Raw genomic sequence first — 57182 nt, 5'->3', positions numbered from 1 at the left:
CGGCGGCGCGGCCTGGAGGACCGGTTCGAGGCGCGCTACACGACGTTCGCCCTGCACACCAAGGCGCTGGTCGTGGACGGATCGGTGGTCGTGGCGGGCAGCATCAACTTTCATTTCAGTGCGTGGGGGCCGTGGGGACTGGCCGAGGCGGCCCTGGCGACCTCGGATGCGGGGGCGGTGGCGGCGCAGAGCGTGTCGTTCGCGGAGGCGTGGCGCACGTCGAGCCGCCCAGTGCCGGACGAGTGGTGGCTGGGCCGCGTTCCGGCCGGCGCACCCTGACCGGGCCGGGAGGCTGCCGGGGGCACGGTCTGCGCGGCAGGCGGGCATTACACTGTCGGGCATGACGTCGTTCGTTCCTTCCGTCTCCTGTGCCCTTCCGGTGGTCGCGCGTGGTTGAGCGCCTTCACCTTGCCAAGCCGCGCGGCTTCTGCGCGGGGGTCGTCATGGCGATTCAGGCGGTCGAGAAGGCCGCACAGACCGAATCCAGGCCGGTGACGGTGTACCACTCCATCGTGCATAACCACACGGTCGTGGACCGCCTTCAGGCCGGGTACGGCGTGCATTTCGTGGAGGACCTCGACGGCGTGGACGCCCTTCCGCAGGGCGGCGAGACGGTCGTGTTCAGCGCGCACGGCATCAGCCCGGCGGTACGCGAGCGGGCGCGGGCGCTGGGACTGGCGACCATCGACGCGACCTGCCCGCTGGTCACCAAGGTGCACACCGAGGCCAAAAAGTACGCCCGTGAGGGCTTCACGATCCTGCTGATCGGGGACAGTGCCCGGCATCAGGAGGTCATCGGCACGCAGGGCGAGGCGCCCGAGAACACCATCCTGGTGGGCGTGCTCGGCAAGACCGGCGAGGGCCTGCACGACCCGCATACGGTGCAGGTGCCGAACCCGCAGAAGCTGGTGGTGCTGACCCAGACGACCCTGAGTGTGGACGACACGCGCCGCACCGTGGACATCCTGCGTGGGCGCTTCCCGGCGCTGGTGGTGCCGCCCAGCGAGGACCTGTGTTACGCCACCAAGAACCGCCAGGACGCCGTGAAGGCCATCGCGCCGCAGGTGGACCTGTTCCTGGTGCTGACCAGCACGCACTCCAGCAACGGCATGCGCCTGCTGGAACTCGCGGAGGCCGAGTGCGGGCGTTCCGTGCGCTTGGAGACGGCGGCGGACCTCGCGGGTGTGGACTTTGCGGGCGTGCGCTCGGTGGGGATCACCAGCGCGGCCAGCACGCCGGACGATCTGGTGCAGGCGGTCGTGGCGCACTTCCGGGCGCTGAACCCGGCGCTGGAGGTCATCGAGGAGGGCGAGTGGGAGAACATCGAGTTCCGCGAGCCGAAGAAGATCCTGCCCACCCAGGCGCTGCCCCGCACCCAGCAGTGAGGAGCGCGGGTGGGCAGTGACTGGCAACTGAACGTCCCGGCACTGCTGGATTTCCTGTTCCGGGTCTTCGTGGCGTGGCAGGTCGTGTGGGGGCTGGTGGCGTTCGTGGCGGTGTGGCGCGACAAGCAACTGGCGCAGGCCCGCGAGGGCCGCCTGCCGGAGGCGACGCTGCACCGCTTCGAGCGGCTGGGCGGCTGGGCCGGGTCGTGGGCGGCCCAGCAGGTCTTCCGGCACAAGACCCGCAAGGTGGCGTACCAGCGGGTCTTCCGGCGCATCTGCCTGTGGTGGGCCGTCGCGTGGGCGGCGCTGCTGGCGCTGGTCGTCTGGATCTGAGCCGTCTCCACTCTCCCCTATCAATTGAAAATCATTTGACCTTCATTCCTGTCACGCGCTAGGATGCGCCGCATGATAGTAGTGAAGGTCGGCGGAAGCGCCGGAATCGATTACGACGCCGTCTGCGCGGACCTCGCCCGGCGCTGGAAAGCCGGAGAGCAACTGATCCTCGTCCACGGCGGCAGCGGCGAAACCAACCGCGTCGCTGAGGCCCTGGGCCACCCCCCCCGCTTCGTCACCAGCCCCAGCGGGTACACCAGCCGCTTCACGGACCGCCAGACCCTCGAAATCTTCGAGATGGTGTACTGCGGCAAGATGAACAAGGGCATCGTGGAACGCCTGCAACGCCTCGGCGTGAACGCCGTCGGCCTGTCCGGCCTCGACGGCCGCATCTTCGAGGGCCGCCACAAGGACTCCGTGCGGATCGTCGAGGACGGCAAGACGAAGATCCTGCGCGGCGACCACACCGGCACCGTCGAGAAAGTGAACACCGGCCTGATCGACCTGCTGCTGGCGGGCGGCTACCTGCCGGTTCTCACGCCCCCCGCCAGTTCCTACGAGGGTGTGGCCATCAACGTGGACGGTGACCGCGCCGCCGCCGCGCTGGCCGTCGCCCTGAAAGCCGACGCGCTGCTGCTGCTCTCGAACGTGCCGGGCCTGCTGCGCGCCTTCCCCGACGAGAGCAGCCTGATCCGCGAGATTCCCGCCGCCGACGTGGAAAGCTACCTGGAATTCGCGCAGGACCGCATGAAGAAGAAGGTTCTGGGCGCTGCCGAGGCCGTGCAGGGCGGCGTGAAACGCGTGATCTTCGGAGACGCCCGCGCCGGGGAGCCCATCAGCGCCGCGCTCGCCGGGGCCGGCACCGTCGTCTCGTAGTACCGTCTCTCGTAGACCGGATTTCTCCCATAGCACCCTCTCCCGCCTGGGCGGGCGGGGGTGCTATGCTTCCCAGCCGATGTTGACCCCGGCTGAACTCCTGGAATTCCTGAACGTCAGAGGCGGCTGCGAGCACCGCGTGACCGCCCTGCTGCGTGCCGGACGCGGCAGGAAAGCCAGTGTCCGCGAACTCGGCGAGTACCGCCTGACCGCGCGCGGCGAACAGGTCCAGGCGACCGGTCCCAGCGGCCAGACCCGTCACCTGACCCACGACGAATTCCACGCGGTGTTCGGATCGTACGTGTTCACGCCCGCCCAGGCGACCGGCGTGATGACCGACCTCGGCCCGCTGTTCGGTTAGGTCTGTTCGGCTGACGCAGGCCGAACGCCTTCAGGACGCAGGGACCCCGGCGGCGATTACCCTGTTCCCATGACGCTCCCCACCCTCCGGCAGACTGCGATCCGGCAACTGGTTCAGGCCATCACCGATGGCCCCAGCGGTTACCGGAAGGCGCGGGAACTTGCGGAATTGTTCGCGGGTCTGGGGGGTGACTTCGAGCGGTTGAGGGACGAGTCCAGGATCAGGTACACGGCGCGCGTGATCGAGGAAACGCAGCGGCGCGGGCAGTTTGAACTGCTGCTGCGCACGGTGCTGGAAGCCGATGCGGCCGAGGAAACGCGCGCCGCCCTGCGACAGGTGTTCAACGAGATCCTCGCGCCTTACGGCTGGACTCTCACGCAGGACACGGGTTCGGCAATCACAGGTTCGGCGATCACACTGCGCCCACTGGTCATTCCCTGGAAGCCCCTGACCCCCGATATCCTGGGCGTGCCCGACTTTCAGCATGTCTTCCTGACGGATGACGAACGCACCCTGCTCCGGGAGAGGTGGGTGGAGGCCGTGGCACTCCAGCAGGCGGGCCTGTCGCGCCCGATGTTCCTGGGCCTGGGCGCCATTCTGGAGCACGTGCTCATGGCCTGCGCCCAGTCTTATCCTGACAGGGCGCACGCCGCCCCACGGCACCTGGGGAACGTCCGGGAGTGGCGGCTCGACGTCCTGCTGGCCGTCGCCCGCGATCAGGGGTGGATCACGCCCACCGTCCTGGACTTTCCCTACCGCCTCCGGCACTACCGGGACTACATCACCCCCGCCCATGAATTGAGGGAAGGGGACTTCCTGAACGACGCCCTGATCAGTGACGCCTGGCGCACCGTCAGACGGACTCTGGACGAGCTTCACGACCGGACGCGCACCCTTCCACTTCAGGCCAGGGGGACGCAGAAACCGCGTTCAACCGGGTTCATCTGAACGCCACGCGTGACCGGCAGAGGTCAGCCTCTCGTCCTGGGAACAGGGCACCCGGACCCCGTTGAGACGATGTGGCCCGAGCGCGACTTTACTGGCTGTTGCTGGGGAAGCTGAAGGCGCTGAGGGTCACGTCGACGGTGCGGGTCTTCCCGGCGCGCTGCACGGTGAGTTTCACGCGGTCGCCGATGCGTTTGCCGATGATGGCGCGGCGCAGGTCGTCGCCCTCGCCGATGGGCTGGCCGTCCACGGCGGTGATGATGTCTCCGTCGGTGCTCAGGGTGTCCGCGCCGCCCTGCGTTGCGGCCTGCGGGGTGTTCAGTTCCAGCCCTGCGGTCGTGCCGCCCTGCAGTCCGGCGGCGGCGGCGGGACTGTCCGGCGCGACCTCCTGAATCAGCGCGCCCTGGGCGGGGAGCCCCGCCTGTTTGCGCTGCTGCTCGCTCAGGACGCTCAGGTCCGTGAACTGCACGCCCAGGGTGGGGGTCTGGATCACGCCGCCGTTGCCGGCCTGGAGTTGCGGGAGGAGTTTCTTGACGGTGTTCACGGGAATCGCGAAGCCCACCCCGGCGCTCTGGCCGCTGCCGCCGGTCAGGATCTGGGTGTTCACGCCGATGACCTGCCCGGCGCTGTCCAGCAGCGGGCCGCCGCTGTTGCCGGGGTTGATGGCGGCGTCGGTCTGGATGACGTTCTGCTGCACGCCGCGCGTGCCGACCGGCACCGTGCGTTCCAGGCTGCTGATGATCCCCTCGGACACGCTGAAGTCCAGGCCGAAGGGGGCGCCCATCGCGACGGCCTTCAGGCCCACGTCCAGGTTGTCGCTGTCGCCCAGCGGGATGGGTCGGGCGGCCCCGGCGGGCAGTCCCTCGGCGCGGATCAGGGCCAGGTCGAAGTCGGGGGCGCGGGCCACGACTTTCGCCGTGTACTCGGTGTCGTCGCCGTGCAGGCGGACGGTGATCTCGCTGGCACCCTCCACGACGTGGTTGTTGGTGATGATGTCGCCACTGTCCGTCACGAAGAAGCCGCTGCCGGTACCGGTCTGCTCCTGCCCGCTGCCGTCGTCGGGGAGCGCGAACGGGAACTGCTGTTGCAGACGCTGACGCAGTTGCGCCTGGGCGCTGTCCTCGCTGCTCTCCTTGACGCTCACGAACACCAGTCCGTCCTGGCGGTCCTTGACGACCTGCACGGTGTTCGCCTCGGATTCCGTGCGGGCGCGGCCTCCGTCATAGGTGCTGCTGGCGGCGGGCACCATCTGCCCCTGCGCGCCACTGCCGGCAGTGAGGTTGGTGTCCGGCGCGGTCTGCGTGGCGGCCGACGTGGTGGCCGACACCGTAACTGGGGCCGTGCGGGTGTTCAGTTCGTAACCGACCAGCCCACCGACAGCGAGGGTTCCGGTCAGAGCCAGGATGGACAGGGAGCGTTTCATGGGTGGCATTCTGCCGGGCGGCGGTTACAGGCCGGTTAAAAAAGACACGGCACGCCCCCAGGACAGGGGTGGCACGCCAGAGGCCGCCAGTCCGGGTGGACGGCGGCCTCTGCGGGGTGTCCGGCACGGGGCCGGGATGCGGGGTTACTTCTTGCGTTTGCCGGCGGGTTTCTTGCCACCACCTGCGGTGGTGCGTTCCTTGGCGTCACGCATGAAGGAACGGAGCTTGGCCTCGAACTGAGGGCTCTGCCGTCCGATGGCACGGGGGCGGGGCACCTCCTCGGGCTCCTCGAGCAGTTCCTTGATCGAAAGGTCGAGTCGGCCCCGCTCGTCACGGCCCAGCACCTTCACTTCCACGTTCTCGCCTTCGCGGACGTGGTCGTGAATGTTGCGCACGAACGAGTGGGCGATCTGCGAGATGTGCACGAGGCCCGTCTCGCCGTTCTCGAACTGAATGAACGCGCCGAAGTCGGTCACGCGCGTTACGCGGCCCTCCACGACCGCGCCGGAATCAAGCTGCACCAAAGGTGTTCTCCTTGAAAAGCATGAGGCTCATGGTACACCATCCCCCGCACCCGTGCGCCGCACCCGCCCCAACCCCACGCGCGAACGTGAAGAAACCCTGCGCCCGCTCCTCAGAAAGCCCGCGCTGCACAGTCCCGGCGCGGCGGCGCTGAACCCGGTGCAGCGCGGCACTCTGCCCGCCTGACCGGGGTCGGCGATGCTCTAGATTGAGCCTCATGAAGTTGCGCGGCACGCTTGGCGGCATGAACCTCCTGCTCGAACCCGGTGACACGGCCGACTCGGTCCACGAGTCCCTCGCCGTGCGCGCCGACCTGCTGGGCACCCACGTGACCCTGGAAGTGCAGGGGGACGCCGACCCGCAGGCCCTGGAAGTCGCACTGGCCCACATCCGCGCGGCAGGCGGCACGCCGGGCCGGATCCGCGCGCCGCGCGTGACCGTCACCGCCCCCGCGCCCGCCCCGGAAGCCCGGCCTCCCCTGCCACCCGCGCGGACCGTGATCGTCCCGAACACCCTGCGCGCCGGGTTTCGCGGCGAGTATCCGGGCAGCGTGATCGTGCTGGGCGACGTGAACCCCGGCGCGGAGATCGTGGCAGGCGGCGACGTGATCGTGATCGGCGCCCTGCGCGGCGTGGCGCACGCCGGCAGCGGCGGACACAGCGACGCCATCGTATGGGCGCGGCCCATCGCCAGCACCCAGATCCGCATCGGTGACGCCGTCGCCCGCGCACCCGAAGGCAGCAGCCTGAACAACATGCGCCACCGCGACGAACAACCCACCGCCGAGATCGCCCGCCTGAACGCAGGAGTCATCCAGATCGACACGCAGAAGTAGGCGGATGGTTGATGGTTGATGGTTGATGGTTGATGGTTGATGGTTGATGGTTGATGGTTGATGGTTGATGGTTGATGGTTGATGGTTGATGGTTGATGGTTGATGGTTGATGGTTGATGGTTGATGGTTGATGGTTGATGGTCAACATCGTGTGCGCGGTCCGGCCGGCCATGTCAAGGCCTCCCGCTCCCCACAACCCGCTCCCCACAACCCACTTCCCTCCTACACCGCCGGGAAGCGCACGCCGCCGAGTTCGCGGTTCAGTTCGGAGGCCAGGGACAGCAGGCGGCCGTCCTGTCCGGCGGGCGCGACCAGCAGTGTGCCGCCGGGGGTGTCGGTGCCGGGGGGCGTGACGGGCAGGGCGAGGCTGGGGTAACCGGCCTTGGCGGCCAGGCCGCAGCCGTGAATGCCGGGGAAGATCAGGATGTCCAGGCCGCGCGCGAACAGCTGGTCGAAACCGCGCGTGCGGGTCAGGTCCAGGTCGCGGGTGCGGGCGCGGCGGTAGTTGGCCTCGCTGGCGTCGCCGCGGGTGCCCTGCGCGGCGTGCAGGAGGGTCTGGCCGTAGCGCAGCAGGCGTTCCGGGTCGCGGTCGTTCGCGTCGATGACGTCCTGGAGGCTGCGGGGGCCGTGCGTGACCCCGGCGAGGTAGGCGTTCAGGTCGCCCTTGAATTCGTATTCGAGGACTTCGAGGTTCCAGCCGCTGGCGTTCAGTTCCTGGCGGGTGGGGAAGGTCACGTCCAGGCGGGTGACGTTCAGGGCGTCCAGGCGGGCGCACAGGTGGTCCAGGGTGGCCTGTTCGGCGGGGGTGGCGTGCGGTTCGTCGCGGATGATGCCCACGTGCGCGCGGCCGAGCACGCCGTCCCGGAGGCGCAGGTCCGGGACGGGGCGGCGGCGGCTGGTCTCGTCGTGCGGGTCCGGGCCAGCGATGACGGCCAGGATCAGGGCGGCGTCGCGGGCGCTGCGGGTGATGGGGCCAGCGGTATCCTGGCTGTGGCTGATGGGGACCACGCCGGTGCGCGGCACGAGGCCCAGGGTGGGTTTCAGGCCGATCACGCCGTTCTGGTGGGCGGGACTGACGATGCTGCCGCTGGTCTCGGTGCCGATGGCGGCGGCGCACAGGCGCGCGGCGACGGCCACGCCGCTGCCGCTGCTGCTGCCGCCGGTGTCCAGGGTGTCTCCCCAGGGGTTGAGGGTCTGCCCGCCGGCGCTGGAGTAGCCGTTGCTCATGCCGACGGTCATGAAGTTCGCCCATTCGGTCATGTTCGCCTTGCCCAGAATAACGGCCCCGGCGGCCCGCAGGCGCGCGACCAGCGGGGCGTCCTGGGTGGGGACGTGCTCCAGCAGCAGGCGGCTTCCGGCCGTGGTGGGCAGGCCCGCCACGTCGATGTTGTCCTTGATCAGGACGGGCACGCCGTGCAGCGGGCCGCGCCGGGTCTCGCTCAGGGCGTCCAGGGCGTCGGCGCTGCGCTGGGCGTCCGGGTTGACGGTGATCACGGCGTGCAGGTGGGGGTTCAGGGCGTGCAGGCGGGTCAGGTAGGTGCGGGTGACCTCGCTGGCGGTCAGGTCGCCGCGCCGGGTGGCGGCGGCCAGGGAGCAGGCGTCCAGATCGAGGATCGGGTCGGGCATGGTCAGGGTCACGCCCTGTACTGTACCCACGTCTATCGGCCCGGAGGGTAGGTTGGGACGCGGTGCGGTAGCCTCGGGCGCATGAGTGAACGCCCCGACCGCCTGACTGTCGCCTTCCAGGGGAACCCCGGTTCCTACGGCGAGATCGCCGCCCTGAACGCTCTGGGTGAGGGCCGTGACATCGAGTCGCGCGGGTACCCGACCTTCCATGAGGTCGCGCGGGCCGTGGAGGCGGGTGAGGCGGAGTTCGGGGTGCTGCCGGTCGAGAACAGCCTGATGGGCGCCATTCACCAGTCCATCGACCTGCTGAGCGAGACGGACCTTCACGTGACGGGCGAGGTGATCGTGCGGGTGTCTCACTGCCTGATGGCGCTGCCGGGCGTGGCGCTGGAGGACATCCGGCGCGTGGCGAGTCAGCAGCCGGCGCTGGATCAGTGCACGGTGCTGATCCGCAAGCACGGCTGGCAGCCGGTCGCGGCGCACGACACGGCCGGGAGTGCCAAGAACCTCGCGCAGAGCGGCGAGCGGGACCTCGCCGCGATTGCCAGCAGCCGCGCGGCGGAACTGTACGGCCTGAACATCCTGCAATGCGAGATCGAGGACGAACCGTTCAACTTCACGCGGTTCATGATCCTGTCGCGCGCCGAGCCCGCGCCGAGCGACGCGCCGCACAAGACGAGTCTGGTGTTCGCGGTGCGGCACACGCCGGGCTTCCTGGTCGAGACGCTGAACGAGCTGCGCGGCCTGAACCTGAGCCGCATCGAGAGCCGCCCGCGCCGGGACCGCGCCTGGAGTTACCTGATGTACGTGGATATCGAGGGGGACGCCCGTGATCCGCGTGTGGCGCAGGCGCTGGCGGGGGTGCTGCGCAAGGCGAGTTACGCCAAGATCATCGGGTCTTACCCGGCGGCGCAGGGCACCGTCGGGTAACAGAGCACAGTCGGGTAAAAGGGCACGGGCGGGTCATGGCGGGCCGGTATCGCCCCCACGTCAGCGCGGCCGGGCGGGAGGCGCGGGCCTGTCCACTCCACCCCCCTTTTGCTGGCGTGGGCGTGCGCTATGCTGCCCGCATCGTGCCCGCCGGGCGCGGTCATCCAGAGTCGCCGGAGGGGATTTTCTGCCCTGTGATGGCGAGGCAACCGGCCCTCATTGCGGCAACGGTGCTTTCAGAAGAGACCCGCGTGGGTGCGCTGACGATGGCGCGAGCGGGGACGATGGCCCAGGAGCGGCGCAGCAATCGCGCACAACGACTTTCGAGGCCGCCACCGGGCGGCTTTTTGCTTGACAGGGGTGGACCATGAGCACGGATATTCGCGCCGAGGCGCGCAGACGCATCTTGATTCTGGACGGAGCGTGGGGCACGCAGCTTCAGCAGGCGGGCCTGACCGAGGCTGACTTCCGCTGGGACGGGGCGGACCCCCTGCGGATGTACCGGGGGAACTTCGACCTGCTGCAACTGACCAGACCCGACGTGATCCGCGCCGTGCACCGCGCGTACTTCAAGGCGGGGGCGGACATCGCCAGCACGAACACCTTCAACTCCACGACGATCAGTCAGGCGGACTACGGCACGGAAGCCCTGGCGTACGAGATGAACGTGCAGGGCGCGCGACTGGCCCGCGAGGTCGCCGACGAGTTCACGGCCCGCGACGGGAGACCGCGCTGGGTGGCGGGGAGCATCGGGCCGACGAACCGCACCGCGACCCTCTCGCCGGACGTGGAACGCCCGGAGTTCCGCAACGTCACCTACGACGATCTGGTGGCGGCGTACACCGAGGCCGCCGAGGGCCTGATCGAGGGCGGAGCCGACCTGCTGCTGCTCGAAACGGTGTTCGACACGCTGAACGCCAAGGCGGCGCTGTTCGCCTGTGAGGAGGCCTTCGCCCGCACCGGAAAGACGCTGCCGGTGATGCTATCCGGGACGATCACGGACGCGTCCGGGCGCACGCTGAGCGGGCAGACGCCGGAAGCCTTCGCGATCAGCACCGGGCACGCGAACCTGTTCAGCCTGGGCCTGAACTGCGCGCTGGGCGCGGACCTGCTGCGCCCCCACCTGCGCGAGATCGCCGCGAACACGGACGCGCTGGTGTCCGTCCACCCGAACGCGGGCCTGCCGAACGCCTTCGGGGAGTACGACGAGACGCCGGAGCAGACGGCCGCCGTGCTGGGCGAGTTCGCCCGTTCGGGCCTGGTGAACATCGTGGGTGGGTGCTGCGGCACCACGCCCGAACACATCCGCGCGATTGCCGGGGCGGTGCAGGGCGTGCCGCCGCGCGTGGCTCCCGAGCAACCCGCCGTGCTGCGCCTGAGCGGCCTGGAACCCCTGAACGTCACGCCGGAACTGAACTTCGTGAACGTGGGTGAACGGACGAACGTGACCGGCAGCCCCAAGTTCGCCAAGGCGATCCTGGCCGGCGACTACGACGCGGGCCTGAAGATCGCGCGGCAGCAGGTCGAGAACGGCGCGCAGATCGTGGACGTGAACTTCGACGAGGGCATGCTGGACGGCGAGGCGGCCATGGTGAAGTTCCTGAACCTGCTGGCGGGCGAGCCCGACATCAGCCGCGTGCCGCTGATGCTCGACAGCTCCAAGTGGGAAATTCTGGAGGCGGGCCTCAAGCGCGTGCAGGGCAAGGCGGTCGTGAACTCGATTTCCCTCAAGGACGGCGAGGAGAAGTTCCTGGAACGCGCCCGCCTGTTGCGTCGTTACGGGGCAGCGGCGGTCGTCATGGCCTTCGACGAGCAGGGGCAGGCGGACAACCTGGAGCGGCGCATCGAGATCACCTCCCGCGCCTACCGCCTGCTGACCGAGAACGTGGGGTTCCCGCCGCAGGACATCATCTTCGACCCGAACGTGCTGACTGTCGCGACCGGCATCGAGGAGCACGACCGTTACGCCATCGACTTCATCGAGGCGACCCGCTGGATAAAGGCGAACCTGCCGGGCGCGCTGGTGTCGGGTGGGATCAGCAACGTGTCGTTCTCCTTCCGGGGGAACAACCACGTGCGCGAGGCGATGCACGCCGTGTTCCTGTACCACGCGATCCGCGCGGGGCTGGACATGGGCATCGTGAACGCCGGGATGCTCGCCGTGTACGAGGACATCGACCCCGAACTGCGGGACGCCGTGGAGGACGTGATCCTGGCCCGCCGGACGGACGCCACCGAACGCCTGCTGGAACTCGCCGACCGCTACAAGGGCATCAAGCGCGAGGTCGGCGCGGGCAGCCCGTGGCGTGACCTGCCGGTGCAGGAGCGCCTGAAGCACGCGCTGGTGCAGGGCATCGCGGACTTCGTGGACGCGGACGCCGAGGAGGCGTACCAGGAACTCGGCTCGCCGCTGCTGGTCATCGAGGGGCCGCTGATGGACGGCATGAACGTGGTCGGCGACCTGTTCGGGGCCGGGAAGATGTTCCTCCCACAGGTCGTGAAATCCGCCCGCGTGATGAAACGCGCCGTGGCGTACCTCACGCCGTACATGGAAGCGGAAAAGCAGGAGGCCGGCGGCAAGGGCAAGGTGCTCATGGCGACCGTGAAGGGCGACGTGCACGACATCGGCAAGAACATCGTCGGGGTGGTGCTCGCCTGCAACGGCTATCAGGTGACCGACCTGGGCGTGATGGTGCCCACCGACAAGATTCTCGACGAGGCCATGCGCATCGGCGCGGACGTGATCGGCCTGAGCGGCCTGATCACCCCCAGCCTGGATGAGATGGTCACCGTGGCCCGCGAGATGACGCGCCGGGGCATGACGCAGCCGCTGCTGATCGGCGGCGCGACCACCAGCCGCGCCCACACCGCCGTGAAGATCGACCCGGCGTACCCCGGCCCGGTCGTGCACGTGCTGGACGCCAGCCGCGCCGTGACGACCACCGCCGACCTGCTGGCCGACCCGCGCGGCGTGCAGGAACGCGTGCGCGAGGAGTACGACGCCCTGCGTGAGCGGCACGGCGAACGCACCATCCGCCTGATTCCCATCGAGGCCGCCCGCGAGCGCGCCCCGATCCTCTCCCCCACCGTGCCCCCCGCGCCGCGTGAGCCGGGCCGGCAGGTCATCGAGCAGCCCATCGCGGAACTGCTGGACTTCATCGACTGGACGCCGTTCTTCATCGCGTGGGAGATGAAGGGCATCTACCCGAACATCCTGACCGACCCCCTGCGCGGCGAGGAAGCCCGCAAGCTGTTCGCAGACGCGCAGGCCCTGCTGCACCGCGCCATCGACGAGAACCTCCTGACCGCGCGCGGAGTGATCGGCCTGTGGCCCGCCACGCGCGACGGCGACGACATTGTGGTTGAGAGTGAAAAGTTGATGGTTGATGGAAACGACCAACAACCATCAACTGTCAACCATCAACCTTCTACCATCCTCCACACCCTGCGCCAGCAGCGCGAGCAGAACACCCCGAACGTGGCCCTGGCGGACTTCGTCGCGCCGCACGGCGATCACATCGGGGCGTTCGCGGTCGCCATTCACGGCGCGGACGAACTGGCCCGCGCGTTCGAGGCCGAGCACGACGATTACAACTCCATTCTGGTGAAGGCGGTCGCCGACCGGCTGGCCGAGGCCTTCGCGGAGAAACTGCACCGCGACGTCCGCACGCGGCACTGGGGTTACGCGCCGGACGAGACGCTGGGCAACGACGACCTGATCCGCGAACGGTACGACGGCATCCGCCCCGCGCCCGGCTACCCCGCGCAGCCTGACCACACCGAGAAACGCACCCTGTTCCGGTTGCTGAACGCGCAGGAGATCGGCCTGGAACTGACCGAGTCGTGCGCCATGTGGCCCGCCGCGGCCGTGTCCGGCTTCTACTTTGCGCACCCGGACGCGCGGTACTTCGCGGTCGGCCGGATCGGCCGCGATCAGGTGCAGGACTACGCCCGGCGCAAGGGCATGCCGCTGGACGAGGCGGAACGCTGGCTGGGACCGATCCTGGCGTATGACCCTGCGGGTGTTGATGGTGAACAGTTGAAAGTTGATGGTCGGAATCCATCAACCATCAACCATCAACCATCCCCCGCCGCCAGAGGCCGCCCGTGACCCGCGTGTCCGTGGAGCTCGTGCCCCGTTCGCGCAGCGGCCTGCGGGCCGAGATCGCGCAGGTGGTGGCGGCGCTGCCGGGCGTGGACACCGTGAACATTCCCGACCTGACGCGCTACTCGCTGCGCTCGTGGCTGGGCTGCGCGTTCGCCCGGCCCGCGTACCGGGCAGTGCCGCACCTGCGGGCCGTGGATTTCAACCCGCGTGAGCCGTTGCCGTTCCTGGGTACGCTGGATCAGTACGGCATCACCGAGGTCCTGGTCGTGACGGGCGACGCGCCGGCCGACATGAGCGCGCGGGTGTACGACCAGGACGCCGTGGACCTGATCCGCCGCCTGCGCCGCGAGGCCCCGCACCTGACGGTCTATGCGGGCCTGGACCCGTACCGGCAGTCGTTCGCGCGGGAACGCGATTACCTGGAACGCAAGCTGGATGCGGGCGCGGCCGGGTTCTTCACGCAGCCGTTCTTCGACCTGCGGGTCATGGACGCCTACAGCGACCTGATCCCGGACGGCGCGCAGATGTGGTGGGGCGCCACCAGCATCCTGACCGAAAGCAGCCTGAACTACTGGCGGGCACGCAACCACGCCGTGTTCCCCCGCAGTTTCGCGCCCACCCTGGAGTGCAACCGCGCCTTCGCCGCTGACCTGCTGACCTTCGCGCGGGAACGCGGCCAGCACGCGTACTTCATGCCCGTGAAGGTGGACGTGCAGGCGTACCTGGAAGGGATTCTCTGAGCAACCCATCCTCCGGCTGAAGCTAGACAGTAGATCAGCGGCCTGAACCGTCCCGCACAGCCACTTACCGCCGACTGCCACCGGCCGTCGTGCGCGAAGCGCGCGGGCCTTGCGAGGGGGCGGAGGATGGCGTCGAGGCCGGACACGTTACCGGACACAGCAACCCCGCCGCAGAAGTAGAACCTCTTGCCGAGCGCAGCGACCGCTCCCCCTGCCCCCCTGGGGTAGGGGGCTGGGGGGTGGGGCCACAAACGAAAAGAGCCTCCCCAACCATCCGGGAAGGCTCCTATCGGGAAGCTTCAGCTGTTGTCGATGACCACCGTGAAGGTCCGGCTGATCTTGCCGTTGGCGGGGACGTCCACGCGCAGGTTCGCGGTTCCCTGGTTCTTGACGGGGGCGCTGGTGTCGATGATGATGACGCGCCCGCCGATGCGTTCGGTGACCTCGGCGCGCACGGCGCGGTCCTTGCTGCTCTCGAAGGCGTAGGTGACCTTGTAGGTGGTCTTGGTGACGTTGCCCTTGGCGTCCTTGACCTGCGCGGTCTGGGCGGCGCTGCGGGTGTATTCGATGTCGGGGTCTTCGCCCAGGGAGAAGTCGATGGTGCCGCCCTTGCGGGTGTCGGGGAGGGTGGTCTGGCCGACGAGGCGGCCGTCTTCGCGGACGGTGAGGGGTCCGGCGGGGAGGCGCTGGTCGGCTTCCAGGCGGTAGGAGCGGTTGAGGGTGCCGGTGCGGGTGTCGGTGCCGAAGTAGGTGTCGAGTCCGGCGTAACGTTCGAACTTGGTAAGTTTGGGCGTCAGGAACGGCAGGGTGATGACGGAGTTGGCGGGCAGCGTGAAGGGGGTGGTCAGGTCGTAGCGGGTCAGGCCGCGCAGTTCGCCCTGGCTCTGGATCTTGGGGGCGGGGGCGGCGGCAGTGGGGACGGCGCGCATGACCATGTCGGCGGCGAATCCGGCAGCTTCGGCCTGGGGGTTGGCCTGCACGGTGACGTCTCCGGCGTACAGTTCGGTGTTCTGCACGTCGTAGGCGAGGTCGGTGCTGTTGCGCAGGTCGGCCAGGGCGGTCAGGTTCGCTCCGGCGCTGCTGGCGTTCAGGGTGTAGCGGGGGCTCCAGGTGACGGCGCGGGTCAGGTACGTCAGGGTGCCGGTTCCGGCGCGGGGCAGGGTGTAGGTCAGGGTCTGGCTGGGGCTCTGGGGGTTCAGGGGGGGCGCGGCGCTGAAGGACAGGTCCTCGAAGCGCACGTTGAAGAACCGGCCCTGGGCGTCCCTGACGAGCAGGTCGCGGGCGCGGACGAGGGTGACGGGTTCGGTGGTCTCGCCGCGGCGCAGGAATACGGTCTGGCCCTCGAGGCCGCTCAGCCAGTTGCTCTGGAGGGTCTGGGCGGCGCTGGTGAACGGCAGGCCTTCGAGGTCGAGGCTGCCGGGCAGCACGCTTTCCCAGGCGGACTGGGGCAGGGTGACGTTGAGGCTGGTGCCGGTGGCGGTGACGGGCTGGCGGACCTCGGTGAAGCTGGGGTAGATGCGCAGGTCGGTGGCTCCGGCGCTGCCGAGGGCGAGGGCGGCGGCGAGGGCGGGCAGGACGGCCGGGAACACTTTGGTCATGCCTGCATGGTGACCCGGCCCTCATTATGAGATGTGAGAGGTCCGGTCAGAAATGCGACAGAAAACCCGCCGCCCCTGGGGTGGGGTGGCGGGCTGTTCGTCTGCTCGGGACGCTTAGAGAATGTCGTCGCGGATGCAGGCCTTGAAGTGGCCGGGGCTGACTTCACGCAGTTCCGGAACGATGTTCGCGCAGTCGGCGATCGCGTAGCGGCAACGGGTGCGGAACACGCAGCCGCTGGGCGGGTTGATCGGGCTGGGAATGTCGCCTTCCAGGATGATGCGCTGGCGTTTGATGGTCGGGTCCGGCACGGGCGCGGCCGACAGGAGCGCCTCGGTGTAGGGGTGCTTGGGGTTGGTGTTCAGCTGGCGGCTGGGCGCGATTTCCATCACGCGGCCCAGGTACATCACGATGATGCGGTCGCAGATGTACTCGACGACCGCGAGGTCGTGCGCGATGAACAGCACGGTCAGGCCCAGTTCTTCCTGCAGGTCCTGCAGGAGGTTCACGACCTGCGCCTGGATGGACACGTCGAGCGCGGAGACGGGTTCGTCGGCCACGATGAACGCGGGGTCCACGGCGAGGGCGCGGGCGATCCCGATGCGCTGGCGCTGGCCGCCGCTGAACTCGTGCGGGTAGCGGCGCATGTGCTCGGGGCGCAGGCCGACCTTCTGGAGCAGTTCGGCAATGCGGTCGATGCGGCCCTTGCCGGGGTGCAGGTTGTGGATCTGCATGGCCTCGCCGATGATGTCGGACACCGTCATGCGGGGGTTCAGGCTGGCGAAGGGATCCTGGAAGATGATCTGCATCTCGCGGCGGTAGTCACGCATCTGCCCCTTGGACAGTTTGGTGATGTCGGTGCCGTTGAACAGCACCTGTCCGCCGGTCGGTTCGATCAGGCGCAGGATGGCGCGTCCGGCGGTGGTCTTGCCGGAGCCGGACTCACCCACCAGACCGACCACTTCGCCGCGGCCGATCTTGAAGGACACGTCGTTGACGGCCTTGACGTTCCCGACCACGCGGGACAGCAGGCCGCCGCGAATGGGGAAGTACTTCTCGAGGTTGTTCACTTCCAGCAGGGTGTCGCCGGTGGCGGGCATGCTGCGGCGGGTCTGTGCGGTGGTGGCGGTCATGCAGTCACCTCGTTCTGGGCCTGCGCGAAGTCACGCCAGCGGATGCAACGGGACATGTGACCGTGGCCGGTGTCCTCGAGGGCCGGGACGGCCTTGGAGCAGTCGGGCACGGCGAACTTGCAGCGCGGCTCGAAGGCGCAGCCGGGCGGCAGGTTCAGGGGGTTGGGGACGTTGCCGGGAATGGCTTCCAGGCGGCCCTTGGGCTGGCCGGGCTCGTGCGCCTCGCCGGGGCGGGGAATGGAGTTCAGCAGGCCCATGGTGTAGGGGTGACGGGGTGCCTTGAAGATCTCGACGACGTCGCCTTCCTCGACCACGCGGCCGCCGTACATGACGACCACGCGGTCGGCCATCTCGGCCACCACGCCCAGGTTGTGCGTGATGAACAGGATGCTCATGCCCACGTCCTGCTGCAGTTTGCGCATCAGGTCCAGAATCTGCGCCTGGATGGTCACGTCGAGCGCGGTGGTGGGCTCGTCGGCGATCAGCAGGGCGGGCTTGCAGCTCAGGGCCATGGCGATCATGACGCGCTGACGCATCCCGCCGGACATCTGGTGCGGGTACTCGTTCACGCGTTTTTCCGGGGCGGGGATGCCCACGAAGCGCAGCATGTCGGTGGCGACGCCCATGGCCTCTTTCTTGTTCTTGCCCTGGTGCAGCATGACGGCCTCGGCGATCTGGTCACCGACGGTGTAGACCGGGTTGAGGCTGGTCATGGGTTCCTGGAAGATCATGCTGATGTCGTTGCCACGAATCTTGCGCATGTCGGCTTCGCTCAGGTTCACGATGTCCTTCTGCACGCCGTCCTTGCCAGTGAACAGAATCTCGCCTTCCACGATCTTGCCGGGCGGGGTGGGAATCAGGCGCATGACGGACAGGCTGGTGACGCTCTTGCCCGAGCCGGATTCGCCCACGACGGCCAGCGTCTCGCCCTTGTTGATGTGGAAGGTCACGCCGTCCACGCTCTTGACGACACCGTCGTCGGTACTGAAGTACGTCTTGAGACCGTTCACGGCCAGCAGGACTTCACCCTGATGGGTCATGGTTCCTCCGATTTAAACACGTAGCGCATCATACAACCGTTCCGTCGCGCCGGGTCGGGGCTGATGGGTGGGTGTGGCCAGGGAATCCGGCCACACGGGGCGGCGCACCTGCTGGGGGTCATAAGGATTCCGTTTGTTTCGCCAACAATCCGGAACTTCACCGGATTGCCGGCTCCACGTCCGGAATCCGTTTTACTCCCACTCGCTTCGCTTGGATTGAATGGGCTTTGCATCCCATTCAATCGGAGTCCGTATCAGGAACGTTTTCTGGGGTCGAAGGCGTCGCGCAGCCCGTCGCCGAGCAGCTGGAAGCACATGACGGTGAACACGATGAAGAAGCCGGGGATCAGCACCCAGGGGCGGGTGTTCAGGCTGCTCAGGCCGCCGTCCTGCGCCTGCTTGAGCAGGCTGCCCCACGAGGCGTAGGGTTCGACCGCGCCGATACCCAGGAAGCTCAGGCCGGACTCGGTGAGGATGGTGGCGGGAATGGCGAGCGAGGTGGTCACGATGACGTAGGTGGTCATGGTAGGCAGCATGTGCCGGACCATGATGCGGTTGTCGCTGGCGCCCAGGCTCCGGGCGGCCGACACGAAGTCCTGTTCGCGCACGCTGAGCAGCTGTCCGCGCGTGACGCGGGCCAGGCCGCCCCAGTTGATGAACGCCAGGATGCCCAGGATCACGTACAGCGCCAGGATGGGGTTGATCTCCTTGGGGAACACCGAGCGCAGCAGGATCAGCAGGAACAGCGTGGGGATGGAGGCCAGCACCTCGACGAGGCGCATGATGACCGTGTCCACGAACCCGCCGAAGTACGCGGCCATGGCGCCCATGAACAGGCCGATCAGGGTGCTGATCAGCACGGCGGCCACGCCGATGGTCAGGCTGATCTGCGAGGCGTACAGGGTGCGGCTGAGCAGGTCGCGGCCCAGGTCCTCGCCGCCCATCAGGTAGACCTTGCAGTCGGGTTGCCCGGTGCCGAACAGGTGCAGGTTGCCGGGGAACAGGCCCAGGATGCGGTAGCTGTCGCCGCGCACGCCGAAGTAGATGGGGCATTTTTCGGTGCTGGGCTTGAACTCGTTCACGAAGGTCTCCATGTTCAGCTGCTGGGTGTACTTGAACACGAAGGGACGCCCGAACGCGCCGGTTTCCGGGTCGCGGAAACTGACGGGGGTGGGCGGGTGGAAGCGGGTGATGTTGCTGGTCGAGTAGTTCGACAGGCCGTCCGGGGCCAGGAACGGCGCGAAGATCGCCATCAGGTACAGCAGGATGATCATGGTCCCGCCGACCTGCGCGAGGCGGTTCTTGCGGAACTGCCCCCACGCGACGGACAGCTGGGACTGAGAACGGACCGGGGCCTTGACGGGGGTGGAGGTGGGAACGGTGGTCACGCGGGTCACCCGACCTTGATGCGCGGGTCGACGACCGCGAGGAGAATGTCGCTCAGGGCGTTGCCGATGACCAGCAGGACGGTGCCGAGGACCGTGAAGCCGGCGATCAGGTACAGGTCCTGGGTGTTGATGGCGTCGAGGATCATGGGCGTGATGCCGGGGTACGCGAACACGACCTCGGTCAGGCCGGCGCCGCTGATGGCGGCCGGCAGCAGGCCGCCGATGCCGGCCACGATGGGCAGGATGGCGTTGCGGAAGGTGTGCTTCCAGATGGCGGTGCGTTCACTGACGCCCTTGGCGCGGGCGGTGCGGATGTAGTCCGAGCGCATGACTTCCAGCATCAGGCCGCGGATGACGCGGGTCAGGCCGGCGGCGTCGCTGATCGCCAGGACCAGCGCGGGAATCAGCAGGTGCTTGAGTACGTCCCAGACCTTCTCCAGCGGGGCCATGGCGTCGAAGCCGTTACTGGTCATGCCGTTGATGGGAATGTCCCAGCCGGTCGCGTTGCGGACCTGCAGGATGAAGTAGATGACGATCAATGCCAGGAAGAAGCTGGGGAAGCCCAGCAGGAAGTACAGAACCACGTTCACGGCCTTGTCGCCCAGTGAGTTCTGGCGCACGGCGCCGAACACGCCCAGCGGAATGGCGATGGCGTAGAAGAAGATCAGGTTCAGCAGCACCAGCCACAGCGAGTTCAGGACGCGGGGAATGGCAACATCAAGCACGGGCTGCTGGTACTGGAAAGACAGTCCGAAGTTGAGGTTGAAGATCATGTTCTTCATCCACAGCAGGTACTGTTCGATGGGGTGGCGGTCCAGCCCGAAGTTGCTTTCCAGCGCGGCGATCTGCTCGGGGCTGATGTTCGGGTTGAGCTTGGCGGGGGTCAGGAAGTCACCGGGGGCGAGCTGAATCACGAAGAAGATCAGCAGGCTGGCCAGGAACAGGGTGGGAATGGACTGCACTACGCGGCGCAGCAGGAATGGGATCATGCGGGTACTCCGTGGGCGTCATGGGTGTGGGGGGCAGTCCGCGCGGGCGGACCACCCCCCGTGGGAGCAGAGAATCGGCTCTGGGGCTTACTTGACGAAGGTCAGCGGGAAGTAGCGGTGACCGTAGTAGGCGTCCATCATGTTGGCCGTGAACTCGCCGCCCAGGCGCTCGTTGTACGCCACGTGGTAGTTGCCGCCCACGAGGTAGATGACGGGCTGCAGTTCGCCCTCGACCTTCATGAGCTGCCCGCCGATGGCGCGGCGCTTGGCGTCGTTCAGTTCGGCGTCACCCTGGTAGTACAGCTTGGTCATCAGCTGTTCCTGGCTGGTGGCGCACTTGCCGTCGGTGGGGTTGTTGTAGGAGTGCAGGTTGGTGCCGCAGGGCACGACGTTGCTGCCGAAGCTCCAGATGTTGCTGCCGCCGCTCAGGCCCAGCAGGATGGCGTCGAAGGGACGGTTCTCGCCCTTGGAGGTCAGCTGGCTGACCAGGGTGTTGAAGTCGATGGGGGTGAAGTTGACCTTCACGCCGACCTTCTTGGCCTCGTCGGCGAAGATGCGGCCGAGCTGCTCGCGGACGGTGTTGCCGGCGTTGGTGCTCAGGTTGAATTCCAGGACCTTACCGGCCTTGTCGACCAGGAAGCCCTGGGCGTTCTTCTTGGTGTAGCCCAGCTGGCCGAGCAGTCGGCTGGCCTCGGCGAGGTTGTACTTGTAGGTGGGTGCGCCGGCCGACAGGCCCGCGTCGATCTGCTGCTTGAAGATCGGGTAGGTGCTGAAGTACGTCTCGCTGCCCAGGCCGCCCAGGGCGAGCTGAACCATCGCCTGACGGTTGGCGATGTGGCTCATGGCGCGGCGGAAGCGCACGTCACGGAACAGCTTCTGCTTGGCGGGGTCGCTGGCCTTGTTCCAGTTGAAGGTGATCCACTGGCTGGTGGCCTGGGGGCTCACGTTGGCCTTCAGGAAGGCTTTCAGGTTACCGGCGTCGATGGCCTTCTTGGTCTGGGCCAGGTCGTCGGCGTTGCGCATGGCGACCGTGTCGAGCTGACCGGCCAGGAAGGCGGCGAGCGCGGCGTTGGCGTCGGCGACGATGCGCACGGAGAGGTTGTTCAGGTAGGGCAGTTCCTGGCCGCGGCCGTCCTTGTTCCAGTCGCCCCAGTTGTTGTTCTTCTTGAACACGGCGCGCTCGCCGGCGCGGTAGCTCTCGAGTACCCAGGCGCCGGGGCTGACGATCTGGCTGGGGGGCGTGGCGAGGGTCCACATCTTCTTGATGGCCTCGGCACCGCCTTCGCGGTAGGCCTTGCCGAACACGTGGTCGGGCCAGGGAGCGTAGCTCATGATGCTCAGGGCGCTGGCGCTGGGCTGCGGGAAGTCGAACTGCAGGGTGTAGGTGTCGAGCTTCTTGACCGTGATGGGCTTGCCGATCAGGAAGAAGGTGTCGCGGCTGTTGCTGCCGACCTTGTCGTCGGTGTGGATCTTCCAGGTGGTGATCCAGTCGTCGGCAGTGATGGCCTGACCGTCGCTGAACTTCATGCCCTGGCGGATCTTGACCACGAAGCGCTTGTTGTTGTTGCTGACCACGGGCGCGCTGGCGGCCATGTAGGGGATGAACTCGTCGTTGCGGGGATCCTGGAAGAACAGGCCGGCGCTGTCCTCAGTCATACGCTGGGTAATGCTGTCGGCTTCCGAGCTGGTGAAGGGGTTGAAGGTCTTGAAGTCGCTGATGGCGGACAGACGCAGTTCGCCGCCACGCTTGTTGGCGGTGTTCTGTTCGCCGGTCCAGGCGGCAGGCCAGACGAAGGCGCTCTGGGCGGCGGCGTTGCCGACGGTCAGGGCAAGGGCAAGGGTCAGAACTTTCTTCATGGGGTCCTCCGGGTGGTTCTGGAAAACGGCAACGATCCGGCAGGGGCCGTGGTCGTCGCGTTGGGTTGAATGGGTTTCCAGCTCAGTCAATATATGGACTGGCCTAGTTCAGGTCAAGAAAAACACAAATCCCAGACACTGTTTCTCATGATTCTGTGCCCGAACCGCCTGATGAACTGGCAGTCAACCTGAGAACAGCCTCATGAAGTTGCATCTGCAAGGTGGGGGGCTCATCGCCAGCATTCAGGCCGACACAGAGCTGACGAACAGCTGCCAGCAGGCCTCGCCACCGCTATCCGGCTGGATGCATAAAGATCCAGCCCTGGAGCCGTTTTACTGGCCCCACGGTCAACTGCCCGACTGAGGCAGTCTTGTTCGTCCTGATATACGGGACGTCAATATTCCTCATGAGGCGGGTCGCCGTCAGGGTCAGAACGACAGACCGACGTACAACCGAGCCGGGTGCCGACAGCAGAAACGCCGGGAAGCACCCACAGGGCCCCCGGCGTTCCGGCCGCCGTCAGGCAGCCGTCATCCTCAGCGCGAGACGAACCCGATCAGCAGCGCCAGCAGCATGAACAGCCCGCCCAGCACGCTGGTGATCCGCACCAGACCCCCCTCGACACCACGCCCGCCCAGCAGCGAACCGCCGGACGCCATGCTGGCCGACAGACCCGCCTGCTTGGGCACCTGCAGAAGAACGAAGAACACCAGCGCCACGCACACCAGCGCGAACAGAACAACAAACAGGTTCAGAATCATGATTGACCTCGGAAGTCGGCGGTCCCGGAACGCATGATCATGCACGCGCGCCAGCCACCGGTCTGAACGCAGTGTATCAGGCGCGGCCCACCCCTCCCCCGCCCCGGGCAGGAATCAGCGGCGCTTCAGTTTGCGGTACCCGCGCCGCACGCCATGATCGGGCCGCACCCCGTCGGCGATCAGGTGCAGCCACTGACTCAGGTAGTACCCCACCCCGAACGGCGCGAGCACCTCGGCACTCAGCTGCGGCACGGGCGGCAGGGTCAGGTCCGGCAGCACGAAGCGCAGCAACCCCACCACCAGCGCGATCAGCACCCCCAGGTACGCCAGCCGTGTCAGTGGCCCCAGAATCCAGGTGTGAGACAGCCCCCGGTGACTGAACATCATGCCGTACGGCACCCACAGGAACCCCAGCAGCCCCCAGTGGCGTTTGCTGTCCACGCGGCCCTCGGCCAGATCCAGGTCCGGCGAGAGCAGGAACGTCCCGGCCGCGAAGGCCAGCGTGAAATTCAGACCCTGGGCCGGCGTGACGCTCAGCAGGTCCTGCCGGGTGGCGACCAGCGCCCCCGCCGCCAGCACGCTGTACGCCGCGATATTGATGAGGTTGTGAACACGTCCGCTTGGCACGCGCGCCATTGTGCCACCCTTTTGCGCTGCCCTTGCCCGGCGCAGCGAAACGGAACGGCCCCCCCGGAACCCCCGACCGGGGGCAGGGGGCGGGTTCATGCGCCGTCAGCTCCGGTACGCCATGCTGTGGGGACCATGCACCGCACCCCCACCCATCTGGCCTGGCTGCTGTCGGCGGCCCTGGCCCTGAGCGCCTGCGACCTGACGCCCACCCCGCCGGTCACGGAACCACCAGCCACGCAGCCGCCCGTCACGCAGCCGCCCGTGACCGGCCCGGCCACCCTGACCATGCAGACCGTGAACCTGGGTCAGCAGACGGCCGTGACCCTGGACGTTCCGTTCGGGGGCCGCTGGTCGGTCACGGACTTCCCGGACTGGCTGAAACTCTCGGCGCAGGGCGGGCAGGGGAACGTGGCACTGACCGTCACCGCCGACCGGGCCGCCGCCACCCCCCTGAAAGCCGACCAGACCACCCTGAGTGGCGCCGTCACCCTGAACTGGACCTCCGGCAGCGGCAGCGCCGCGCAGAGCGGCCAGACCGTCTGGACCGTCACGGCCGCGCAATTCAGCCTGAGCGGGCGCGTCAATGCTCCCGCCGTTCAGGGGCAGGGCGTGCAGACCGGCCGCCCCTCCGTGACCCCCGACAGCCAGCCGGACGCCGCCGGCGTGATCGTCAAGTACCGCGCCAGCCTGACCGTCCAGGGCAGCGCGGCACAGGCCGACCCTGCACAGGCCGCCGCCCGCAGCGCGGCCCTGACCGCGCAGCAGGCCGCCACCACCCTGCGCGGCGCCGGCGTGCCGGTCCAGGCCTCCCGCGCCCTCGGCAGCCGCAGCGCCGCCCTGCGCGTGCAGGACGTCCCGGCCGCCCTGAGCGCCCTGCGCGCCGACCCGGCTGTCGAGTACGCCATTCCCGACGTGATCCTGCGCACCCAGGCGACCGCCACGGCCGTCGTGCCGACCGACCAGTTCGCCGGGCTGCAGTGGGCATACCCGCTGACCGGCTACGGCGCCGTGTGGCGCGACATGGAGGGCGGCGCGTACACCCGCCCGGTCACGGTGGCCGTCATCGACACCGGCGTCCGTTTCGACCATCCGGACCTGCAGGGGCAACTGTGGACGTCCGCCGAGGGGGCCATCGACCTCATCACGGACCCCGGCAACGGCGACGGCGACGGCCCGGACACCGACCCCACCGACCCGTCCGTCCAGGGCCGCACCACCGGCAGTCACGGCACGCACGTGACCGGCATCATCGCGGCCCGCTGGGGCACGAACGCCGCCAGCTGCGCCGGGTGCAGCGCGACCGGCGTGGTCGGCGCCACGCACACCGCGAACGTCAAGGTGCTGCCCATCCGCGTCATCGACGCCAGCGGCAACGCCACCGAATCCGACGTGGCCACCGCCATCCGCTACGCCGCCGGGCTGCCCACCGAACTGAACGGCGTCATGATCCGCACCCCCCACGCGGCGCAGGTCATCAACCTCAGCCTCGGCGGGGCCGTCAGCGCCGCCAACGCGCAGGCCATGTGCGAGGCCGTCACGGACGCCCGCAACGCCGGCGCGCTCGTGATCGCCGCCGCCGGCAACGGCTACGGCACCACCCCCTACTACCCCGCCGCCTGCGACGGGGCCGTCGCGGTCGGCAGCGTCAGCCTCTCCGGCGGCAGCGCCCCCATCCGCTCGACCTTCAGTAACGCCTACCCGCAGGTGCAGCTCGCCGCGCCCGGCGGCAGCGACCCCTTCACCCGCACCACCTTCAACGGCGCCACCCTGAACGGCCAGGACTTCCCGGACGTGATCCTCTCGACCAGCTGGGACTACATTCAGGACGAACCCAACTACGAAGCCGAGGTCGGCACCAGTCAGGCCAGCCCGCAGGTCGCCGCGCTCGCCGCGCTGCTGCTCGCCAAGGGCGTCACCACCGACGCCGCCAGCACCCTGGCGCGCCTGAACGCCACCGCCACCGACCTCGGCGCGGCCGGCCGCGACGACCAGTTCGGGTACGGCCTGATCAACGCCGCCGCCGCCCTGAATGCCCCCGCCGTCAGCGACCGCTTCGGCCTGCGCCTGCAGGACGCCCGTGGCCACACCTTCCAGCCTGCCCTGGACACCTTGGGCCGCTTCCAGGCGTGGCTGGGCGACGGCACCTACCGCGCCACCGCCGGCGAGGACACCAACGGCAACGGCATCTACGGCGAGAGCGGCGAACGACGCGACGAACGCAGCGTCACGCTGTCCACCAGCCAGCCCAGCGTGGACCTGGGCGACCTGCAGCCCCGTTGATGGTTGATGGTTGATGGTTGATGGTTGATGGTTGATGGTTGATGGTTGATGGTTGATGGTTGATGGTTGATGGTTGATGGGCGGCCCCACCTGCGCGGGGCCGCCCATCCTGCGTCAGCGCCGTGAAGTCAGCGGGTCACGTCGATGACGGTGCGGCCGCGTACCTGACCGGCCAGGATCTGCCCGGCCAGGGTGGGGAGGTCGCTCAGGGCGCGCTCCTGCGTGACGGCCTCCAGCTTCCCGGCGCCCAGGTCGCGGGCCAGCCGGGTCCAGGCGGCCTCGCGGCGCGGGGCGGGGCAGGTGACACTGTCGATGCCCAGCAGGTTCACGCCGCGCAGGATCAGCGGGAACACGCTGGCGTTCAGGTCACTGCCGCCCGCCAGTCCGCACACGGCCAGCGCACCGTGCGTGCGGGTCGAGGCGTACGCGCCGGCCAGGGTCGCGCCGCCCACGCTGTCCACCACGCCCGCCCAGCGTTCCTTCTCGAGTGGGCGGTTCAGGGCCGTGAGTTCGTCGCGGCCGATGACGCGGCTGGCGCCCAGGCCCAGCAGGTACGCTTCCTCCTGCGCGCGGCCCGTGCTGGCGACCACGGTGTGCCCGGCGGCGGCCAGCAGGGCCACGGCGGTGCTGCCCACCCCGCCGGCCGCGCCGGTCACGAGGACCTCGCCGTCGCCGGGGGTCACGCCGTGGTCCTCGAGGGCCATGACGGCCAGCATGGCCGTGAACCCGGCCGTGCCGACACTCATGGCCCAGCGGGCGTCGGTGCCGGGCGGCTGCACGACCAGCCAGTCGGCCTTCGCGCGGGCCAGGGTGGCGTACCCGCCGTCCTGCCGCTCGCCGATGCCCCAGCCGGTCAGGATCACGCCCTGCCCCGGCTGCCAGCGGCCCGTGCGGTCCTCCAGCACCGTGCCGGCCAGGTCGATGCCGGGCGTCATGGGGTACGAGCGCAGCACGCCGGGCCGCCCGGACACGGCCAGTCCGTCCTTGTAGTTCAGGCTGGAATGCGTGACCTGCACGGTCACGTCGCCGTCGGGCAGGGCACTCAGCGGCAGGGTCTGGAGGCTGACCTGAACGCCGCTGTCGGTCTTCTCGGCGCGCAGGGCGCGGTAGGTGCCTGGCAGGGTGCTGGTCACGTTGGGCTGGGTCATGATGGAAACCTCCGAAAAAAGGGGGATGAGGCGCTCGGGGTCGTCAGGTCGGCCGCCGAACGGGATGTGTGTGGTCGGCCCCAGCCTAGCGCGCCGGCCCGGAGTGCGCCGCGCGGCCAGGGCGTCACCGCCTGACAGACACTGCCGTGCCGGGCGGGGCGGGTGTGTTACACTCCGCTCTGCTATGGAGCCTCCCAGTTCTGGCTCTTCCTCGACGCCCGGTGAATTCCGCCTGAGGGCGGCTTTTTGCTGTGGCGTCGCGACCACCACCGGACACCGACGGACCACTCCCAGCGGGCGTGGCCGGGCAGCATGTGCCTCGCGGATGACCGGGACGCGAACAATGGAGCGCGTCCATTCATGAATGACCTGTTTGGCATCCTCGCCCTGTTCTTCCTGGTGCTGATGAACGGCTTCTTCGTCGCCGCCGAATTCGCGCTGGTCAGTGTGCGCCGCACCCGCATCGACCAGCTGGCCGACGAGGGCAACGCCACCGCCCGCGCCGCGCAGCGCGCCCTGCAGAACCTCGACCTGTACATCGCCGCGACCCAGCTGGGCATCACCATGGCCAGCCTCGCCATCGGGTTCGTGGCCGAGCCGGCCATCGAGCACCTGCTGCACCCCCTGTTCCCGGAAGGGCAGTTCAGCGAGGCGCAGATCACGGCCATCTCGTTCGGCGTGGCCTTCGCGATCAGCACCATCCTGCACATCGTGTTCGGGGAGCTGGCGCCGAAAAGCTGGGCCCTGCAACGCAGCGAGCAGGTCAGTCTGATCGTCATCCGGCCGCTGCTGATCTTCACGGCCGTCTTCCAGTACGCCATCCGGGGTCTGAACGCCATGGGCAACGGCGTGGTGCGACTGTTCGGCCTGCGCGGCGTCGCCGGCCATCACGCGGCGTACTCCGAGGAGGAGATCCGCATGATCGTGGGCGCCTCCAGCCAGGAAGGCGTGCTGGAAGACAGCGAGAAGGAACTCGTGTACAACGTGTTCGACCTGTCCGACACCACCACCCGCGAGGTCATGACGCCCCGCGTGGACATGATCGTCGTGGACGGCGCCTCGCCGCTGCGCCGCCTCCTGGAAGTGAACGCCGAACACGGGTACTCGCGCGTGCCGGTCTTCCAGGACAACGCGGACAACATCGTGGGCATCGCGCACACCGGCGACATGCTCCGGCACCTGGACGAACTCGACCACGCGGTCATCGCGGACATCATGCGCCCCGTGTACTTCGTGCCCGAAGGCATGAAGATCAAAGACCTGCTCGCCAAGATGCGCGACAAGAAGAGCCACATGAGCATCGTCGTGGACGAGTTCGGCGGCACGACCGGCCTCGTCACGCTGGAAGACGCCCTCGAGGAGATCGTCGGCGAGATCTACGACGAGACCGACGAGGACGAACTGCCCATGATCGAGGTGCTCGGCGAGGGCATGTACCTGATGGACGCCAGCCTCACCGTCGGTGAGGTCGAGGAACACCTGGGCAGCAACCTCGAAGACGGCGAGGGCGAATTCGACACCCTGAGCGGCTTCATGACCAGCCACTTCGGCGACATCCCGGAAGCGGGCCAGAGCTTCGTGCACGAAGGCTGGGCCTTCACGGTCGAGAACGCCGACCAGCGCCGCGTCATCCGCGTCCGCGTGGAACGCGCCCCACACCACTCCCCCCTGGACCCAGAGGAAGCCCACCATGACTGACCCCCGACCCACCGACAGCAACGCCCTGAACCTGACCCCCGACCCGCAACTGCTGGAGGGCGCCAGGGCCGCGTTCAAGCAGGCCTACGCCCCGTACAGCCGCTTCCATGTGGGCGCCTCCCTGCGCACCACCGACGGGCAGGTGTACTTCGGCGCGAACGTCGAGAACGCCAGCTACGGCCTGGGCCGCTGCGCCGAGCAGAGCGCCGTGCAGGCCATGGCCACCGCCGGCCGGCGCGACTTCACCGATATCGTCGTGTACTCGGAAGCCACTCCGCCCGCCAGTCCCTGCGGCGCGTGCCGTCAGGTGCTGTTCGAGTTCGCCCCGGACGCCCGCGTGGTATGCGTCAACCAGCACGGCGACATCATCAGCGGGTACGTGAAGGACTTCCTGCCGCACGGTTTCCGCCTCGAACACCGCGACGACGGGCACCCGGTCGGCACCGAGTAATCAATGGTGCGGACAGGTTCAAGCAGCTTTGACGCCGAGATCCAGCGGCCTGGACGGATGTTCCTCCAATTCAACGAATCGCCGTGAAAGACCCAGATTGGCCAGAATTCGCGAGGCGAACAGCCGGTTAAACGCGCGCCGCTTCACGTCCTCGTACGAAAACGGCACCACATCAGCCGGTCTGCCCGTACGGGCAGACCGCTCCAGTAGGTACTCCGCACGACCCAACGAAAGCGCAAAACACGCGGCGTTCCAGTGATTCTCCAGCCCCGTCGTCGACCGGAGCTGGCAGGTCGTCAGCCCCGCGAACTGCTTGGCATCACGGAAGACGAACTCCAGCTGGAACCGGGCGCTGTACAGCGCCCGGATCTCCTGTGCCGGCATGGTCGTGTCCGTGCTGCACAGCACCACATGGGCCTTCACCTGACCCTTCCGATCAAGACGCTCGATCACCACCACCCGCAGAAAGCGGCCGAAGTGAGGGGCCCACACCACCCGCGTCCACACCCGCTCCTGAGCGTCACCCGGAACGCTCTGCCACCCGCTCCAATCTTTGAAATCGACCTTGCCACCCCACTTCCGCCGGGCACCCCGGCGTGTGGGATGCGCGCCAGTGAACGGGTAGAGCAGGTTGGCATTCGACTGGAGCTTGGTGACGAAAGCGATCTTCTCGGCATGGACGGCGTCCATGAACATCTTCTTGGCGTACTGGCCGTCAGCCACGACCGCGCGCAGATGGCCGGACAGCCAAGCGCGTCGCTGGGTGAAGACGTCTTTCAGTTGCTCCAGATACTGTTCGAGGCGATCTGCCCGGTCCTGTTTGGGCCGGGTCTGACGGATGTCCAGCGGGAAGGCATGCTGGCCGGTGAGGCTGATCAGGGCCAGGCAGGACAACTCCAGTCCGGTGTCGGAACGGCTCTGCGAGCCGTTCCAGAACGCCCCGAGCCCTTCGGTCTTCTTGCCTGACTTGGGGATGAAACTGGCGTCGATGGCCAGGATGAACCGTGAACCGAGGACCCCCCAGCGAATCAGGAGTCGCACCAGTCCCCAGTGGAGTTCATCCCAGGGCAGCGTCTTGTGCATCCATCGGCGGAAGGTGCGCTCGTCCCACTCGCTGTAGCGGCTGAAGTTCCTGGCGTTGACCCGGCCTGGAATGGCTTGCCAGAGGGGAATGAGGTGAGCGAAGAAGCGGGTCTGGTGGGCTGGGAGTCCGAGGAAGAGCAGCAGCAGGGGTAACATGGGTCAGGTCTCCTTTCGGTGGTGTCGTTTCAACTTCACCGTACAGGAGACCTCTTCCTTGCACCTTTTGAAAGTGTCCGCACCATTGAGTAATACGGACTCCGATTGAATGGGCGGCAAAGACCGTTCAATCCGAGCGGATGCGACTCGTAGAGCTGCCCCGCAGAGTAGGAGAGAAACGCCCCTCCGGGCGTGGAGCTGGCAGGGGCGGTGATGTTCCGGGTTGTCAGCGAAACAGACGGAATCCGTATAACCCGCACCGGGCGGGCCACCTGACCCGCCCTCCGAACCGGGCCTCGCCGCACCCTGCGGTTGGGGCCCGGTTCTCGTCTGCCTGAGCGGGGCGTGGACGGCCATCCGCTTGAGTCGTGGCGGGGACCGCCCTACACTCCAGGGGTTCAGTTCAGCAAGTAGTTCAGTTCAGTGGTGCGTTCAGGTGCAGAATTCGGCGGTTCCGGCGTGCCGGGACGTTCATTTGCAGGGCCAGGTCCTGCCGGGGTGATCCATGAAGAAACTCGTTCTGAATCTGTTGATGGTCGGCGTGGCCCTGACCGGCTCGCCCGCTGCGGTGGCGGCCGGGCCGGGCGTGGGGACGGGCATGGTCACGCCCATGACCGACAGTTTCTGGACCGGCTGGCGGCTGATCGACAGTGACCGGTCCTGGTGGGACGGGCACCTGTTCTGCCGCTGGCAGCGCGAGTACGTGCAGTTCAGTCCGCAGACGGGCGAGTACGTGGTGCGGCAGACGCAGACGACCGTCACGGGCGGCTACCCCTGCCCGGCTCCCTGACCGTCCCCCTCCTCTGACCGGCTGCCTTGCATGACGTCACCGACCGGTGGGAGGCACACGCCGCAGGGGGAGAAACCGGAATTCGGCGTCTCCCCCTGCTGGGCGGTCATGGCGCAGCGCGCACGCTGCGGTGGCTGGTCAGGCGTTCAGTCGTGCGCTCCGGCGAGTTCCTTGCCGAACTGCTGCGCTTCGGTGCTGCCGGCCAGGGCAGTGGTGCTGCTCTGCCCGCCTCCGGCGGCCTGGGCGACCAGGTCGAAGTAGCCGGTGCCGACCTCGCGCTGGTGCTTGACGGCGGTGAAGCCGCGTTCCTGGGCGGCGAATTCGCGTTCCTGGAGTTCCACGAAGGCGGTCATCTGGTTGCGGGCGTAGCCGTAGGCGAGGTCGAACATGCTCATGTTCAGGCTGTGGAAGCCGGCCAGGGTGATGAACTGGAACTTGTAGCCCATCTTGCCCAGTTCGACCTGGTACTTGGCGATGGTCTCGTCATCGAGGTTCTTCTTCCAGTTGAAGCTGGGCGAGCAGTTGTAGGCCAGCAGCTTGCCGGGGAACTTCTCGTGGACGGCTTCAGCGAACCGGCGGGCGTCTTCGAGGTTGGGCACGCTGGTCTCGCACCAGATGACGTCGGCGTAGGGGGCGTAGGCCAGGGCGCGGCTGATGGCCTGCTCGATGCCGGGGTTGACGTAGTAGAAGCCTTCGGGGGTGCGTTCGCCGGTGCAGAAGGGGCGGTCGTTCTCGTCGATGTCGCTGGTGAGCAGGTTGGCGGCGTCGGCGTCGGTGCGGGCGATCAGGACGGTGGGGACGCCGCTGACGTCGGCGGCGAGGCGCGCGGCGTTCAGGGTGCGGATGAACTGGCTGGTGGGCACGAGGACCTTACCGCCCAGGTGACCGCATTTCTTCTCGCTGGCCAGCTGGTCCTCGAAGTGCACGCCGGCCGCGCCCGCCTCGATCATGGCTTTCATGAGTTCGAAGGCGTTCAGGGGGCCGCCGAATCCGGCTTCCGCGTCGGCGACGATGGGCACGAAGTAGTCGATGTCGGTCTTGCCCTCGCTGTGCTGGATCTGGTCGGCGCGGCGCAGGGTGTTGTTGATGCGCTTGACGACGTCCGGCACGCTGGAAGCCGGGTACAGGCTCTGGTCGGGGTACATCTGCCCGGCGTTGTTGGCGTCACCGGCGACCTGCCAGCCGCTCAGGTAGATGGCTTTCAGGCCGGCCTTGACCTGCTGCATGGCCTGGTTGCCGGTCAGGGCGCCCAGGGCGTTCACGAAGGGCATCTCCTTCATCTGACGCCACAGTTTCTGCGAGCCGTGCTTGGCGAGGGTGTGCTCGATGGGGAGGCTGCCGCGCAGCTTGACGACCTCGTCGGCGCTGTAGTTGCGCTTGATGCCCTGCCAGCGTTCCTCGGTCTGCCAGGTTTTTTCCAGGATCTCGGCGGGCGTGCGGGGGTTGGTGGTCATGGTGGTCCTCCGTGGGGTGTGAGGGGATGCGGCCGCGCCCGGTGCGGGGCGTGGTGGTTCGGGGGTTCGCGGTGTGCCCGGTGCGGGCGGTGCCTTTCGGTAAGGGCATTGTGCTCCGCGCCTGTCCGGCCGGGGGGTGGTGTACTGACCGTCTAACGAAGTACACCACCGGCTCAGGTACACCACCTCGCGTCTCACTCCACACGGCTGACCGCCCCACACGCCTTCAAACCCAACGAAGGAGGCCGACAGGAAAGGGGCGCCCGGCCGGCACCGGACGCCCCTCCTGCGACCCTGATCGGCTCAGCCGCGCAGCCACTCCGCCAGGGCCGCCTCGAACGCCGCGTGGTGATCATGGTGGTAGAGGATGCCGTGGAACCCGGCGGCGTTGGCCGCGTCGATGTTCTCCTGCACGTCGTCCACGAAGGCCACCTGCGCGGCCGGGACGCCCATGGCCTGCTCCAGCGCCGCGAAGGATTCCGGCGAGGGTTTCTTGTGCCCCAGCTCGTTGCTGAACACCGGCCGATAAAAGCGTGCGAAGCGGGGGTCGCGGCGCAGGTGGTCGCTGACGACCGGGTAGTTGTTGCTCAGCAGGCCCACACGTACGTCTCCGGGCAGCGCGGCCAGCGTGGCGTACATGGCGGGGTTGTCCACGATGCTGCCCAGGTACAGTTCCTCGAAATCCTCGTACGGCATGGGAATCCCGGCCTCTTCCTGCAGGACCGTCCAGAACTGCGCCAGTGTCCAGGCACCGACCTCCAGCTGCCGCACGTGCCGGAAATAACTGTCGCGCACCCGCTCGACCGGCACGCCGCTGCGGTCCGCGACGTTCTGGGTGCTGCGGCCGTCGAAGGTGCCGATGGTGAACACGCCGCCCCAATCGAAGGCGACGTGACGGTGCGGGAGGGTAGGCGGAACTTGATCCTTCATGGCAGCGATTCTCGCGCACGCGGGGGGCCGGGCACGCGCCTCTGTTCAGACGGACTGCCCCGCTTCGGACGGACAGCTTTTAGGAAGTGGCGGGGCGCGGGGCCGGGTCGGGCGCGCAGACGGGCGCGTCGATCAGCAGGCCGCGCCGCACCCAGGCGTTCAGGTTCAGGGCGTGCGACGCCTGCCACGCGCGGGTCCAGTCGGCATCTACTCCAAGCTTCTGCCCGCGCCCGTGCCGTAGCACGTACCCCCGGTGCAGGGCCAGCAGTTCGGCCGGGCTGGCGTCCGGGTGGTGGTGCTGGTCGATCTCCTCACTCAGGGACGGGGAGGACAGGGTGGGCGACCCGGTCGTCCGGACGCACGCCACGCCACTGGCCCGGTCGCGCAGCCAGGTCATGAGTTGCAGGTACGCGCGGCCCGTCCGGGCGGACTCCGGCGTCTCGCTCCAGCGCAGCGCGGCGGTCGTGTCGGGCTCCAGGGTGTAGGCGCGCAGGTGCCGGACCTCGCTGATGACCGGCAGGTAGAACGTGCCGTGGAACTCGGCGCCCTGGGCCAGCATGGCGGCGTGCAGGGAACCCAGGCTGCGGGCCTGTTCCGGGGTGCTGCCCCAGGCGCGTTCCTCGAGCCGTTCGAAGGTCAGGTGTTCATGCACGGGCGGGCCGGCCACCGCGCGTCCGTCCAGGCGGGCGCGGCTGATCTCGGGGAGCAGGCCCACGGCGCGGTCCTCACCGACCAGGAGTTGCAGTTCCTCGTCGGTCAGGGCAGCCAGGTTCAGACAGCGGAGCACACGCAGCAGGATACTGTGCGCCGGTCACGTTGTCAGCCGGGGTGCGTTGCCAGCGCGGGTCGCGCCGGTGGGGGGTGGGGGGGCATCCTCACCCGGCCGCTGCCTATAGTGGACGGGATGACCGCTCAGAATGCTGCCAGCCCCGACTACACCCGCGACCTCCGGCAGGTTGCCCGCACGCTGCTGGACCACACCGGCCCCATCGTGGTCGTGTCGCACGAGAACCCGGACGGCGACGCGCTGGGCAGCGTGCTGGGCCTCACGCGCGCCCTGCGCTCGCTGGGCCGCGACGTGACCGCCCCCATGACCGTCCCGCGCTACCTGTCGTTCCTGCCGGAGACGGGCGAACTGAGCGGCCCGCTCGGCGCCCTGCCGGACGGCGCGCTGGTCGCAGTGCTGGACGTGGACAACAACGACCCCGCGCGCGTGGCGGGCGTGACCCTGGACGGCTTTGGCGGCCCGGTCGTGAACGTGGATCACCACGGCACGAACGCGCGGCGCGCCACGGCCCTCGTCGTGGACCCCGCGCGGCCCGCGACGGCCATGATGATCGCGGACCTGCTGGACGAACTGGGCGTCACCTGGACCGAGGCGTTCGCCACGCCGCTGATGCTGGGCCTGAACACCGACACCGGCAGCTTCCGCTTCGACAGCGTCACGCCCGGCACCTTCGAGTGCGCCGCGCGTCTGCGCGCCCACGGCGCCCGTCTGGGCTGGCTGAACGACCAGCTGGGCCAGAACCCGCCCACGTACTACCACCTGCTGCGCGAGGTGCTGGGCACCATGCAGTTCCTGCACGGCGGACGGGTCGTGCTGGCCCGCGTGGACCAGGCGATGCTGGACCGCGCCGGGGCCGCGTGGGAGGACGTGGAATCCTACGTGGGCCTGCTGCGCAGCGCCGAGGGCACACAACTGGCCGTGATGGTCAAGGACTACGGCGACCGCGTGAAACTGTCCATGCGCTCACGCGCGGGCATCAGCGCGCAGAACGTCGCCGTGGCGCTCGGCGGCGGCGGGCACGTCCCGGCTGCCGGGGCGAGCGTCGCCGCGCCGTTCGCAGAGGTCATGGCGCAGCTCGACGCGGCCATCGCCGCCGAGTTGCAGCGGGTGAACGGCCCGGCCTGAGCGCCGACCGGCCGCTGCGGGCCACCCCGGTTCAGGGGGCCGCAGCGGTCTGCGCCGCCAGCACCACGTCCACCGCCGCGTTGATCCACGCGAAGGCGCGGCGGGTGTTCGGCATGGTGTACGTCTGCGCCGCGCCGCGCTGCATGAACACGTACACGACGTGCCGGTCGTCGCGGGTGTGCAGGTAGCCGCTGTACGTCAGGAGCCGCCAGCCGTTGCCGCCCTTCCCGCCGAACGCCTGCACCCCCTGACGGTGCGTGACGTTCAGGGCGCCCTTCCCGAACCCGGTCGCCATGACCTCGCGCTGCCACCGCTGCGCGCGGGGCGACAGGCCGCTGCGCAGGAACTCGTGCGCGACCAGCGTCCCGAACTCGTACGGGGTGCTGATGTTGTGCGTGCGCAGGTCCAGGGCCGGGTCGTAGCGGTGGTCGAAGTACGTGTTCAGCCGGTTCTGGAGGTAATCGGCGCGGTAGCGGCGGGCGTCCGCGTGGATCAGGGTGGCCAGCCGCAGCCGCTCCTCGCCGCGCGCGCCGGCCCAGCGGGTCGTGCCGTTGAACGTGGGCGACAGGCCCGCCTGCGCCACCCACCAGTCACGGGTGGGCAGGATCAGGCGCGTGCGGCACAGGCCCAGGTCGTCGGCGATGTCCTGCACGGCCTGCAAGCCCACGCGGCGGTGCAGGATGTCCGTGGCGGTGTTGTCGCTGTGCCGGATCATGCGGTCCGTGAGGGTCCGCACGTTCGACCCGTCGAAGGGGTACGAGCCGAGGCTCTGGTTGTCGCGCGTCACGTCGAACCGCTCGGTGGGACTCAGGGTGCCGGCGTCGAAGGCCCGCAGGGTCGCCCACAGCACCGCCTGCTTGTACGTGCTGGCCAGCGGAAAGACACTTTCCGGGTTCGTGCCGACCGCCCGCAGCGGTTCCAGGGTCACGGGGTCCACCTCGGCCACCCACAGGCCCAGGGTGCCGCTGAGCGGCAGGGGCGGCGACGGGGCCTTGGGCACCAGCGGCGCGCCGCTCAGGCACCCCTGCCCGTCCCGGTCGGCCCCCGTGCGCTGCACCTGCACCTGCGGCGGCTCGATCTGCCGCAGCACGACACGCTCGCCGGTCTGCGCTCCGTCCGGCTGACAGCCGGTCAGGAGGAGGGCCAGCGCCGCCAGCCACCCCCGCCCGACCTCCGGGCAGCTGAAAGGCCGCGCCATTCAGGCGGTCAGGGGCTCCAGCACCACGCCGACCGTGCCGGGTCCGGCGTGCGTGGCGACCACGGCGCCGATCACGTGATCGCCCATGTCTTCCAGGGTCACGCCGCTCAGACCGTCGCGCACTTCCTGCCGGTACGCCTCGCCGCCGGGCGTCGCCAGGAACGCCACGCGCGCCCCGCCGTTCTGCTCGGCGTACTTGCGGACGTGATCGACGATGTCCTGCATGGCCTTCTTGTGGCCGCGCACGCGCCCGCCGGACTCCACGCGCCCCTCACGGACGGTCAGGATGGGCTTGATGTTCAGCAGGCCGCCCAGCAGCGCCTGCGCGCCCCCGATGCGCCCGTTGATCCGCAGGAAATCCAGGGTGTCCACCGTGAACCGGATGTCCGCCCGTTTGGCGACACGCTCGAGCACCTCCACGATCTGCGCGACGCTGTGCCCCTCGCGGGCCATCTGGGTGGCGCGCAGCACGCGCAGGCCCAGGCCCATGGTCACCGAGCGGCTGTCCAGGACCGTGACCTTCCCGCCGAAATCCTGCGCGGCGAGGCGGGCGCTGCCGATGGTGCCGGACATCTGCCCGCTGATGTGGATGCTCAGCACCTCGTCGGCCGTTTTCAGCGCCTCGGTGTACACGGCCGCGAACTCGGCCGGGCTGGGCTGGCTGGTGCTGGGCGTCTTCTTGCCCGCCTTCAGGCCCGCGAACAGGTCGCTGGGCGTGATTTCCAGGCCGTCTTTGTGCATCTTGCCGTCGAACAGCACGTACAGGGGCACACTGGTCACTCCCGACTGCGCACACAGCGCAGCGTTCAGGTCACTCGTGGAATCCGTGACAATTGCAATGGTCATTCCCTGATACTAGCGTGACACACAATCGTTTTGCCCAGCATCTCCCCCGTGCCACCCCCACCCGGCACGAAGCGCACCGGGAAAGGCGCGCCGAACACAGTGTTCCGGCGCGCCCTTCCTCCTTTCAGGGCCTCCGCAGAGGCCGCTGTCAGCTCTTTTTCTTCGGCTCCCACTTCCTGCGGCCCGTGGCGGGCGTCACGTCGGGGGTCGCGTCAGGAGCCGTGGTGGCCTGCTGCCCTTCCTCCAGCGAGTTCTCGCCCACCTGCTCCAGGTGCACGTGCTCGGTGATCGGAGCCACCGCGGGCGCGGCAGCAACCGCATCGGGCGCAGCCGGGGCGGTGGACGCCGCAGAGACCGGAGTCGCCCTGGGATTCCACTTCTTGCGCTCACCTGTCACGGACGGCACTTCAGCCGGAGTGGTCGGAGCCGCCGATGCAGGGGCCACCGCCGCGGCCGGAGCGACTGCCACTGCGGGCGTGGGGGCCGCCTGCTCGCCTTCCGCCTTCGCTTTCGGAGCCCATTTCTTCCGCTCGCCAGTCGGGGCCGAGACAGCGGTCTGGGTGGCCTCGTCGGTCGGCACGGGCGCGGCGGGCGTCTCGCTGGCCGGGGCAGCCGCTTTCGCGCCGCCGGGCTTCCACTTGGGACGCTCGCCCGCTGCCGGAGCGGCGGTCTGCACGGCCTCGACTGGGGCGGCCTCGGCTGTTGCCGGGGCGGCCTCTGCGGCAGGTTCGGCCGCTTTCGCCTTCGGAGCCCAGGCCTTGCGGGCCGGAGCCTCGGTGGCGGCTTCTGCCGGGACGGGCGCGGGGTTCACGTCGTCACTGCCGGTAGCCTTCGCCTTGGGCGCCCAGGCCTTGCGGGCGGGCGCGTCAGCCGGTGCGCTGGGGGTCGCGGCCGCCGCTTCAGGGGCCGCCGGGGCGGCGCTCACGTCGTCGGCCGCTTTCGGCTTCCAGCTCTTGCGGGCCGGGGCCGCGTCGGCGGCGGGCGCAGGTGCGGCGGCCGGGGTGGGCGCGGTGGGCTGTACGTCGTCGGCACTGGCGGCCCTGGGTTTCCAGCTCTTGCGGGCGGTCGCCTCGGGATGAGCGGCCTGCGCTTCGGGCTGCGTGCCCTGGGTCGCGTCGGGGCTGCCGGGCTGCGCGTTGATCACGGCGGCGGCCGTCTCGCCGACCACGGCATCCGGGGCTCCGGCGCCGGGGCGGTCGCCCGTACGGTCCATGGGCATCTGCGCATTCGGGGCGCTGGCCACCTCGGGCTGCTCCAGCGGCGTGGCGCCTTCCACGGGACCGGTGGGGGCCGCCTGCTGCCAGGTGCCGTCGGCACGCTGCACGCTCTCGAGCATCAGTTCCGCGACGTCCTTGACCACGATGTCGTCGCGTTTCTGCTTCTCGGGCGTGGAATTCATCATGGCCTTGCAGAAGGGGCAGCCCACGGCGACGACCTTGCCGGTCTGCTCGAACTCGTCGCTGGCCGCTTTGGCGTCGTCCAGGCGGGCCTGGAGTTCACGGAAGCGGTTGTCGCTGACGCGTTCGCTGCCTTCTTCCTCTTCCTTCCAGAACTGCGCGCCGCCGGCGCCGCAGCAGAAGGAGTTCTCGCGGCTGCGTTCGAGTTCCAGCACCTCGCCCGCCATCTGGGTGATCAGGTTGCGGGGCGCGTCGTACACGCCGTTGTGGCGGCCCAGGTAGCAGGGGTCGTGGTACGTGACGTTCTCGGCGAGCTGGGTCAGTGGGAGTTTCCCGGCGGCCACGAGGGTCTCGAGGTACTCGGTGTGGTGGATGGTGCGGTAGTCGCCGCCCAGCTGCCGGTACTCGTTACCGATGGCGTTCATGCAGTGCGGGCAGGTCGCGACGATCAGTTTCGGGGCGACCTGGTTCAGGGTCTCGACGTTCTCCTGGGCCAGGGTCTGGTACAGGAACTCGTTCCCGGCGCGGCGGGCGCTGTCGCCGGTGCAGGCTTCCTTCTTGCCCAGCACGGCGTAGTTCACGCCGGCCTTGTCGAGCAGCTGCACGAAGGAGCGGGCGACTTTCTGCGCGCCGGGGTCGTAGCTGGCGGCGCAACCGACCCAGTAGATGACGTCGGGTTCCGAGTTCTCGTCGATGGTGGGAACTTTCAGGCCCTCGGCCCATTCGAGGCGCTTGTCGCGGCTGATGCCCCAGGGGTTGCTGGCGCGTTCCATGCCGCGGAAGGCGGTCTGGAGCTGCGGGGGGAACTCACCGGCGACCATGACCTGATGGCGGCGGATGTCGATAATGTCAAGCATCTGCTCGTCCTGCACGGGGCAGACCTGCATGCAGGCGCCGCAGGTGGTGCAGGCCCAGACCGATTCCTCGTTGATGGCGAATTCCAGCAGGGGGTGCCCGGTCGCCGCGCCGCCCTCGAAGGGTGCGGGTTTCAGCGTGAAGGGGCTGGGGTGCGCCGCGATCACGTTCAGTTCCATGCGCTTGTTGATTTCCAGCGCGGCGGGGCTCAGGGCCTTGCCGGTCGCGTTGGCCGGGCAGACGTCCTGGCAGCGGTTGCACTGGATGCAGGAGTACGCGTCGAGCAGGCGCGGCCACTCGAGGTCCTCGAGTTTCTCGGCGCCCAGTCTGGGTTCGTCGGCCTCCATGGCCTCTTCCAGCCCTTTCATGGGGGGCAGGACGCCGCTGCCGACGGGGCGCTTGAGGGCGTAGTTCAGCGGGGCCATGAAGATGTGGATGTGCTTGGTGAACGGGAAGTACGCCAGGAATGCCAGGACGCTGCCGAGCGCGCCCCAGTACCCGAAGATGCGCCAACCCTCGATGGCCTGCTCGCTGGCGCCGTTAAACAGCAGGCGGCCCAGGGCGCTGCTGAACGGCTGGAAGGAGTCGTACCCGCCGAGTTTGCGGGCTTCCTCGGTCATCTTGGCGGCGTTGCCGAGCACGCGGCTGCCCACGTGGAAGGTGATGAACGACGAGACGATCAGGCTGTCACGCAGGATGTAGTTGGCCCGCAGCAGCGGGTGCAGCAGCGTCTTGTCGGTAAAGCGGAAGTCGCGTTTGCTGGGCAGGAACAGGCGGCGGATCAGCAGGCTGACCACGCCCACGAGGACCAGCATGCTGAGCAGGTCGGCCAGGAAGTTGTACCCGGCGAGCAGCGGGCTGTCCTTCGAGTAGATGTGGAAGGGAATGTACCCTTCGAGGCCGTCCACGACGTTGACCAGCAGGTAGTACACGAAGCCGTAGAAGATGAACGAGTGCAGCACGCTGATGGTGGTGCGGCGGCGGAAGGTGCGCTCCTGGGTGAGGCTGACCCGCAGGGCGTACAGCACGCGCTGGACGGGGTTCCCGGCGCGGTCCTCGCTGGCGGGGGCGCCGCGCGCCACGCGGCGGTACAGACGGTAGAAGCCCCACAGGCCGAAGCCGCCGGCGATCAGGGCGAAGACGAAGAACAGCACTTGGTGGATCAGGGGCAGCAAGGGGCAACTCCTTCAGGCAGGAAACGAGACGGGCGAAAACTTGTACCGAGTCAAAGTATGCGGAAAGTATAGGGGATGCCGGGCATCAGGGAATCACCCTCACCATACCCCCCCCACCCGCCCGCGCGCCCCCCAGCGGCCCTCCCCCGGCCGGGGCGGCCGTACCACCGACCCCACCCCGAACATTCAAGGCCCGCCCGGCACCGCTCCCACCGTTCCGGGCGGCGCGGTGCGGTAGCGTGAACCCGTGAGCCTCACTGCGAACGAACTTCAGACGTACCTCAGCGCCCTCGTGACCGGCGACCTGAAACTCTCCACCATGATCTGGGGCCCCCCCGGCGTCGGCAAAAGCAGCGTCGTGGCGCAGGTCGCGCAGAGGCACGGCCTGGACTTCGTGGACGTCCGGCTCTCGCAGCTGGCCCCCACCGACCTGCGCGGCCTGCCTGTTCCCGAGGCCGACGGGCAGGGCGGCGGCGTGTCCCGCTGGTACCCGCCGGAATTCCTGCCGCGCGGCGGGCAGGGCGTGCTGTTCCTCGACGAGGTGAACATGGCCCCCCCCACCATGCAGGGCATGGCCCAGCAACTCATCCTCGACCGCCGGGTCGGCAGTTACGTGCTGCCCGACGGGTGGTTCGTGTGGGCCGCCGGGAACCGCAAGGAGGACCGCGCCAGCGTGTTCGACATGCCCGCCCCCCTCGCCAACCGCTTCCTGCACCTGACGGTCCGCCCGGACTTCGACTCGTGGCGCGCGTACGCCCTGGCGCGCGGCCTGCACGAGCACGTCATCGCGTTCCTGACCTTCCGGCCCGAACTGCTGTGGCGCCTCGACCCGCAGCAGCCCGCGTGGCCCAGCCCGCGCGCCTGGGAGATGGCCGCCCGCCTGCACCGCGCCGGACTGGACGCCACGCCCGCCATCGGGGACGCCGCCGGAGCGGAATTCAGCGCCTTCGTGCGCCTGTACGAGCAACTACCGGACCTCGGCACCGTCCTGGAGGGACGCGGCGCCGGACTGCGCCTGCCGGACGAACCCAGCGTCCGCTACGCCGCCGTCGTGGGCCTCGCCGCCCGCGCGAAGAGCGCCGACGAGGCCTACCACGCCTTCACGTGGCTGGCCGACAACGCCGGACCCGAATGGCTGCAACTGTACGTGGCGACCCTGGTCAGCAAATTCCAGGCCATCGGGCAACTCGCAGACCTCGCCGAACTCGTCGGCCGCGACGAACGCCTCGCCACGCTGGTGCAGGGAACGCTGGAGCTCACGGAGGGGATGTGATGGGGGTTGATGGTCGATGGTTGACAGTTGATGGAAACGGCAGTTCTCTATCAACTATCAACCTTCAACTTTCAACACCGGGAGCCCCATGACCCCGGTTCCCGTCACCCCGGAGTTCCAGCGCCTGATTTCCGGCTCCCGGTTGCGGCTGCGGGGGAAGTCGGCGTTTTTCGCGACGTTGCTGCTGCACGCGGAGTTCGTGCCGTCGCGGGAGGTGGCGGCGGCCGGGACGGACGGGGAGCGGGTGTACGTGAACCCGGAGGTGGCGGCCGGGCTGGCGCCGGACGTGCTGGACGGGTTGCTGCTGCATGAGGTTCTGCACGCGGCGCTGTCGCACGTGCAGCGGCGCGGGCCGCGTGAGAAGAAACGCTGGAACCGTTCGGCGGACCTGATCGTGAACGGCATGGTCACGGCCGCCGGGCTGCCCACGCCGCCCAGCAGCGCCGGGGCCGCGCGGGACGAGCACCTGGAGAAACTGAGTGTCGAGGAGGTCTACACCGCCCTGGACGGCGAACCCGACGGGGACGGCGAGGACGGCGACGACCTGCTGGACGGCCCGCCCGGTGACGTCCCGCCCCGGAACGGGAAACCCTCGCCGAACGTGGCGCGGCAGTGGCAGCAGGCGCTGGCGCAGGCCCGCAGCGTGGACGCCATGAGCGGCGGGAAGGGCGACGACCCGCTGGGCCTGCACCGTGAACTGATGCGGCTGGCGCCCGCGCGGCTGGACTGGCGCGCGCAGCTGTGGCGGTTCCTGGCGCGCACCCCAGTGGATTTCGGCGGCTTCGACCGGCGTTTCGTGGGGCGCGGCCTGTACCTGGAGGCGCTGGACGACGAGTCCCTGAGCGCCCTGATCGCCGTGGATACCTCCGGCAGCGTCGACGACGACGCGGTGCGCGCGCTGGTGGGCGAGGTGCAGGGCGTGCTGGGCGCGTACCCGCACGTGCGCGCCACGCTGTACTACGCGGACACCGAGGCGTACGGCCCGCACAACCTGTCACCCGGCGGCGAGATCCCACCCCCGCAGGGCGGCGGCGGCACTGACTTCCGCCCGATCTTCGCGCTGCTGGACGCGCACGAACCGGACGTCCTGATCTACCTGACCGACGGCTACGGCGACTTCCCCGAGCAGGCCCCGCGCGTCCCGACGCTGTGGGTGGTGCCGCCCGGCGGACTGGAGGACGGGGGCTTCCCGTTCGGGGACGTGCTGCGACTGGAGGAACACGGGTGAACGCCACCAGCCTCCCGGACGCCTTCCGGCGTGACCCGCACGCCGCGCCCGGCCCGGACAGCGTGTGGTTCGTGTTCGACAGGCACCGCCTGATCCTGACCGCGCAGCAGGCGTTGCCCACCGGCCCCGCCGCGCCCTTTCCCGTGACCGACACGAGCGGCCTGGGCAGCCTGGACGGCCGGACCATGTTCACGGCGGCGCTGGACGGCGACCTGCCCGACGGGTACGTGAGCGTCCCGGTCCGCGCGGCGTTCGGGACGCTGGGCGACACGCTGATGGGCGTGGCCGGGTACGCCTCGCAGATCCTGGACTTTCACCGCACTCACCGCTACTGCGGACGCTGCGCGACCCCGATGCAGGACAGCGCGCACGAACGCTCCCGCCTCTGCCCGAACTGCGGCCTGACCGCGTACCCGAGGGTCGCGCCGGTCGCGATGGTCCTCATCACGCGCGGGCACGGCCCGGACACCGAACTGCTGCTGGCGCGCGGCCCGAACTTCCCGCCCGGCATGTACTCCGCCATCGCCGGATTCGTGGAACCCAGCGAGACGCTGGAGGCCGCCGCGCACCGCGAGATCGCCGAGGAACTCGGGGTGACCGTCACGGACCTGCACTACGCCTTCAGTCAGCCGTGGCCGTTCCCGCACTCCCTGATGATCGGCTTCACCGCCCGCTACGGGAGCGGCGAGATCATCCCGCAACCCGGCGAGATCGAGGACGCCCGCTTCTTCCCGGTCACGGCGCTACCCACCCTGCCGCCCCGCTTCAGCATCGCCCGCGCCCTGATCGACCAGGCCGCGCAGCAGGCACTGAACCCCTGATACGGACTCCGGACGAGGGATGTCATACGGACTCCGATTGAATGGGTTGCAAAACCTATTCAATCCGAGCGGATGCGAGAAGGAGAGAAACGGGTTCCCGTTGCGCCCACATGAAGGCCGCCGGTAGGTCGTGCGCCGCCCGCGCGACTACGCTACGGGCATGAGGATCGTAGTGGTGGGAGGCGTGGCTGCCGGGATGAGTGCCGCGAGCCGCGCGCAGCGGTTCAATCCGCAGGCGCAGGTCGTGGTGTTCGAGCGGGGGGAGTACGTGAGTTACGGCGCGTGCGGCCTGCCGTACGTGATCGGCGGCGAGGTCGACTCGTTCGGGGATCTGATCGCCCGGACGCCGGGGCAGATGCGGGCGCGCGGGATCGGCGTGCGGGTGCGGCACGAGGTGACGGGCGTGGACGCGCGGGCCGGCACGGTGACGGTCCTGGACCGGGAGTCGGGCCGCACGGTCAGCGAACCGTTCGACCGGCTGCTGCTGGCGACCGGGGTCTCCCCAGTCCGGCCGGACTGGGCGCACACGGACCTGGAGGGCGTGCATGTCCTGCGGGACATTCCGGACGGCGAGGCACTGGCGGCGAGCGTGCGGGGTGCTCGTCGGGCGTGCATCGTGGGCGGCGGGTACATCGGGCTGGAACTGGCCGAGGCGTTGCGGGCGCGGGGTCTGAGCGTGGTGCTGCTGGAGCGCGGCCCGGAGGTGGCGGGGCGGATGCTGGACCCGCAGTTGCAGGGGCAGGTGCGCGCCGAACTGGAACGCGGCGGCGTGGATGTCCGCTGCGGCGTGACCGTGCAGGGCCTGACCGGCAGCGGGCGCGTGACGGGCGTGCAGACGGACGCCGGGCTGGTGCGGGCCGATCTGGTCGTCGTGGCGGTGGGCGTGAAGCCGAACGTGGATCTGGCGCGCGCCGCCGGGGTGCGGCTCGGGAAGACCGGCGCGGTCGCCGTGAACGCCCGGCAGGAGACGAACGTGCCGGGCGTCTACTCGGCCGGGGACAACACCGAGAGCCTGCACCGCGTCACGCGCCGCCGCGTGCACATTCCGCTGGGCCTGCCCGCCAACCGCATGGGCCGCGTGGCGGGCGTGAACATGGCCGGCGGGGACGCCCGCTTTCCCGGCGTGGTCGGAACCGGCATCTTCAGGACGTTCGAGCTGGGCGTGGCCCGCACCGGCCTCACGCAGACCGAGGCGCAGGAGCTGGGGCTGGACGCCGTGAGCGTGGATGTGACCAGCACCGACCACGCCGGCTACCACGACAGTTCGAAACCCATTCACGTGCGCCTGACCGGCGAGAAAGGCACAGGCCGGCTGCTGGGCGCGCAACTAGTCGGGCACAACCACCTGAGCGTGAAACGGGTGGACGTGGTCGCGGCCCTGCTGGGTCAGCGGGGCACGGCGCAGGACCTGTTCGACGCGGACCTCGCGTACGCCCCGCCGTTCAGTGGCGTGTGGGACGTGCTGCTGGTGGCCGCCGACCGCCTGCACCGGATGATCTGATACGGACTCGGATTGAATGGGCTTTGCAGCCCATTCAATCCGAGCGAAGCGAGTGGGAGCAAAACGGGTTCCGGACGTGGAGCCGGCAATCCGGTGAAGTTCCGGATTGTCGGCGAAACAAACGGCAGTCCGTATGAACCCGTGAATGCCGGATGCCGCCCGCCCGGTGAAAGGGCGGGCGGCAGGGGTGGGGGTTACGCCCGGACGAGGTACGCGCTGTCGATCACGTCGAGTTCACGGACCTGCGCGAGTTGCCCCGGCGTCAGGGCGTCGTCGAGGGTCAGGGTGAACAGCGCCTGTCCACCCTTCTCGGCGCGTCCGAGGGCCATGCCGGCGATGTTCACGCCCCAGCTGCCGAGCAGGGTGCTGAGTTTGGCGACCGCGCCGGGCTTGTCCTGGTTGCTGGCGATCAGGATGTAGCCGTCGGGTTCGAGTTCCACGCGGAAGTCGCGCAGGCGGGTCAGGCGGGGGCTGCGGCCGAAGACGGTGCCGCCGACGGTGCGGGTGCGTTCCTTCTGGCCGTCGCCGCCGCCCGTGACCTTCACGATGACCTCGGTCTGGTAGTCGGGGCTGTCGCCTTCCTCGCGGATGGCGATGTTCACGCCGCGTTCGCGGGCCAGGGCGCGGGCGTTGATCATGTTCGGCGTCTCGTCGGTGCTGCCGCTCAGGTAGCCCACCAGGACGCTGGTGACGACCGGGGCGGGGTCGGCGGGGAACTCGCCGCGGAAGGTGACTTCCACGTCGTGCGCGCCGGGCAGCAGTTGCGACAGGATGCGGCCCAGCTTCTCGCCGAGTGTCAGGTAGCCGCCGAGGGCTTCCATGGTCTTGGCGTCCAGGGCGGGGGCGTTCACGGCGCCCTTGCTGACGTCGCCGTGCAGGGCGTCGAGGACGCGGGAGACGATCTCGGCGCCCACGCGTTCCTGCGCCTCGACGGTGTTGGCGCCCAGGTGCGCGGTGATGCCCAGGTTGGGGGCGTGCAGGAAGATGTGATCGGGGGTGGGGGGTTCGTCCACGAACACGTCCACGCCGGCGGCGAACAGGTGGCCGCTGTGCAGGGCGTCCACCAGGGCCTGTTCGTCGATGATGCCGCCGCGCGCGGCGTTCACGGCGATCGCGCCCTGGCGCAGGCGGGCCAGTTGCCCGGCGCCGATCATGCCGCGCGTCTCGTCGGTCAGGGGGGTGTGGACGGTGATGGCGTCCACCTGAGCCAGCAGGTCGTCCAGGGTGGCGGCGCGCGTGACGCCCAGCCGCTCGAACTTGCTGTCCGGCACGTAGGGGTCGAAGGCGACGACGTTCATGCGCAGCCCCTGGGCGCGGTCGGCGACGATTGAGCCGATGCGGCCCAGGCCGACGATGCCCAGGGTCCTGTCCTTGAGTTCCAGGCCCAGGTACTTGCGGTCCCACTCGCCGGCGCGGGTCAGGCGGTCGCTGCGGGTCAGGCCGCGCGCGGCGGCCATGAGGTGCATGACGGCCAGTTCGGCGGCCGAGACGTTGTTGCTCTCGGGGGCGTTCAGGACCAGCAGGCCGCGCAGGCTGGCGTAGTCGAGGTCGATGTTGTCCACGCCAACGCCGCCGCGCCCGATGACTTTCAGGCGGGGGCCGGCCGCGTCGATCAGTTCCCGGTCGACCTTGGTGCGGCTGCGGGTGATCAGGGCGTCGTACTCGGGCAGGCGGCGCAGCGTCTCGGCGCGGTCCATGTTGCCCTGGTAGTCGATCTGGAACCCGGGGTGGTTCAGGTTGCCGGGGTTCATCTCGTCGCAGATCAGGACGCGCAGAAGGGCGGCCTGTTCGGGGGTGGGCGCGGGTGCGGTCATGCACAGAGGGTAAGCGCCCGGAGCGGGGAGGGGCAGGATTTGGCTAGGGGGAAGGGCGCCGGGCCGCTGCCGCACAGACTCCCTCCCTACAGACTCTCCCTACAGTCTGACGTCCAGCGGCAGGGCCGCGCCGAGCAGTTCGCCGTAGGTGTCGCTGTCGATCTCGCGCACACCCAGCGTTTCCAGGTGCGGGTTCTGGATCTGGGCGTCCAGCAGCGTGAACCCGCGGGCGTGCAGGTGCGCGGCGAGGTGGATCAGGGCGGCCTTGCTGGCGTTCGTGACGCGGTGGAATTTGCTCTCGGCGATGAACGCGCCGCCCAGCGCGAGGCCCAGCACGCCACCCGCCAGTTCGCCGCCGCGCCAGACCTCGAAGGAGTGCGCCAGTCCCTGCGCGTGCAGGTGCAGGTACAGGTCCGCGAGTTCGTCGCTGATCCACTCGCCGTCGCGGGGGGGGCTGCCCGGCAGTTCGCCCCGGCAGCCGGCGATCACCTGCGCGAAGGCGGTGTCCACGCGCGGCTCGAAGTGCTTCAGGTCGCGGCGCAGGCGGCGGGCGACGTGCAGGCCGCCGCGTTCCGTGAGCGGCACGACGGCGCGGTTCTCGACGGAGTACCACATCAGGCCGTCGCCGTTGTCCATCAGGAACGCGCCCGAGGCGTAGTGGCGGGCGACCTCGCGGGTCAGGGGGTCCGGGTGGTTCAGGAAGGTGCGGGCGGGCGGCAAGGTCAGCCTCCGGCCGGGGTGGGTTTCGGGTACAGGACCGCCTGCGTGCAGCGGAACAGGGCCATCAGGCGGCCGTCCGGGCCGGTCACCTCGGCGTCCCAGACCTGGGTGGTGCGGCCGGCGTGGACCTTGCGGGCTTCGCAGGTGACGGTGCCCTCGCGGGCGGTGCCGAGGTGGTTGCTCTTGAGTTCGATGGTGGTGAAGCCGCTGGCGTCCGCCGGCAGCAGCATGCGCGTGCCGTAGCCGCAGGTCGTGTCGGCCAGCGCGACGACGCTCGCGGCGTGCAGGAAGCCGTTCGGGGCGAGCAGTTCGGGGCGGACGGTCAGTTCGCTGCGCAGCAGGCCCGGTTCGGCGTGCGTGAACCGGATGCCGATCAGGCCCGGCAGGTGTCCGGCGCCGAAGGCGGTCAGGGCTTCCGGGGTGGGCAGGTCGGTGGAGGTGGGGGCGCTCATGGCCTCCAGCGTACCGTGCGGGCCAGAGTGTCCCGGCTGACAGTGTCCCGGCTGGCCCTCTCGCGGCTGGCTCCCCCACCCGGCCCTGGCCCTGTGCTCCCTGGCCCTGTGACTCCTGACCCTGTGACCCCTGTCCCTGTGAGTGGGCGGCGGCGCTCTAGAATGCAGGAGTGCGTCTCGACTCGCTGTCCACCCTGAACTACCGGAACCTCGCGCCATTCACCCTGGCGTTTCCGGCGGGCGTGACCGGCGTGTTCGGCGAGAACGGGGCCGGCAAGACGAACCTGCTGGAAGCGGCGTACCTGGCGCTGACCGGCCTGACCGACGTGTCCCGCCTGGAACAGCTGGTGCAGCAGGGTGAGACCGAGGCGTACGTGCGTGCCGACCTGGAAAGCGGCGGCAGCCTGAGCGTGCAGGAGGTCGGGCTGGGACGCGGGCGGCGGCAACTGAAACTGGACGGCGTGCGCGTGCGGACCGGGGACCTGCCGCGCGGCAGCGCCGTGTGGATCCGCCCGGAGGACAGCGAGCTGGTGTTCGGGTCGCCGTCCGGACGGCGCGCGTTCCTGGATTCGCTGCTGTCGCGCCTGAGCGCCCGCTACGCCGAGCAGCTGACCCGGTATGACCGCACGGTGTCGCAGCGGAACGCGGCCCTGCGCGGCGGCGAGGAATGGGCCATGCATGTGTGGGACGAGTCGCTGGTGCGCCTGGGCAGCGAGATCATGCTGTTCCGCCGCCGCGCGCTGGTGCGCCTGAACGAACTGGCGGCCGAGGCGAACGCCGCGCTGGGCAGCCGCAAACCCCTGACGCTCACCCTGACCGAATCCACGGCGCCCGAATCGTACGCGCAGGACCTCGCGGCCCGGCGCGCCGAGGAACTCGCGCGGGGCAGCACCGTGACCGGCCCGCACCGCGACGACCTGCTGCTGACCCTGGGAGGGTTCCCGGCCAGCGAGTACGCCAGTCGCGGCGAGGGGCGCACGGTGGCCCTGGCGCTGCGCCGCGCAGAACTGGAGCTGCTGGCCGAACGGTTCGGAGAGCGACCGGTGCTGCTGATCGACGATTTCTCGGCGGAACTGGACCCGGTGCGCCGGTCGTTCCTGCTGGAACTGGCGGCCAGCGTGCCGCAGGCCATCGTGACCGGCACCGAACGTGCCCCCGGCGCGGCGCTGACGTTGCGGGCGCAGTCCGGCCGGTTCACGCCGGACGCCGGGCCGGACGGGGAACCGCCCGAGCCGGAACCGGCCGACCTGCCCGCCGTGGCCGGGGTCGGCGCGTGACACGGGGGCGCCGCCTGAGCGGACCGCGCGCCATCGGGGAGTTGATGGGCGCCACGCTGGGCACGGCCCGCATCGCGCGGGGAATCGAGCGGGCGCGCGCCATCCTGCTGTGGCCGCAGGCGGTCGGCCCGGAGATCGCGCGCCTGACCCGGCCGCGCACGCAGCAGGGCGGCACGCTGTTCGTGGAGGTCCGTGACAGCGCCACCGCGCACCACCTGAGCATGCAGCGTCACCATTTCCTGAAGGCCCTGAACGCCCTGATGCCCGACCAGCCGATCAGCGAGATCCGGTTCAGTGTGGGGTCGGTGCGCGAGCCGGTCACGGCGCCCCCGCCCGCGCCGCTGCCTGCCCCGGACCGCGCGCGGGCGCGGCAGCTGGTCGAGGGCGTGCAGAGCGAACGCAGTCCGGACCTGCGGGGCGCGGCGCTGCGGGCGGCCGAGGCGATCACGCGGGCGCGGCGCTGGCGGGAGGAGCAGGGCTGGCGGCCCTGCCCGGTGTGCGGCGAGGCCAGCCGCGAGCAGCCGTGCCGGGCCTGCGCCCTGACCCTGGAGGACCCGAACGTGCGCCGCGCCGCCCGGCTGCTGCAACGCTGGCCGGAGAAACTGCCGGACCTGGGCGGGACGCTGGGGGACAGCGGGGCGGGCGCGGCGCGCTTCCTGGCGCTGCGGCAGCTCGAGGGGCAGCTGGACCTGCTGGCCCTGGAATGCGTGCGCAGCGGCCACGAGGACGGCTACCGCGAGTTCCTGGCGCAACAGGCGGACGTGTTCATGGCGCTCACGCTGGGGCGCACGCGGGCGCAGCTGCGGCCCTCCGACCGCTCGGTGCTGCCGGACAGTGCCCGCAGCGTCCTGAACGCCGGGCGCTGAGCGCGTCCCGGCGGCCGTGGGTCACCCGCGCCCCCGACCGGGTGGATGCGTGAATCGGCCCTCATTCACGCGCCGGGAGCGGGGTATCGTGACGGCATGACCGACCTGAGTAAAGCTGCGCCCCCCTCCTCCGAGCCCTCGCCGACGCCGGGCGGGGCGGCGTCCAGTGACGCGCACCGCGCGGCGGGCGCGCAGTCCGTGCGGGTGGCGGTGCTCACGGTCAGCGACACGCGCACCCCGGAGACCGACACCAGCGGACAGTACCTGCTGAGCGAACTGCGCGCCGGGGGGCACGAGGTGGTCGCGTACCGGGTGGTGCGGGACGACGCGGTGGACATCCGTTCGGCGCTGGTGGCCTTCGCGCGTGAGGCGACGGTGGTGCTGTCGAGCGGCGGGACCGGGATCACGGGGCGGGACGTGACGGTGCCGGTCGTGGAGTCCCTGATCACCAAACCCATTCCGGGCTTCGGGGAGCTGTTCCGGATGCTGTCGTACCAGCAGGTGGGCGGGGCGGCCATGCTGTCGCGCGCGGTGGGCGGGCTGGTGCGCGGCGCGGTGGTGTTCGCCATGCCCGGCAGCCTGAACGCCGTGAAGACCGCCTGGGAAGGCATCCTGCGTGACGAGATCGGGCACCTGGCCTTCGAGGTCACGCGGCACGGGCAGCCGGGCGTCCTGAACGCGCCGCCCGCGCCGCCCGCCCTGGAGGCGCCGACGCCGCTGCCCACACCGCAGCCCGGCGCAGGCGGGGGGGTCGCGGCGGGTCTGGGCCGTCACCGCAAGGGGCCGCAGTGATCCGACCGGCCCTGACCGGCCAGGGTGGGTGTCCGTGGTGGGCCTGATACGGATTCCGTTTGTTTCGCCGACAACCCGGAACATCGCCGGGTTGCCAGCTCCACGTCCGGAACCCGTTTTTCTCCCACTCGCATCCGCTCGGATTGAACGGTCTTTGCAGCCCATTCAATCGGAGTCCGTATGATACGGACGGGTGGCCTGTGAGCGGGCCGCTGCTGCTGGCCCTGACCCTGATCGCCGTGTACTGGCTGGCGCGGGTGGGACGCGCGGCGCGGCTGTCGCTGCGGCCCGCGCAGGCGTGGTGGGCGGTGCCGGGGCTGGCGCTGCTGCTGCTGGCGGCGCTGCTGGAACTGCCGGCGCTGTTCGGGGTGGGCGCGGCGCTGCTGCTGCTCTCGGAGTTCGCGCCCGCTGCGTTCACGCCGGCCCCGGCGGACCTGCCGGGCCGCTGGGCGCAGGCCGGGTGGCCGCTGGTGGGCGTGGTGCTGGGGGCCGGGCTGCTGACCGCCCTGCCCGGCGCACCGGCGGCCGAGCAGGCGGCGCTGCTGCCGCTGGGCGCCGCGTCCCTGCTGGCGGGCGGGGCGGGGCTGCTGGGGGCGCTGCTGATTCCGCCGCTGCACCGGCGCGCGCCGCTGGGCTTCCAGGTGCGCTGGAACCGCACGGTCACGCCCGAGTGGCCGGACCTGAGCGTCACCGTGACCGAGCAGGGCGCGTACCTGAAGAACGTGTCCGGGCGGGCGCTGCGGCTGGCGGGGTGGTCCCCGGCGGGTCTGAACGCGTGGTACCGGGTGCGCGGGCCGGGCGGGACGCCGCTGCTGGAACTGCGCTCCGGGCAGGAGGCGCTGCTGCCCGTCACGGCGCAGGACAGTGGGGTGCGGGTCTGGTACGCGCCGCTGCGGGCCGACGAGGCGCACCTGTTCCGCGCCGACTGGACGCCCCCGGCGCGCGCCGAGAGCCGCGTCCTGAACTGACGGGCGGGCCGTTCCGGCAGCCGGTCGGACGGGGCACCGTTCGCGCTCCGGATAAAGGACCGTTCATGCTTTTGCAGGTTTTTTCACTCCAGTGCGCCCAACTCGGGGTATGGTGAGCGACATCGTGAGTCTGGTGTTTGACTGGTCGGCGCTGCGCGCCCTGACAGAAGGGCCGGGAACCGGCGGAGTCCTCCGCCAGGAACCCGGCGATTTCCGTGTGGAGGAAGTTCCTCTGTACCTGCCGTCCGGTGAGGGCGAGCACCTGTTCGTGCAGTTCGAGAAGACCGGGCACACGACCGCGCACGTCCTGAGGGAACTGGGCGGGCAGATCGGCGTGCGGGATCGGGACATCGGCGTGGCTGGCCTGAAGGACCGGCACGCCGTGACCACGCAGTGGATCAGCCTGCCGGGCAAGGTCGAGGGCCGCCTGCCGACCTTCGCGCTGGACGGCGTGCGGGTGTTGCAGGTGACCCGGCACATGAACAAGCTGGGCATGGGGCACCTGCGGGCCAACCGGTTCGTGGTGCGGGTGCGCGGCGCGGCGGGTCAGGCGGACGCGGCCCGGCAGACGCTGGAGGGCCTCGCGGCGCGGGGCGTGCCGAACTACTTCGGGCCGCAGCGCTTCGGACTGGGTGGCCTGAACGCCGAGGAGGGCCTGCGGGTCGTGCGGGGCGAGTCGCGGGTGCGGGACCCGCGCGTGCGGCGGTTCCTGACGACGGCGCTGCAGAGCGTGGTGTTCAACGGGTTCGTGAACCTGCGTCTGGAACGCGGCGTGTTCGACGGCCTGCTGGCCGGGGACATGGCCAAGAAGCACGACACGGGCGGCGTGTTTCAGGTCGAGGACGCCGCGCAGGAGACGCCGCGCGCGGTGCGGGGCGAGGTCAGCGCGACCGGCACGCTGTTCGGCAAGAAGGTCAAGCCCCTGACCCTGGACGCCGGAGAGCTGGAGCAGGAGGCGCTGGCCGCGCTGGGCCTGTCGGCCGGGATGTTCTCGTCCCGCAAGGGGGACCGCCGCCTGACGCGGGTGTTCCCGGAGGACGTGAGCGTGACCCCGGAAGACGACGGGTTCACGGCCGCCTTCACGCTGCCGCGCGGCAGTTTCGCGACGAGCGTGCTGCGCGAGATCATGAAGACCGACGTGGACGCTCCGGACATGCCCGGCGACGGGTCAGACGACGCCGGGGCGCTGGAGGACACCGAGTGAAACGACTGCGAATGATCTGCGGGGCGGCGGCCCTGCTGCTGACCCTGCCGGCGCAGGCCGCGACCTCGCGGACCCTGACCCTCAGGCCCACGCAGGGGGGGGCGCTGCTGACCGGCACGCTGACCGTTCCCAAGGCGGACGAACTGACGGGCGTCTGGAGCAGCGTGGGCCGCGCGCGCCTGATGCGCTGCGCGCCGAGCTGTCAGGTGGTGCCGGCCGTGCCGGTGCCCGGAACGCTGACCCTGAACACCTCGACCGGGTACCGCATCGTGCTGGGCGGCACGTTCCGGGCCGGGCAGAAGGTCAGTCTGGTGCTGCGGTACCGCAACGCGCAGATCGTGAACCTGAGCGCCACCGTCGCCCCCTGAACATGGCCGGCCCCGCCCGGCCCGATGCGGCGCGGCCCGATGCCCGGCTGCGCGCGGCGTTCCTGGCGTCCCGGTACGGCACGGCGGCGCAGCCCGTGACGCTGGGCGCCGAGCGGATACCCGCCTTCACACCGGCCTGGGCGGCGTCCCGCTGGGGAGTCGTGACCGCGTGGAACCCGGCCGGGCAGGCGCAGGGGCGCGCGGCGAACCGGGCGGCGCAGGCGCGGCTGCGGGTCGCGGCGGCCCGCTGGCCTGGGCACGGCGGCGTGAACGGGGACGGCGACTGGCAGGAACCGACCCTGATCCTGACCGGTATCTCGCTGCGGGACGTGGCGGCGCTGGGCGGGGCGTTCGGGCAGGCGGCGGTCCTGTGGGGCAGCGGCGCGCGGGCGGCCCTGGTGTGGCTGCCGGCGTCCGGGGTGGGGGGCGTGCGCGTGGAACGCTGGTGGCTGCGCCCGGCCGGGAAAGGTGCGGGGGCGGGAACCCTGGCCGGGCCGGGCGATGTATAGTGGCCGATTGTGACGCTGGACGCTGCTGACGCCATTTCGCCGCTGGGGGTGCTGCCTCCGGCCGGGCCGACGTGCATTCACCTGCCGCTGAACGTCTCTCCCGAGGAACTGGCCCGCTACGCCGTGGGGCTGGCGAACGCGCGCGGCGGGACGGTGCTGGTGGGCGTGGACGTGCTGGACCTGCCGCCCGGCACGGTGCGCGACGCGGGCGAACTGCACCCGCTGATGGTCACGCACGCGATCTTCGAACTGTCGGGCGGCCGCCTGACCGTGAACGTGCAGCACCACCGGCTGCCGGGCGGCGCGCGGGTGCTGGCGGTGTTCGTGCCGCAGGGACCCTACGTGCTGGCCGCGCCGGACGGATCGGTCATTGCCTGGGACGGCGCGCACCTCGTGCCGGTCACGCCGGGCGAGGCCGAACCGGTCGCGGATCAGGACTTCACGGCGGTCGTCCCGCCGGACGCGTCCCTGGCGGACCTGGACCCGGCGGAGGTCGCGCGGCTGCGTGGCCTGGGACGCCGGGCCAGCGCCTCGAACCTGCCGGACCTGGATTTCCTTCAGGAACTGGGGCTGCTTGTCCCCAGTGGCGGGGCGCTGCGGCCCACGCTGGCCGCGATCCTGCTGGCGGGCACGCCGGCGGCGCTGCGGGCGCACGTGCCGCAGGCCGAGGTGTGCTTCTACCATCACCACACGCCGGACGTGGAATTCCAGTTCCGGGAGGACCTGCTGCGGCCCATTCCGGCGCTGCTGACCCGGCTGGCCGAGCTGATCCAGGCCAGGAACCGCTTCACGCCGGTGCAGGTGGGCCTGTTCCGCATCGAGGTGTGGGATCAGGACGAGGCGGTGTACCGCGAGGCGCTGCTGAACGCCCTGACGCACCGGGATTACCGCCTGCGGGACGCGGTGCACGTGCATCACTTCCCGGACCGGCTGGAGATCATGAACCCCGGCGGGCTGCCGGGCGGGATCACGCCGGGGAACATCCTGCGCCACCAGCCCAAGCGCCGCAACCCGCTGCTGGCCGAGGTCCTGGCCCGCCTGGGACTGGTCGAGCGGGCCGGGGTGGGCGTGGACAAGATGTACTCGCTGATGCTGCGCCACGGCAAGGAACCGCCGGAGTTCACCACGTACCCGGACTCGGTGACGCTGGCGCTGCACTCGCCGGGATTCGATGCGGAATTCGTGCGGTTCGTGGCGCGCAAGCAGGAGGACATGCAGACGCTGTCGCTGGACGTGCTGATCGTCCTGAGCCTGCTGGCCCGCGAGGGCGAGGCGACCCGCGCCGCCCTGGCCCGCGCGCTGCAACTGCCCGAGGACCGCACGCCCAGGCTGCTGCGCGGCATGGAGGATCACGGCCTGATCGTGAAGGCGGGCGTGGGGCGCGGCATCGCGTATGTCCTGAGCGACGAGGTGCGCCGCGCCCTGGGCCGCGAGCGGGTCGTGCCGGCCGTCCAGACGCCGCCGGAAGCGGTTGTGCCCGCGCCGGAGGTTGCGCCGACCACCCCGTCACCGGCCTATCAGGGGTTGGCGGATCAGGAACCGGCAGACACCGTCAGCGGTGCCCGGCCAGCGTCGGTCACGTCTCCCCCACCCCCGGAAGCTGCCGGGCGCCCGAAGCGCGCGGCACGCGCCCCGCGCGACGAGTCCGGCCCCAGCGCCGCCGAGGTGCGCGCCATCGCGCTGGCCCTGGCGCGCGAGCGGGGCCGCGTGCGGAACGTGGACCTGCGCGAGGCCTGCGGGCTGACCACGCAGCAGGCGTGGCGAACGCTGCGGCGGCTGGTGCAGGACGGCCTGCTGCGCAAACTGGGCAGCGGCACCCGCGACGCGGCGTACGAACTGCGCGCCTGAACGGGACTCCTGCCGGGCGCTACTCCTCATACGGACTCCGATTGAATGGCTTGCAAAGCCGTTCAATCCGAGCAGAGCGAGTAGGAGCAAAACGGGTTCCGGACGTGGAGTTGACAGATCGGCGGTGTTCCGATCTGTTAACGAAACAAACGGAACCCGTATCAGACGTTCCCTTTATAAGGCAGGGGCGCCGGCATTCCGCGACGGGTGCCGGCGCCGCTTTCGTGAGCGGTGACAGCGGCTTTCAGTTCCGGCCGCGGCCCTCTTCGGGAACTCGCTCGGCCTGGAATCCCTGCGGGTCTGCCTGTTTCAGGAATGCCAGGCGCACCCCGCAACACTCCGGAATGCCGCCGGGAGCAGGGATTCCGCCATTCCGGAGTGGCGTCAGGAGTGGGTACACCCGCCGCCTGCCCGCCCGTGGAACTGTTTCCATTGACAGTGCCGGGCCGGGCATGTACGCTTGGTACACCTGAAGTTAATACACGTGGAACCGCTTCCCAGGAAGCGGGCTGGGACTGTCCAGCACCCACCAAGGGGGATGCATGAAGAAAGCTATTGCACTCGTGAGCCTGACCGTCGCCATCGCCGCCAGCAGCAACGCCAGCGCCGTCACCGTGACCCTCGCCTGCGGCGCCGTCGGTCAGGAACTTCAGCTCTGTAAGGAAGGCGCGGCCCGCTGGGCCAAGAA

52 protein-coding genes (2 of these 52 only partly in view) are annotated in these 57182 nt (G+C 69.6%); 30 read left to right on the top strand and 22 right to left on the bottom strand.

What is annotated here, in order from left to right:
• The 6 genes from BXU09_RS13020 to BXU09_RS12995 form a co-directional block, all read left to right on the top strand.
• Positions 1–279, top strand: partial view of a phospholipase D-like domain-containing protein gene (locus BXU09_RS13020; protein ID WP_240501236.1) — the 3' end only. Its footprint begins 1212 nt before the window's first position; only the last 279 of its 1491 coding nucleotides appear in the window; the start codon falls outside the window, past its left edge; it ends in the stop codon at positions 277–279.
• Positions 280–389: 110 nt separating this feature from the next.
• Positions 390–1385, top strand: a complete 996-nt coding sequence (gene ispH, locus BXU09_RS13015; protein WP_078305018.1) for a 4-hydroxy-3-methylbut-2-enyl diphosphate reductase — start codon at positions 390–392, stop codon at positions 1383–1385.
• A gap of 9 nt (positions 1386–1394) precedes the next feature.
• The gene (locus BXU09_RS13010) at positions 1395–1718 is read left to right on the top strand and encodes a DUF1294 domain-containing protein (protein ID WP_078303754.1); all 324 of its coding nucleotides are present in this window, start codon (positions 1395–1397) and stop codon (positions 1716–1718) included.
• 72 nt (positions 1719–1790) lie between these two features.
• The gene (locus BXU09_RS13005) at positions 1791–2594 is read left to right on the top strand and encodes a [LysW]-aminoadipate kinase (protein ID WP_078305017.1); all 804 of its coding nucleotides are present in this window, start codon (positions 1791–1793) and stop codon (positions 2592–2594) included.
• 79 nt (positions 2595–2673) lie between these two features.
• On the top strand, positions 2674–2955 hold the full coding sequence (locus tag BXU09_RS13000) for a hypothetical protein (RefSeq protein ID WP_055362661.1): 282 nt from the start codon (positions 2674–2676) through the stop codon (positions 2953–2955).
• A 69-nt stretch (positions 2956–3024) separates the two neighbouring features.
• On the top strand, positions 3025–3903 hold the full coding sequence (locus tag BXU09_RS12995; protein ID WP_078303749.1) for a hypothetical protein: 879 nt from the start codon (positions 3025–3027) through the stop codon (positions 3901–3903).
• A gap of 88 nt (positions 3904–3991) precedes the next feature.
• Here the strand turns inward: BXU09_RS12995 and BXU09_RS12990 are convergent, their stop codons facing one another.
• A complete protein-coding gene (locus BXU09_RS12990) occupies positions 3992–5323 on the bottom strand; it encodes a trypsin-like peptidase domain-containing protein (protein WP_078303744.1) in 1332 nt (443 codons plus the stop codon).
• 144 nt (positions 5324–5467) lie between these two features.
• Positions 5468–5848 carry a S1 RNA-binding domain-containing protein gene (locus tag BXU09_RS12985; RefSeq protein WP_055362658.1) on the bottom strand — a complete coding sequence of 127 codons (381 nt, stop codon included), beginning with the start codon at positions 5846–5848 and terminating at the stop codon, positions 5468–5470.
• Positions 5849–5900: 52 nt separating this feature from the next.
• On the opposite strand from BXU09_RS12985, the gene BXU09_RS21950 reads away from it, so the two are divergent.
• Both BXU09_RS21950 and BXU09_RS12980 read left to right on the top strand, forming a co-directional pair.
• Positions 5901–6032: a hypothetical protein gene (locus BXU09_RS21950; protein WP_274540272.1), complete on the top strand. Its 132-nt coding sequence runs from the start codon at positions 5901–5903 to the stop codon at positions 6030–6032.
• A 31-nt stretch (positions 6033–6063) separates the two neighbouring features.
• Entirely contained in the window at positions 6064–6681 is a 618-nt protein-coding gene (locus tag BXU09_RS12980) for a septum site-determining protein MinC (protein ID WP_078303735.1), read from the top strand.
• A gap of 222 nt (positions 6682–6903) precedes the next feature.
• On the opposite strand, the gene BXU09_RS12970 is transcribed toward BXU09_RS12980, so the two are convergent.
• Positions 6904–8319, bottom strand: a complete 1416-nt coding sequence (locus tag BXU09_RS12970) for an amidase family protein (RefSeq protein ID WP_240501234.1) — start codon at positions 8317–8319, stop codon at positions 6904–6906.
• A gap of 69 nt (positions 8320–8388) precedes the next feature.
• On the opposite strand from BXU09_RS12970, the gene BXU09_RS12965 reads away from it, so the two are divergent.
• From BXU09_RS12965 to BXU09_RS12955, 3 genes are all read left to right on the top strand, one after another.
• Positions 8389–9237 (top strand): prephenate dehydratase, encoded by an 849-nt coding sequence (locus BXU09_RS12965; RefSeq protein WP_078303723.1) that lies wholly within the window; start codon positions 8389–8391, stop codon positions 9235–9237.
• A gap of 367 nt (positions 9238–9604) precedes the next feature.
• The gene (metH, locus tag BXU09_RS12960; protein WP_078303719.1) at positions 9605–13348 is read left to right on the top strand and encodes a methionine synthase; all 3744 of its coding nucleotides are present in this window, start codon (positions 9605–9607) and stop codon (positions 13346–13348) included.
• Positions 13345–14085 (top strand): methylenetetrahydrofolate reductase, encoded by a 741-nt coding sequence (locus BXU09_RS12955; RefSeq protein ID WP_078303707.1) that lies wholly within the window; start codon positions 13345–13347, stop codon positions 14083–14085. The genes metH and BXU09_RS12955 overlap by 4 nt, the downstream gene beginning before the upstream one ends.
• A gap of 299 nt (positions 14086–14384) precedes the next feature.
• On the opposite strand, the gene BXU09_RS12950 is transcribed toward BXU09_RS12955, so the two are convergent.
• The 6 genes from BXU09_RS12950 to BXU09_RS12925 form a co-directional block, all read right to left on the bottom strand.
• Positions 14385–15683 carry a DUF4139 domain-containing protein gene (locus BXU09_RS12950; protein ID WP_078303691.1) on the bottom strand — a complete coding sequence of 433 codons (1299 nt, stop codon included), beginning with the start codon at positions 15681–15683 and terminating at the stop codon, positions 14385–14387.
• A 114-nt stretch (positions 15684–15797) separates the two neighbouring features.
• The gene (locus tag BXU09_RS12945; RefSeq protein ID WP_078303670.1) at positions 15798–16814 is read right to left on the bottom strand and encodes an oligopeptide/dipeptide ABC transporter ATP-binding protein; all 1017 of its coding nucleotides are present in this window, start codon (positions 16812–16814) and stop codon (positions 15798–15800) included.
• Entirely contained in the window at positions 16811–17854 is a 1044-nt protein-coding gene (locus BXU09_RS12940) for an ABC transporter ATP-binding protein (protein WP_055362879.1), read from the bottom strand. Before BXU09_RS12940 ends, BXU09_RS12945 begins: the two co-directional genes overlap by 4 nt.
• A gap of 254 nt (positions 17855–18108) precedes the next feature.
• On the bottom strand, positions 18109–19242 hold the full coding sequence (locus tag BXU09_RS12935; protein WP_078305015.1) for an ABC transporter permease: 1134 nt from the start codon (positions 19240–19242) through the stop codon (positions 18109–18111).
• A gap of 5 nt (positions 19243–19247) precedes the next feature.
• The gene (locus BXU09_RS12930; RefSeq protein WP_078303648.1) at positions 19248–20231 is read right to left on the bottom strand and encodes an ABC transporter permease; all 984 of its coding nucleotides are present in this window, start codon (positions 20229–20231) and stop codon (positions 19248–19250) included.
• An 87-nt stretch (positions 20232–20318) separates the two neighbouring features.
• Positions 20319–22088: an ABC transporter substrate-binding protein gene (locus tag BXU09_RS12925; protein ID WP_078303632.1), complete on the bottom strand. Its 1770-nt coding sequence runs from the start codon at positions 22086–22088 to the stop codon at positions 20319–20321.
• Positions 22089–22290: 202 nt separating this feature from the next.
• Between BXU09_RS12925 and BXU09_RS20965 the strand changes: the two genes are divergently transcribed.
• Positions 22291–22452: a hypothetical protein gene (locus BXU09_RS20965; RefSeq protein ID WP_168174592.1), complete on the top strand. Its 162-nt coding sequence runs from the start codon at positions 22291–22293 to the stop codon at positions 22450–22452.
• Between the two features lie 173 nt (positions 22453–22625).
• Here BXU09_RS20965 and secG read toward each other — a convergent pair whose 3' ends face one another.
• Complete coding sequence (gene secG, locus BXU09_RS12920) at positions 22626–22850, bottom strand: preprotein translocase subunit SecG (RefSeq protein ID WP_055362877.1); 225 nt, start codon at positions 22848–22850, stop codon at positions 22626–22628.
• Between the two features lie 114 nt (positions 22851–22964).
• The gene (locus tag BXU09_RS12915; protein WP_078303605.1) at positions 22965–23486 is read right to left on the bottom strand and encodes a metal-binding protein; all 522 of its coding nucleotides are present in this window, start codon (positions 23484–23486) and stop codon (positions 22965–22967) included.
• Positions 23487–23612: 126 nt separating this feature from the next.
• Here BXU09_RS12915 and BXU09_RS12910 point away from each other — a divergent pair, with 126 nt between their 5' ends.
• Positions 23613–25760 carry a S8 family serine peptidase gene (locus tag BXU09_RS12910; RefSeq protein ID WP_078303599.1) on the top strand — a complete coding sequence of 716 codons (2148 nt, stop codon included), beginning with the start codon at positions 23613–23615 and terminating at the stop codon, positions 25758–25760.
• Between the two features lie 128 nt (positions 25761–25888).
• Here the strand turns inward: BXU09_RS12910 and BXU09_RS12905 are convergent, their stop codons facing one another.
• Positions 25889–26908: an MDR family oxidoreductase gene (locus BXU09_RS12905; protein ID WP_078303592.1), complete on the bottom strand. Its 1020-nt coding sequence runs from the start codon at positions 26906–26908 to the stop codon at positions 25889–25891.
• Positions 26909–27268: 360 nt separating this feature from the next.
• Between BXU09_RS12905 and BXU09_RS12900 the strand changes: the two genes are divergently transcribed.
• Positions 27269–28606 carry a hemolysin family protein gene (locus BXU09_RS12900; RefSeq protein ID WP_078303569.1) on the top strand — a complete coding sequence of 446 codons (1338 nt, stop codon included), beginning with the start codon at positions 27269–27271 and terminating at the stop codon, positions 28604–28606.
• A complete protein-coding gene (gene cdd, locus BXU09_RS12895) occupies positions 28599–29057 on the top strand; it encodes a cytidine deaminase (protein WP_078303565.1) in 459 nt (152 codons plus the stop codon). The genes BXU09_RS12900 and cdd overlap by 8 nt, the downstream gene beginning before the upstream one ends.
• A gap of 18 nt (positions 29058–29075) precedes the next feature.
• Here cdd and BXU09_RS12890 read toward each other — a convergent pair whose 3' ends face one another.
• Positions 29076–30296: a transposase gene (locus BXU09_RS12890; RefSeq protein ID WP_144011945.1), complete on the bottom strand. Its 1221-nt coding sequence runs from the start codon at positions 30294–30296 to the stop codon at positions 29076–29078.
• Positions 30297–30801: 505 nt separating this feature from the next.
• Here BXU09_RS12890 and BXU09_RS12885 point away from each other — a divergent pair.
• Positions 30802–31086: a hypothetical protein gene (locus BXU09_RS12885; RefSeq protein ID WP_078303559.1), complete on the top strand. Its 285-nt coding sequence runs from the start codon at positions 30802–30804 to the stop codon at positions 31084–31086.
• A gap of 146 nt (positions 31087–31232) precedes the next feature.
• On the opposite strand, the gene aceA is transcribed toward BXU09_RS12885, so the two are convergent.
• From aceA to BXU09_RS12870, 3 genes are all read right to left on the bottom strand, one after another.
• A complete protein-coding gene (aceA, locus tag BXU09_RS12880; protein WP_078303553.1) occupies positions 31233–32540 on the bottom strand; it encodes an isocitrate lyase in 1308 nt (435 codons plus the stop codon).
• Positions 32541–32843: 303 nt separating this feature from the next.
• Complete coding sequence (locus BXU09_RS12875) at positions 32844–33470, bottom strand: HAD family phosphatase (RefSeq protein WP_078303549.1); 627 nt, start codon at positions 33468–33470, stop codon at positions 32844–32846.
• Positions 33471–33549: 79 nt separating this feature from the next.
• Positions 33550–34257: a hypothetical protein gene (locus tag BXU09_RS12870; protein ID WP_144012114.1), complete on the bottom strand. Its 708-nt coding sequence runs from the start codon at positions 34255–34257 to the stop codon at positions 33550–33552.
• 117 nt (positions 34258–34374) lie between these two features.
• Here BXU09_RS12870 and BXU09_RS12865 point away from each other — a divergent pair, with 117 nt between their 5' ends.
• Entirely contained in the window at positions 34375–35382 is a 1008-nt protein-coding gene (locus BXU09_RS12865) for a bifunctional oligoribonuclease/PAP phosphatase NrnA (RefSeq protein ID WP_078303541.1), read from the top strand.
• Positions 35383–35413: 31 nt separating this feature from the next.
• On the opposite strand, the gene BXU09_RS12860 is transcribed toward BXU09_RS12865, so the two are convergent.
• From BXU09_RS12860 to BXU09_RS12850, 3 genes are all read right to left on the bottom strand, one after another.
• Positions 35414–36580 (bottom strand): serine hydrolase, encoded by a 1167-nt coding sequence (locus BXU09_RS12860; RefSeq protein WP_078303537.1) that lies wholly within the window; start codon positions 36578–36580, stop codon positions 35414–35416.
• Positions 36581–37426 (bottom strand): DegV family protein, encoded by an 846-nt coding sequence (locus tag BXU09_RS12855; protein ID WP_078303533.1) that lies wholly within the window; start codon positions 37424–37426, stop codon positions 36581–36583.
• A 148-nt stretch (positions 37427–37574) separates the two neighbouring features.
• Positions 37575–40853: a (Fe-S)-binding protein gene (locus BXU09_RS12850; RefSeq protein ID WP_078303530.1), complete on the bottom strand. Its 3279-nt coding sequence runs from the start codon at positions 40851–40853 to the stop codon at positions 37575–37577.
• A gap of 247 nt (positions 40854–41100) precedes the next feature.
• On the opposite strand from BXU09_RS12850, the gene BXU09_RS12845 reads away from it, so the two are divergent.
• The 4 genes from BXU09_RS12845 to BXU09_RS12830 all read left to right on the top strand — a co-directional run bounded on the left by BXU09_RS12845 (position 41101) and on the right by BXU09_RS12830 (position 45676).
• Positions 41101–42126 (top strand): MoxR family ATPase, encoded by a 1026-nt coding sequence (locus BXU09_RS12845; protein ID WP_078303526.1) that lies wholly within the window; start codon positions 41101–41103, stop codon positions 42124–42126.
• A gap of 88 nt (positions 42127–42214) precedes the next feature.
• A complete protein-coding gene (locus BXU09_RS12840) occupies positions 42215–43354 on the top strand; it encodes a VWA-like domain-containing protein (protein ID WP_078303522.1) in 1140 nt (379 codons plus the stop codon).
• Entirely contained in the window at positions 43351–44175 is an 825-nt protein-coding gene (gene nudC / locus BXU09_RS12835) for an NAD(+) diphosphatase (protein WP_078303518.1), read from the top strand. The genes BXU09_RS12840 and nudC overlap by 4 nt, the downstream gene beginning before the upstream one ends.
• A gap of 160 nt (positions 44176–44335) precedes the next feature.
• Entirely contained in the window at positions 44336–45676 is a 1341-nt protein-coding gene (locus BXU09_RS12830) for an FAD-dependent oxidoreductase (protein ID WP_078305014.1), read from the top strand.
• Between the two features lie 194 nt (positions 45677–45870).
• Here the strand turns inward: BXU09_RS12830 and serA are convergent, their stop codons facing one another.
• The 3 genes from serA to BXU09_RS12815 form a co-directional block, all read right to left on the bottom strand.
• Positions 45871–47490 carry a phosphoglycerate dehydrogenase gene (serA, locus tag BXU09_RS12825; RefSeq protein WP_078303514.1) on the bottom strand — a complete coding sequence of 540 codons (1620 nt, stop codon included), beginning with the start codon at positions 47488–47490 and terminating at the stop codon, positions 45871–45873.
• 99 nt (positions 47491–47589) lie between these two features.
• Positions 47590–48210, bottom strand: coding sequence for a leucyl/phenylalanyl-tRNA--protein transferase (gene aat / locus BXU09_RS12820; protein ID WP_078303510.1), 621 nt, complete (start codon positions 48208–48210; stop codon positions 47590–47592).
• 2 nt (positions 48211–48212) lie between these two features.
• On the bottom strand, positions 48213–48662 hold the full coding sequence (locus BXU09_RS12815; protein WP_078303506.1) for a PaaI family thioesterase: 450 nt from the start codon (positions 48660–48662) through the stop codon (positions 48213–48215).
• 170 nt (positions 48663–48832) lie between these two features.
• Here BXU09_RS12815 and recF point away from each other — a divergent pair, with 170 nt between their 5' ends.
• The 9 genes from recF to BXU09_RS12770 all read left to right on the top strand — a co-directional run.
• Positions 48833–49939 (top strand): DNA replication and repair protein RecF, encoded by a 1107-nt coding sequence (gene recF, locus BXU09_RS12810; protein ID WP_078303503.1) that lies wholly within the window; start codon positions 48833–48835, stop codon positions 49937–49939.
• The gene (locus BXU09_RS12805) at positions 49936–50805 is read left to right on the top strand and encodes a DciA family protein (protein WP_240501232.1); all 870 of its coding nucleotides are present in this window, start codon (positions 49936–49938) and stop codon (positions 50803–50805) included. Before recF ends, BXU09_RS12805 begins: the two co-directional genes overlap by 4 nt.
• Before the next feature lie 96 nt (positions 50806–50901).
• Positions 50902–51597, top strand: coding sequence for a molybdenum cofactor biosynthesis protein B (locus BXU09_RS12800; RefSeq protein ID WP_078303496.1), 696 nt, complete (start codon positions 50902–50904; stop codon positions 51595–51597).
• A gap of 200 nt (positions 51598–51797) precedes the next feature.
• On the top strand, positions 51798–52565 hold the full coding sequence (locus tag BXU09_RS12795) for a hypothetical protein (protein WP_144012113.1): 768 nt from the start codon (positions 51798–51800) through the stop codon (positions 52563–52565).
• A gap of 109 nt (positions 52566–52674) precedes the next feature.
• Positions 52675–53769: a tRNA pseudouridine(13) synthase TruD gene (locus tag BXU09_RS12790; RefSeq protein ID WP_078303488.1), complete on the top strand. Its 1095-nt coding sequence runs from the start codon at positions 52675–52677 to the stop codon at positions 53767–53769.
• Entirely contained in the window at positions 53766–54137 is a 372-nt protein-coding gene (locus BXU09_RS12785) for a hypothetical protein (protein WP_144012112.1), read from the top strand. Before BXU09_RS12790 ends, BXU09_RS12785 begins: the two co-directional genes overlap by 4 nt.
• Positions 54138–54139: 2 nt before the next feature.
• Positions 54140–54646, top strand: coding sequence for a DUF3293 domain-containing protein (locus BXU09_RS21945; protein ID WP_078303485.1), 507 nt, complete (start codon positions 54140–54142; stop codon positions 54644–54646).
• A gap of 9 nt (positions 54647–54655) precedes the next feature.
• Complete coding sequence (locus BXU09_RS12775) at positions 54656–56494, top strand: ATP-binding protein (protein ID WP_078303481.1); 1839 nt, start codon at positions 54656–54658, stop codon at positions 56492–56494.
• A 542-nt stretch (positions 56495–57036) separates the two neighbouring features.
• On the top strand, positions 57037–57182 hold the 5' portion of the coding sequence (locus tag BXU09_RS12770) for an ABC transporter substrate-binding protein (protein ID WP_055363420.1). Its footprint extends 1114 nt past the window's final position; the window shows 146 of its 1260 coding nt (coding positions 1–146); its start codon is at positions 57037–57039; its stop codon lies beyond the right edge, outside the window.

The organism is Deinococcus sp. LM3 (genome assembly GCF_002017875.1).
Classification (GTDB): Bacteria; Deinococcota; Deinococci; order Deinococcales; family Deinococcaceae; genus Deinococcus.
This window is presented reverse-complemented; position numbering and strand designations above follow the sequence as displayed.

Coding starts and splice junctions, on each gene's coding strand:
- BXU09_RS13005 (WP_078305017.1), top strand. CDS start 1,791: ATGATAGTAGTGAAGGTCGGCGGAAGCGCCGGAATCGATTACGACGCC.
- BXU09_RS13000 (WP_055362661.1), top strand. CDS start 2,674: ATGTTGACCCCGGCTGAACTCCTGGAATTCCTGAACGTCAGAGGCGGC.
- BXU09_RS12995 (WP_078303749.1), top strand. CDS start 3,025: ATGACGCTCCCCACCCTCCGGCAGACTGCGATCCGGCAACTGGTTCAG.
- BXU09_RS12990 (WP_078303744.1), bottom strand. CDS start 5,323: ATGAAACGCTCCCTGTCCATCCTGGCTCTGACCGGAACCCTCGCTGTC.
- BXU09_RS12980 (WP_078303735.1), top strand. CDS start 6,064: ATGAAGTTGCGCGGCACGCTTGGCGGCATGAACCTCCTGCTCGAACCC.
- BXU09_RS12965 (WP_078303723.1), top strand. CDS start 8,389: ATGAGTGAACGCCCCGACCGCCTGACTGTCGCCTTCCAGGGGAACCCC.
- metH (WP_078303719.1), top strand. CDS start 9,605: ATGAGCACGGATATTCGCGCCGAGGCGCGCAGACGCATCTTGATTCTG.
- BXU09_RS12950 (WP_078303691.1), bottom strand. CDS start 15,683: ATGACCAAAGTGTTCCCGGCCGTCCTGCCCGCCCTCGCCGCCGCCCTC.
- BXU09_RS12945 (WP_078303670.1), bottom strand. CDS start 16,814: ATGACCGCCACCACCGCACAGACCCGCCGCAGCATGCCCGCCACCGGC.
- BXU09_RS12940 (WP_055362879.1), bottom strand. CDS start 17,854: ATGACCCATCAGGGTGAAGTCCTGCTGGCCGTGAACGGTCTCAAGACG.
- BXU09_RS12930 (WP_078303648.1), bottom strand. CDS start 20,231: ATGATCCCATTCCTGCTGCGCCGCGTAGTGCAGTCCATTCCCACCCTG.
- BXU09_RS12925 (WP_078303632.1), bottom strand. CDS start 22,088: ATGAAGAAAGTTCTGACCCTTGCCCTTGCCCTGACCGTCGGCAACGCC.
- BXU09_RS20965 (WP_168174592.1), top strand. CDS start 22,291: ATGAAGTTGCATCTGCAAGGTGGGGGGCTCATCGCCAGCATTCAGGCC.
- secG (WP_055362877.1), bottom strand. CDS start 22,850: ATGATTCTGAACCTGTTTGTTGTTCTGTTCGCGCTGGTGTGCGTGGCG.
- BXU09_RS12915 (WP_078303605.1), bottom strand. CDS start 23,486: ATGGCGCGCGTGCCAAGCGGACGTGTTCACAACCTCATCAATATCGCG.
- BXU09_RS12910 (WP_078303599.1), top strand. CDS start 23,613: ATGCACCGCACCCCCACCCATCTGGCCTGGCTGCTGTCGGCGGCCCTG.
- BXU09_RS12905 (WP_078303592.1), bottom strand. CDS start 26,908: ATGACCCAGCCCAACGTGACCAGCACCCTGCCAGGCACCTACCGCGCC.
- BXU09_RS12900 (WP_078303569.1), top strand. CDS start 27,269: ATGAATGACCTGTTTGGCATCCTCGCCCTGTTCTTCCTGGTGCTGATG.
- cdd (WP_078303565.1), top strand. CDS start 28,599: ATGACTGACCCCCGACCCACCGACAGCAACGCCCTGAACCTGACCCCC.
- BXU09_RS12890 (WP_144011945.1), bottom strand. CDS start 30,296: ATGTTACCCCTGCTGCTGCTCTTCCTCGGACTCCCAGCCCACCAGACC.
- BXU09_RS12885 (WP_078303559.1), top strand. CDS start 30,802: ATGAAGAAACTCGTTCTGAATCTGTTGATGGTCGGCGTGGCCCTGACC.
- aceA (WP_078303553.1), bottom strand. CDS start 32,540: ATGACCACCAACCCCCGCACGCCCGCCGAGATCCTGGAAAAAACCTGG.
- BXU09_RS12875 (WP_078303549.1), bottom strand. CDS start 33,470: ATGAAGGATCAAGTTCCGCCTACCCTCCCGCACCGTCACGTCGCCTTC.
- BXU09_RS12865 (WP_078303541.1), top strand. CDS start 34,375: ATGACCGCTCAGAATGCTGCCAGCCCCGACTACACCCGCGACCTCCGG.
- BXU09_RS12860 (WP_078303537.1), bottom strand. CDS start 36,580: ATGGCGCGGCCTTTCAGCTGCCCGGAGGTCGGGCGGGGGTGGCTGGCG.
- BXU09_RS12855 (WP_078303533.1), bottom strand. CDS start 37,426: ATGACCATTGCAATTGTCACGGATTCCACGAGTGACCTGAACGCTGCG.
- BXU09_RS12840 (WP_078303522.1), top strand. CDS start 42,215: ATGACCCCGGTTCCCGTCACCCCGGAGTTCCAGCGCCTGATTTCCGGC.
- BXU09_RS12830 (WP_078305014.1), top strand. CDS start 44,336: ATGAGGATCGTAGTGGTGGGAGGCGTGGCTGCCGGGATGAGTGCCGCG.
- serA (WP_078303514.1), bottom strand. CDS start 47,490: ATGACCGCACCCGCGCCCACCCCCGAACAGGCCGCCCTTCTGCGCGTC.
- BXU09_RS12815 (WP_078303506.1), bottom strand. CDS start 48,662: ATGAGCGCCCCCACCTCCACCGACCTGCCCACCCCGGAAGCCCTGACC.
- BXU09_RS12800 (WP_078303496.1), top strand. CDS start 50,902: ATGACCGACCTGAGTAAAGCTGCGCCCCCCTCCTCCGAGCCCTCGCCG.
- BXU09_RS12790 (WP_078303488.1), top strand. CDS start 52,675: ATGGTGAGCGACATCGTGAGTCTGGTGTTTGACTGGTCGGCGCTGCGC.
- BXU09_RS21945 (WP_078303485.1), top strand. CDS start 54,140: ATGGCCGGCCCCGCCCGGCCCGATGCGGCGCGGCCCGATGCCCGGCTG.